This is a genomic window from Arthrobacter glycogeni, assembly GCF_054510815.1.
On the sequence record NZ_JBTNDV010000010.1, the window covers coordinates 57,672 to 114,722 of the forward strand.

Annotated in this window: 55 protein-coding genes (2 of these 55 running past the window's edge); 40 read left to right on the plus strand and 15 right to left on the minus strand. The window is 66.0% G+C overall.

Annotated features, from left to right (window positions below; all coding sequences use genetic code 11):
- From ACX80G_RS11730 to ACX80G_RS11740, 3 genes are all read left to right on the plus strand, one after another.
- Positions 1-580, plus strand: partial view of an MFS transporter gene (locus ACX80G_RS11730; RefSeq protein ID WP_459307821.1) — the final stretch only. The gene continues 833 nt to the left of window position 1, outside the view; 580 of the gene's 1,413 nt are visible here — the last part of the coding sequence; its start codon lies off the left edge, out of view; it ends in the stop codon at positions 578-580.
- 139 nt (positions 581-719) lie between these two features.
- Positions 720-2,036 carry a serine/threonine-protein kinase gene (locus tag ACX80G_RS11735; RefSeq protein WP_459307822.1) on the plus strand — a complete coding sequence of 439 codons (1,317 nt, stop codon included), beginning with the start codon at positions 720-722 and terminating at the stop codon, positions 2,034-2,036.
- Entirely contained in the window at positions 2,033-2,632 is a 600-nt protein-coding gene (locus ACX80G_RS11740; RefSeq protein WP_459307823.1) for a hypothetical protein, read from the plus strand. Before ACX80G_RS11735 ends, ACX80G_RS11740 begins: the two co-directional genes overlap by 4 nt.
- A gap of 92 nt (positions 2,633-2,724) precedes the next feature.
- On the opposite strand, the gene ACX80G_RS11745 is transcribed toward ACX80G_RS11740, so the two are convergent.
- From ACX80G_RS11745 to ACX80G_RS11760, 4 genes are all read right to left on the minus strand, one after another.
- Positions 2,725-4,521, minus strand: a complete 1,797-nt coding sequence (locus tag ACX80G_RS11745; RefSeq protein ID WP_459307824.1) for an acetyl/propionyl/methylcrotonyl-CoA carboxylase subunit alpha — start codon at positions 4,519-4,521, stop codon at positions 2,725-2,727.
- A gap of 136 nt (positions 4,522-4,657) precedes the next feature.
- Positions 4,658-5,284, minus strand: coding sequence for a Maf family protein (locus ACX80G_RS11750; protein ID WP_459307825.1), 627 nt, complete (start codon positions 5,282-5,284; stop codon positions 4,658-4,660).
- Between the two features lie 144 nt (positions 5,285-5,428).
- Positions 5,429-6,826 (minus strand): dicarboxylate/amino acid:cation symporter, encoded by a 1,398-nt coding sequence (locus ACX80G_RS11755; protein WP_459307826.1) that lies wholly within the window; start codon positions 6,824-6,826, stop codon positions 5,429-5,431.
- 172 nt (positions 6,827-6,998) lie between these two features.
- The gene (locus tag ACX80G_RS11760; RefSeq protein ID WP_459307827.1) at positions 6,999-8,717 is read right to left on the minus strand and encodes a DUF885 domain-containing protein; all 1,719 of its coding nucleotides are present in this window, start codon (positions 8,715-8,717) and stop codon (positions 6,999-7,001) included.
- 158 nt (positions 8,718-8,875) lie between these two features.
- On the opposite strand from ACX80G_RS11760, the gene ACX80G_RS11765 reads away from it, so the two are divergent.
- Positions 8,876-10,138 (plus strand): serpin family protein, encoded by a 1,263-nt coding sequence (locus ACX80G_RS11765; RefSeq protein WP_459307828.1) that lies wholly within the window; start codon positions 8,876-8,878, stop codon positions 10,136-10,138.
- Between the two features lie 4 nt (positions 10,139-10,142).
- Here ACX80G_RS11765 and ACX80G_RS11770 read toward each other — a convergent pair whose 3' ends face one another.
- Together ACX80G_RS11770 and ACX80G_RS11775 are read right to left on the minus strand one after the other, a co-directional pair.
- Positions 10,143-10,400 carry an acyl-CoA carboxylase subunit epsilon gene (locus ACX80G_RS11770; RefSeq protein ID WP_459307829.1) on the minus strand — a complete coding sequence of 86 codons (258 nt, stop codon included), beginning with the start codon at positions 10,398-10,400 and terminating at the stop codon, positions 10,143-10,145.
- Positions 10,397-12,016, minus strand: coding sequence for an acyl-CoA carboxylase subunit beta (locus ACX80G_RS11775; RefSeq protein ID WP_459307830.1), 1,620 nt, complete (start codon positions 12,014-12,016; stop codon positions 10,397-10,399). The genes ACX80G_RS11770 and ACX80G_RS11775 overlap by 4 nt, the downstream gene beginning before the upstream one ends.
- A gap of 211 nt (positions 12,017-12,227) precedes the next feature.
- On the opposite strand from ACX80G_RS11775, the gene ACX80G_RS11780 reads away from it, so the two are divergent.
- The gene (locus ACX80G_RS11780) at positions 12,228-13,088 is read left to right on the plus strand and encodes an SDR family oxidoreductase (protein ID WP_459307831.1); all 861 of its coding nucleotides are present in this window, start codon (positions 12,228-12,230) and stop codon (positions 13,086-13,088) included.
- 190 nt (positions 13,089-13,278) lie between these two features.
- The gene (locus ACX80G_RS11785) at positions 13,279-13,536 is read left to right on the plus strand and encodes a hypothetical protein (protein ID WP_459307832.1); all 258 of its coding nucleotides are present in this window, start codon (positions 13,279-13,281) and stop codon (positions 13,534-13,536) included.
- 101 nt (positions 13,537-13,637) lie between these two features.
- Here ACX80G_RS11785 and ACX80G_RS11790 read toward each other — a convergent pair whose 3' ends face one another.
- Positions 13,638-14,000 (minus strand): hypothetical protein, encoded by a 363-nt coding sequence (locus tag ACX80G_RS11790; protein ID WP_459307833.1) that lies wholly within the window; start codon positions 13,998-14,000, stop codon positions 13,638-13,640.
- 305 nt (positions 14,001-14,305) lie between these two features.
- On the opposite strand from ACX80G_RS11790, the gene ACX80G_RS11795 reads away from it, so the two are divergent.
- The 13 genes from ACX80G_RS11795 to ACX80G_RS11855 all read left to right on the plus strand — a co-directional run bounded on the left by ACX80G_RS11795 (position 14,306) and on the right by ACX80G_RS11855 (position 26,609).
- Positions 14,306-15,187 carry a biotin--[acetyl-CoA-carboxylase] ligase gene (locus ACX80G_RS11795; RefSeq protein ID WP_459307834.1) on the plus strand — a complete coding sequence of 294 codons (882 nt, stop codon included), beginning with the start codon at positions 14,306-14,308 and terminating at the stop codon, positions 15,185-15,187.
- A gap of 25 nt (positions 15,188-15,212) precedes the next feature.
- Positions 15,213-15,764 (plus strand): PH domain-containing protein, encoded by a 552-nt coding sequence (locus ACX80G_RS11800; protein WP_459307835.1) that lies wholly within the window; start codon positions 15,213-15,215, stop codon positions 15,762-15,764.
- Between the two features lie 62 nt (positions 15,765-15,826).
- Entirely contained in the window at positions 15,827-16,981 is a 1,155-nt protein-coding gene (locus tag ACX80G_RS11805) for an adenylate/guanylate cyclase domain-containing protein (protein ID WP_459307836.1), read from the plus strand.
- 108 nt (positions 16,982-17,089) lie between these two features.
- Positions 17,090-17,881, plus strand: coding sequence for a PP2C family protein-serine/threonine phosphatase (locus ACX80G_RS11810; protein ID WP_459307837.1), 792 nt, complete (start codon positions 17,090-17,092; stop codon positions 17,879-17,881).
- A 253-nt stretch (positions 17,882-18,134) separates the two neighbouring features.
- Positions 18,135-19,661, plus strand: coding sequence for an AAA family ATPase (locus ACX80G_RS11815; protein WP_459307838.1), 1,527 nt, complete (start codon positions 18,135-18,137; stop codon positions 19,659-19,661).
- Between the two features lie 113 nt (positions 19,662-19,774).
- On the plus strand, positions 19,775-20,911 hold the full coding sequence (locus tag ACX80G_RS11820; RefSeq protein ID WP_459307839.1) for a VOC family protein: 1,137 nt from the start codon (positions 19,775-19,777) through the stop codon (positions 20,909-20,911).
- Positions 20,794-21,051, plus strand: a complete 258-nt coding sequence (locus tag ACX80G_RS11825; RefSeq protein WP_459307919.1) for a hypothetical protein — start codon at positions 20,794-20,796, stop codon at positions 21,049-21,051. Before ACX80G_RS11820 ends, ACX80G_RS11825 begins: the two co-directional genes overlap by 118 nt.
- Positions 21,052-21,070: 19 nt before the next feature.
- Positions 21,071-21,589 (plus strand): hypothetical protein, encoded by a 519-nt coding sequence (locus ACX80G_RS11830; RefSeq protein ID WP_459307840.1) that lies wholly within the window; start codon positions 21,071-21,073, stop codon positions 21,587-21,589.
- 391 nt (positions 21,590-21,980) lie between these two features.
- Positions 21,981-22,478 (plus strand): UCP033725 family protein, encoded by a 498-nt coding sequence (locus tag ACX80G_RS11835; RefSeq protein ID WP_459307841.1) that lies wholly within the window; start codon positions 21,981-21,983, stop codon positions 22,476-22,478.
- 14 nt (positions 22,479-22,492) lie between these two features.
- On the plus strand, positions 22,493-24,673 hold the full coding sequence (gene ligA / locus ACX80G_RS11840) for an NAD-dependent DNA ligase LigA (protein WP_459307842.1): 2,181 nt from the start codon (positions 22,493-22,495) through the stop codon (positions 24,671-24,673).
- Entirely contained in the window at positions 24,670-25,521 is an 852-nt protein-coding gene (locus ACX80G_RS11845) for an inositol monophosphatase family protein (RefSeq protein WP_459307843.1), read from the plus strand. Before ligA ends, ACX80G_RS11845 begins: the two co-directional genes overlap by 4 nt.
- Positions 25,518-25,988: a DUF2087 domain-containing protein gene (locus ACX80G_RS11850; RefSeq protein ID WP_459307844.1), complete on the plus strand. Its 471-nt coding sequence runs from the start codon at positions 25,518-25,520 to the stop codon at positions 25,986-25,988. The genes ACX80G_RS11845 and ACX80G_RS11850 overlap by 4 nt, the downstream gene beginning before the upstream one ends.
- A gap of 105 nt (positions 25,989-26,093) precedes the next feature.
- Entirely contained in the window at positions 26,094-26,609 is a 516-nt protein-coding gene (locus ACX80G_RS11855) for a GNAT family N-acetyltransferase (RefSeq protein ID WP_459307845.1), read from the plus strand.
- A 26-nt stretch (positions 26,610-26,635) separates the two neighbouring features.
- Here ACX80G_RS11855 and ACX80G_RS11860 read toward each other — a convergent pair whose 3' ends face one another.
- Positions 26,636-27,613 carry a zinc-binding dehydrogenase gene (locus tag ACX80G_RS11860; RefSeq protein WP_459307846.1) on the minus strand — a complete coding sequence of 326 codons (978 nt, stop codon included), beginning with the start codon at positions 27,611-27,613 and terminating at the stop codon, positions 26,636-26,638.
- A 145-nt stretch (positions 27,614-27,758) separates the two neighbouring features.
- On the opposite strand from ACX80G_RS11860, the gene ACX80G_RS11865 reads away from it, so the two are divergent.
- The gene (locus ACX80G_RS11865; RefSeq protein ID WP_459307847.1) at positions 27,759-28,883 is read left to right on the plus strand and encodes an alanine racemase; all 1,125 of its coding nucleotides are present in this window, start codon (positions 27,759-27,761) and stop codon (positions 28,881-28,883) included.
- 55 nt (positions 28,884-28,938) lie between these two features.
- Positions 28,939-29,508: a hypothetical protein gene (locus ACX80G_RS11870; RefSeq protein ID WP_459307848.1), complete on the plus strand. Its 570-nt coding sequence runs from the start codon at positions 28,939-28,941 to the stop codon at positions 29,506-29,508.
- Between the two features lie 96 nt (positions 29,509-29,604).
- Here the strand turns inward: ACX80G_RS11870 and ACX80G_RS11875 are convergent, their stop codons facing one another.
- Positions 29,605-30,240, minus strand: coding sequence for a dihydrofolate reductase family protein (locus ACX80G_RS11875; RefSeq protein WP_459307849.1), 636 nt, complete (start codon positions 30,238-30,240; stop codon positions 29,605-29,607).
- Positions 30,241-30,573: 333 nt separating this feature from the next.
- On the opposite strand from ACX80G_RS11875, the gene ACX80G_RS11880 reads away from it, so the two are divergent.
- From ACX80G_RS11880 to ACX80G_RS11930, 11 genes are all read left to right on the plus strand, one after another.
- Positions 30,574-31,857: an HNH endonuclease gene (locus tag ACX80G_RS11880; protein WP_459307913.1), complete on the plus strand. Its 1,284-nt coding sequence runs from the start codon at positions 30,574-30,576 to the stop codon at positions 31,855-31,857.
- Positions 31,858-31,959: 102 nt separating this feature from the next.
- Positions 31,960-32,256, plus strand: a complete 297-nt coding sequence (gatC, locus tag ACX80G_RS11885) for an Asp-tRNA(Asn)/Glu-tRNA(Gln) amidotransferase subunit GatC (protein WP_459307850.1) — start codon at positions 31,960-31,962, stop codon at positions 32,254-32,256.
- A gap of 3 nt (positions 32,257-32,259) precedes the next feature.
- The gene (gene gatA, locus ACX80G_RS11890; RefSeq protein WP_459307851.1) at positions 32,260-33,789 is read left to right on the plus strand and encodes an Asp-tRNA(Asn)/Glu-tRNA(Gln) amidotransferase subunit GatA; all 1,530 of its coding nucleotides are present in this window, start codon (positions 32,260-32,262) and stop codon (positions 33,787-33,789) included.
- Positions 33,790-33,791: 2 nt separating this feature from the next.
- Entirely contained in the window at positions 33,792-35,300 is a 1,509-nt protein-coding gene (gene gatB, locus ACX80G_RS11895; RefSeq protein ID WP_459307914.1) for an Asp-tRNA(Asn)/Glu-tRNA(Gln) amidotransferase subunit GatB, read from the plus strand.
- A gap of 27 nt (positions 35,301-35,327) precedes the next feature.
- Positions 35,328-36,275: an aminoglycoside phosphotransferase family protein gene (locus ACX80G_RS11900; protein WP_459307852.1), complete on the plus strand. Its 948-nt coding sequence runs from the start codon at positions 35,328-35,330 to the stop codon at positions 36,273-36,275.
- A gap of 19 nt (positions 36,276-36,294) precedes the next feature.
- The gene (locus tag ACX80G_RS11905) at positions 36,295-37,026 is read left to right on the plus strand and encodes a hypothetical protein (protein WP_459307853.1); all 732 of its coding nucleotides are present in this window, start codon (positions 36,295-36,297) and stop codon (positions 37,024-37,026) included.
- 129 nt (positions 37,027-37,155) lie between these two features.
- Positions 37,156-38,199 carry an L-threonine 3-dehydrogenase, zinc-binding type gene (gene tdh, locus ACX80G_RS11910; RefSeq protein WP_459307854.1) on the plus strand — a complete coding sequence of 348 codons (1,044 nt, stop codon included), beginning with the start codon at positions 37,156-37,158 and terminating at the stop codon, positions 38,197-38,199.
- 11 nt (positions 38,200-38,210) lie between these two features.
- Entirely contained in the window at positions 38,211-39,413 is a 1,203-nt protein-coding gene (gene kbl, locus ACX80G_RS11915; RefSeq protein ID WP_459307855.1) for a glycine C-acetyltransferase, read from the plus strand.
- A 43-nt stretch (positions 39,414-39,456) separates the two neighbouring features.
- The gene (locus tag ACX80G_RS11920; protein ID WP_459307856.1) at positions 39,457-40,530 is read left to right on the plus strand and encodes an NAD(P)/FAD-dependent oxidoreductase; all 1,074 of its coding nucleotides are present in this window, start codon (positions 39,457-39,459) and stop codon (positions 40,528-40,530) included.
- A gap of 87 nt (positions 40,531-40,617) precedes the next feature.
- A complete protein-coding gene (locus ACX80G_RS11925; RefSeq protein WP_459307857.1) occupies positions 40,618-41,100 on the plus strand; it encodes a cation:proton antiporter regulatory subunit in 483 nt (160 codons plus the stop codon).
- An 8-nt stretch (positions 41,101-41,108) separates the two neighbouring features.
- Positions 41,109-42,299, plus strand: a complete 1,191-nt coding sequence (locus ACX80G_RS11930) for a cation:proton antiporter (RefSeq protein ID WP_459307858.1) — start codon at positions 41,109-41,111, stop codon at positions 42,297-42,299.
- A gap of 25 nt (positions 42,300-42,324) precedes the next feature.
- Here ACX80G_RS11930 and ACX80G_RS11935 read toward each other — a convergent pair whose 3' ends face one another.
- Positions 42,325-43,149 (minus strand): siderophore-interacting protein, encoded by an 825-nt coding sequence (locus tag ACX80G_RS11935; RefSeq protein ID WP_459307859.1) that lies wholly within the window; start codon positions 43,147-43,149, stop codon positions 42,325-42,327.
- 187 nt (positions 43,150-43,336) lie between these two features.
- On the opposite strand from ACX80G_RS11935, the gene ACX80G_RS11940 reads away from it, so the two are divergent.
- Positions 43,337-43,882: an AMIN-like domain-containing (lipo)protein gene (locus ACX80G_RS11940; protein WP_459307915.1), complete on the plus strand. Its 546-nt coding sequence runs from the start codon at positions 43,337-43,339 to the stop codon at positions 43,880-43,882.
- A 55-nt stretch (positions 43,883-43,937) separates the two neighbouring features.
- Positions 43,938-44,669 carry a DsbA family protein gene (locus ACX80G_RS11945; protein ID WP_459307860.1) on the plus strand — a complete coding sequence of 244 codons (732 nt, stop codon included), beginning with the start codon at positions 43,938-43,940 and terminating at the stop codon, positions 44,667-44,669.
- An 8-nt stretch (positions 44,670-44,677) separates the two neighbouring features.
- Here ACX80G_RS11945 and ACX80G_RS11950 read toward each other — a convergent pair whose 3' ends face one another.
- Entirely contained in the window at positions 44,678-45,991 is a 1,314-nt protein-coding gene (locus tag ACX80G_RS11950) for a DUF2252 domain-containing protein (RefSeq protein ID WP_459307861.1), read from the minus strand.
- A 58-nt stretch (positions 45,992-46,049) separates the two neighbouring features.
- Positions 46,050-47,627 carry a histidine ammonia-lyase gene (gene hutH / locus ACX80G_RS11955; RefSeq protein ID WP_459307862.1) on the minus strand — a complete coding sequence of 526 codons (1,578 nt, stop codon included), beginning with the start codon at positions 47,625-47,627 and terminating at the stop codon, positions 46,050-46,052.
- Between the two features lie 109 nt (positions 47,628-47,736).
- Here hutH and ACX80G_RS11960 point away from each other — a divergent pair, with 109 nt between their 5' ends.
- The 6 genes from ACX80G_RS11960 (at position 47,737) to ACX80G_RS11985 (ending at position 54,571) form a co-directional block, all read left to right on the plus strand.
- The gene (locus ACX80G_RS11960; RefSeq protein WP_459307863.1) at positions 47,737-48,447 is read left to right on the plus strand and encodes an IclR family transcriptional regulator; all 711 of its coding nucleotides are present in this window, start codon (positions 47,737-47,739) and stop codon (positions 48,445-48,447) included.
- A complete protein-coding gene (gene hutU / locus ACX80G_RS11965; RefSeq protein ID WP_459307864.1) occupies positions 48,444-50,138 on the plus strand; it encodes a urocanate hydratase in 1,695 nt (564 codons plus the stop codon). Before ACX80G_RS11960 ends, hutU begins: the two co-directional genes overlap by 4 nt.
- A gap of 166 nt (positions 50,139-50,304) precedes the next feature.
- Complete coding sequence (locus ACX80G_RS11970; RefSeq protein ID WP_459307865.1) at positions 50,305-51,531, plus strand: allantoate amidohydrolase; 1,227 nt, start codon at positions 50,305-50,307, stop codon at positions 51,529-51,531.
- On the plus strand, positions 51,528-52,907 hold the full coding sequence (locus ACX80G_RS11975) for a formimidoylglutamate deiminase (protein ID WP_459307866.1): 1,380 nt from the start codon (positions 51,528-51,530) through the stop codon (positions 52,905-52,907). Before ACX80G_RS11970 ends, ACX80G_RS11975 begins: the two co-directional genes overlap by 4 nt.
- Positions 52,904-54,127, plus strand: coding sequence for an imidazolonepropionase (gene hutI / locus ACX80G_RS11980; protein ID WP_459307867.1), 1,224 nt, complete (start codon positions 52,904-52,906; stop codon positions 54,125-54,127). The genes ACX80G_RS11975 and hutI overlap by 4 nt, the downstream gene beginning before the upstream one ends.
- A gap of 75 nt (positions 54,128-54,202) precedes the next feature.
- Positions 54,203-54,571, plus strand: coding sequence for a glyoxalase superfamily protein (locus ACX80G_RS11985; protein ID WP_459307868.1), 369 nt, complete (start codon positions 54,203-54,205; stop codon positions 54,569-54,571).
- Positions 54,572-54,593: 22 nt separating this feature from the next.
- Here ACX80G_RS11985 and ACX80G_RS11990 read toward each other — a convergent pair whose 3' ends face one another.
- The 3 genes from ACX80G_RS11990 to ACX80G_RS12000 all read right to left on the minus strand — a co-directional run.
- Positions 54,594-55,508, minus strand: a complete 915-nt coding sequence (locus ACX80G_RS11990; protein ID WP_459307869.1) for a carbohydrate ABC transporter permease — start codon at positions 55,506-55,508, stop codon at positions 54,594-54,596.
- Between the two features lie 2 nt (positions 55,509-55,510).
- Positions 55,511-56,452 carry a carbohydrate ABC transporter permease gene (locus tag ACX80G_RS11995; protein WP_459307870.1) on the minus strand — a complete coding sequence of 314 codons (942 nt, stop codon included), beginning with the start codon at positions 56,450-56,452 and terminating at the stop codon, positions 55,511-55,513.
- An 85-nt stretch (positions 56,453-56,537) separates the two neighbouring features.
- On the minus strand, positions 56,538-57,051 hold the end of the coding sequence (locus tag ACX80G_RS12000) for an extracellular solute-binding protein (RefSeq protein WP_459307871.1). It continues 734 nt past the right edge of the window; only the last 514 of its 1,248 coding nucleotides appear in the window; its start codon lies beyond the right edge, outside the window; its stop codon occupies positions 56,538-56,540.

Sequence of the window (57,051 nt, forward strand, 5' to 3'; positions counted from 1 at the left end):
CCCGGCCTCAGTCGAGGACGCCAGGGCTGCCGCCGAAGCGGCGGGCCGCGGCTTCGACGACGCCGCCGCCGAGGCCTTCGTTCCCGGGCTCGGGATTGCGCGCGGGGACTTCCTCGTCATGCTCATCGTCGGCGTGGTGTTCTTCGGCATCTTCACCCTGGTGTCGGGTCCGCTGGCCGAGAAGTTCGGCCGCCGGAAAATGCTGATGGCCACCACCATCGGCATCGCCCTGTTCGGGTTCACCTGGGTGCCACTCTTCGGGGCTGGGACCACTGGCGCCATGGCGCTGCTGATCATCGGGTTCATCCTGATGGGGCTGACCTTCGGACCGATGGCAGCCATCCTGCCCGAGCTGTTCCCGGCCAACGTCAGGTACACCGGCTCGGCTGTTGCCTACAACATGTCAAGCGTGATCGGCGCCGCACCGGCGTCGTTCGTCGCTATCGCACTATGGCAACTCGCTGATGGCAGCACGCTGTTGGTGGGCCTGTATCTGAGCGCGGCAGCCGTCGCTACGTTCGTTGCACTCTGGTTGAGCCGCGAAACCCGCGACCATGACTACGACAACAACGTCGCCTGACCCGGCTGACTGACCCGCTGACACACAACGACGGCGCGGCACCTCCGGGTCCCGCGTCGTCGTCGTCGACGGGCCCGGGGACGCTTCACACAAGACGCCCACGTAGAATCGATCAGGAAATCAACCCAGCGGAGGCGGCATGAGTACCCAATCACTGGCTGACGGGCGCTACCTCCTGGGTGGTGTGGTGGGCGTCGGCGGGATGGCCGAGGTCTACCGCGCCCAGGACACGCGGCTCGGCAGGGATGTGGCGGTGAAACTGTTCAGGCCGGGCGCCGCGGACGGCGTCTCCCGGGGATCCGACGAGGCACGGCTGCTGGCGGGGTTGCACCACCCCGGGCTGGTGCGGGTGCTGGACATGGATTCGTCCGAAACGTCGTCTGGATCCACCTACCTGGTGATGGAACTGATCGAGGGACCGGATCTCGGCGCGGTCCTGGCTGACGGGGCACTGGCTCCGGACTCCGTCCGGCTGGCCGGCTGGGATGTGGCGCGCACGCTCGCCTACATCCATCAGCGTGGCATCCTGCACCGGGACATCAAGCCATCGAACATTCTGACGCGCAGCACCGAACCGGAGAGCGGGGTCTTTGGCTACCTGTTGACCGACTTCGGGATCGCTCGTTTCTATGATGCAGCCCGGCAGACCGCCACCGGGCTGACCGTCGGGACGGCAGCCTATCTCAGCCCTGAACAGGCCCGTGGCGGCACGGTTGGCACGCCCACTGACATCTACTCATTGGGGCTGGTGTTGCTGGAGTCGCTGACCGGCGAGCGAGCCTATCCGGGCACGAGCCTTGAGGCGGCGGTCGCCAGGCTGCATCGCGCCCCGTCGATTCCGGCCGGGTTCGGGCCGGCCTGGCACTCGTTGCTGTCCCGGATGACAGCCGACAATCCCGACGACCGGCCCACCGCTGGTGCTGTCGCCGCCGAGTTCGCCCAGTGGACGTATGCCGAACCCCCCACCGAGGCGCTGGACCGTGACGCGCCAGCCGACAGGCGTTTCCAACTGTTCCTGCCCGGCGAACCGTCGCACCAGCCCGCGCGGACTGCTGTGACCCCGATACCGGACTCAGGGATGGCGACGGCTGTGATGGCGGCGCACCAACCGGCCACGGTCGTGCAGGGAACGGCAGTCCCGCAAGCCCTCGCTCAGCCGGCAACGGCGGTACAGCCGGCTGCGCCGCTCGAGCAGGTGCCGACCGCGTCGCGCGAGCCTGCGCCGACCGCGTCGCGGGTTCCCCCGGACCGCCGGATGCCGTCAGGCCACCACCAACCCGGACGACGCCGGACCAGGCTGGTCGGTGTGCTTGTCGCCGTCGCAGTGTTGATCCTCGGCCTGGCGGTGGTGGTTGCCCTCAACCTCGGGGGACCGGCGCCGGTCGAAGAGTTGCCGGCGGTACCGGGCACCACCGGCGAACTGCTCGAAAAACTCTATGAAGAGGTGCAACCGTGAGGCGTCGGGCACACTACTGGGCTGCTGCGTCGCTCGCTACAGCGCTCCTGCTGGCAGGGTGTGGCACCCCGGACCTCGAATCGGGCGTAGCGGCCGGGTTCCAGGCGTCGGTCCGCGACATTGCCACTGCCGCGGCTGCAGGCGACCAGGCAGGCGCCACCCTGCTGGCTACCGAACTCAGCCAGACGGTCACCGTGGCTCAGGGCCAGGGGACCGTCACGGCTGACCGCGCGGCACAGATCCAGTCGACCATCGATGAGCTGCTTCTCGCCCTTGCCGCCGAGCTGGGCCAGCCCGCCCCGGCTGCTCCCCAACCCGAGCCAACGCCCGAGTCAACGGTCGAGCCAACGCCCGAGCCAACTGTCGAGACACCGGTGGACTCCCCGACGCCCGAGCCCACCGAGGCTCCCAGTCCGGCCGCCACTCCCGACCCGGCGACCCCACGGAATGATTCCGGGGATGACGATGAAGCCGACGAGCAGACTGAAAAAGAGCAGCGCGACGCCGAGCGCGAGCAGGAAAAACAACAGCGGGAACAGGAAAAGCTCGAAAAAGAGGCCGAGCGCGAGCAGGACAAGCGCGACGACGGCGGGTAGCCTGCGCAAGTGCCCAGCCACCCGGGGATCCTGGCGGGCCTGGACGTCTCTGCCCACCGGGGCGTGAAGCCTGATGGGCAGGCGTGCTGCGGCTAGTCGGAAATGGCTGCGATCACGGCACCCGCGGCTACCGTGTCACCCGGCGCGGCGTTGAGTCCCGACAGGATCCCGGCCTTGTGGGCGGTGAGGGGCTGTTCCATCTTCATGGCCTCCAGGACGACGATCAGGTCTCCCTCGGCGACGAGGTCGCCGTCGGACACTGCCACCTTCACGATGGTGCCCTGCATGGGTGAAGTGAGGTCGTCGCCGTCGGCAGCCGCCGACGAGCCGCCGCGGGCACGCAGCGCCTTCTTCGGCTTCCCTGCTGACACCTGACGACCTGTGCCACCCAGCCCCGCGGGAAGCACCACCTCAAGCCGCTTGCCAGCTACCTCGACGGTGATGCGTTGGCGGCCGCCGTCGTCGTCGGGCGCGGAATCCTGCGCCTCCCCGGGGTTCCACGGCTCGATGGTATTGATGAACTCGGTCTCGATCCAGCGGGTGTGAACCGAGAAGGGACCGTCCACCGGGGCAAACGCGGGATCCGCGACGACGGCGGCGTGGAACGGCAGCACCGTCGGCATGCCGGTGACCTGCATTTCCGTCAGGGCGCGGCGTGCACGCTGCAGCGCCTGGGCGCGGGTAGCGCCGGTGACGATGAGCTTCGCGAGCATGGAATCAAAGTTTCCGCCGATGACCTCACCGGCTTCGACGCCTGAGTCGACCCGGATGCCGGGACCGGTGGGGAGGGTGAAGGTCTGGACGGTGCCGGGGGCGGGCATGAAGTTGCGGCCGGCGTCCTCACCGTTGATGCGGAACTCGAAGGAATGGCCGCGCACCTCCGGGTCGCTGTAGCCCAGGGCCTCGCCGCGGGCCAGGCGGAACTGTTCGCGAACCAGGTCGATGCCGGTCACCTCCTCCGAGACGGGGTGCTCCACCTGGAGGCGGGTGTTGACTTCGAGGAAGGAGATAGTGCCGTCCTGGCCAACGAGGAACTCACACGTGCCGGCGCCCCGGTAACCGGCCTCGCGCAGGATGGCCTTGGACGCCTCGTAGAGCTGGCGATTCTGGTCGTCGCTGAGGAACGGGGCCGGCGCTTCCTCAACCAGCTTCTGGTTGCGGCGCTGCAGGGAGCAATCGCGGGTGGAGACGACGACGACGTTCCCGTGGGCGTCGGCAAGGCATTGGGTTTCGACGTGGCGGGGCGCATCGAGGAACCGTTCCACGAAACACTCGCCCCGCCCGAACGCCGCCGTGGCCTCACGGACCGCCGATTCGTAGGCTTCGGGAATGTCGGCTGCGTCCCGGACCACTTTGATTCCCCGGCCGCCGCCGCCGAAGGCAGCCTTGATGGCGAGGGGTAGCCCGAACTCGTCCGCAAAATCCTGGACTTCGCGGACCGAGCCGACCGGATCTTTGGTGCCGGGCACTAAGGGAGCGCCCACCTTCTCTGCGATGTGGCGGGCTTTGACCTTGTCGCCCAGCTGGGAGATGGCGTCCGGCGAGGGGCCGATCCAGGTGATGCCAGCGTCGATCACCTTCTGGGCGAAGTCGGCGTTCTCGGACAGGAAACCGTAGCCGGGGTGGATGGCGTCGGCGCCGCTGCGTTGGGCCGCCTCAAGAATGCGGTCCATCATCAGGTAGGACTCCGCGGCTGTGCTGCCGCCCAGACCGTAGGCCTCATCGGCGAGCCGGACGTGCAAGGCATCCCGGTCAGGATCCGCGTAGACGGCGACCGACGTTAGCCCTTCGTCGCGGGCTGCACGGATGATGCGCACCGCAATTTCACCGCGGTTAGCGATCAGGACCTTTGAAACGGGGTGTACTGCAGCGGAAAAGGACTCGCTCATGGTGTGGTCTGGCTCCTTCGTATCTCTCCGGAGCCTAGCGCCATAGTGTCGTTTCTGCCCATAATCCATGCGGATAGCGCGTGTGGCGGGTGCTTTCTTTGTAGGGATGCTACAAAGGTTCCGGGGGCTTGCGCGGCTAGGCCCAGAAATCCATCACGGTCAGCCCTGCGGAGGCGAGCAGCCCCCGCAGCGTTGAGACACTCAGCCCGATGACGGCGTGCGGGTCGCCGTCGACCCGGGTGATGAACGCGCCGCCCAGACCGTCGATCGTGAACGACCCGGCCACCTGCAGGGGCTCGCCTGTGGCGACGTAGGCGTCAATCTCGTCGTCAGTCAGGCGGGCGAAGTGCACCGAGGCGGAGGCGACGGCGCCCACAGTGGCCCCCGATCCGCCGTCGGACGGGTCGCGCGTATCGACGAGCCAGTGACCGGTGTGCAGTACGCCGAAGGAGCCACTCATTCGGCGGATCCGGGCCCGCGCGATCCCGGGCTCCCACGGTTTGCCGTGCGCTTCGCCGTCGAACTCGAAGATCGAGTCGCAGCCGATCACCAGTGCGCCCCCCGACCCGCCTACCGAGGCAACCGCCTCTGCCTTGGCGCGGGCCAGCAGCAGAGAGGTATCACAAGCGTCGAGCGGGCCGTACTGGGCGGCGACGGCATCCTCGTCCACTTCCGAGACGAGCACCGAGTGGCGGATACCGGCGTCGGATAGGACCTTGGTGCGGGCCGGGGACGCGGAGGCGAGGATGAGGCGGGAAGTCATAGCCCAGCCTAAACACTTCTGCTCGACGCCCCCAACCCGCTCCGGTGGTCACCCTGGACTGTTCCGGGGGTCAAACTGGACGACCGGGGTCGAAATTTCCGACCGGAATGTCCAGGTTGCCCACCCTTCCGCCGTTCGGCCCGTCTAGCTGCGGGTGTTCGCCAGCTCCGGCGTGACCTCTGGCCTCTCCTCGGTGGGAAGGTTGTCATCGGCGAACGGGTCGCCGGTGCGTGCAGCGTTGTACAGATCGGTGTCCAGAATGCCTTCCCGCCTGGCCACGATGGTGGGGACCAGTGCCTGCCCGGCGACGTTCAGGGCGGTGCGCCCCATATCCAGGATGGGGTCGACGGCGAGCAGCAGGCCCACGCCCGCCAGGGGGAGCCCCAGCGTGGAGAGGGTCAGGGTCAGCATGACGACGGCGCCGGTGGTTCCCGCGGTCGCAGCGGACCCGAGCACCGAGACGAGCGCAATCAGGAGGTACTGGGTGAGGCTCAGCTCGATCCCGAAGAACTGCGCGACGAACAGGGCAGCGATCGCCGGGTAGATGGCAGCGCAGCCGTCCATCTTGGTGGTCGCACCGAGCGGGACCGCGAACGATGCGTAGGCGCGGGGCACGCCGAGGTTCCGTTCGGTGACCCGCTGCGTCAGGGGCAGGGTGCCGATGGAAGACCGCGAGACGAAGGCCAGTTGGATGGCAGGCCAGGCGCCGGAGAAGTACTGCCGCACCGACAAACCGTGGACCCGGATCAGGATCGGGTAGACCACGAAGAGAACCAGCGCGAGTCCCACATACACGGCCAGCGTGAACTTGCCCAGGGATCCGATGGTGTCCCAGCCGTAGACGGCGACGGCGTTGCCGATCAGGCCGACCGTACCGAGCGGAGCGATCCGGATGATCCACCAGAGGACCTTTTGGATCACTGCCAGCGCCGAGGCTGTGAAGTTCAGGAAGGGTTCGGCTGGCTTACCCACCTTCAGTGCTGCAATACCGACAGCGATCGCGACCACCAGCACCTGCAGCACGTTGAAGCTCAGGGCTGTGGTGAGGTCACCGGTTTCGCCGGCGGTGGTTGCAGCCCGCAAGCCGAGGAAGTTCGCCGGGATGAGACCGGTCAAAAACGCCCACCAGCTGCCGGTCCGCCCCGAATACTCGTCAGGGGGTGTCGCGCCGGTTCCTGCACCCGGCTGGAAGACCGTGCCCAGGCCGATGCCAATGACGACGGCGATCAGCGCCGTGATCCCGAACCACAGGAGGGTCTGGCCGGCGAGCCGGGCCGCGTTGTGGACGGCGCGGAGGTTGCTGATGGAGCTCACCACCGCGGTGAAGATCAGGGGGACGACGGCGGCCTGCAGCAACGAGATGTAACTGGTGCCGATCGTCCCGAGGGTCGCGCCCAGCGCGTTGGGGGTCTCCTCGGTGTGGCCGGCGTATTTGGCGAGCAGGCCCAGGCCCAGCCCGACCACCAGGGCGGCGAGGATCTGGGGGCCAAAGGAGGTAACCCACCTGGGTAGCCGGGTGCGGGATTTCGTTTCTGTAGTCACTCCAGAACCGTAGGGCCGCTCAGGTGAGCTGTTGTAGCGGGCATTGCGAAATGTTACCGGGCCGATCGCGGCAAACGGACCCGGCTGCACCCGGAATCCGCGTCGCCCCGGCGATGCGCAGGGTTATTCCCCGGACGGTGTGACAAACCTCCTGTGCCGGTCGGGTGAGGGTCTAACCCACCAGCGCGCGGCGCAACGTGTCCAGCCCGACCGAGCCAAGGTTCAGAGACCGGGTGTGGAAGCTGCGTAGGTTAAACGCTGTGCCTTCGCGTTCCTCGACCTCGTCGCGGATTTGTTCCCATAACCGCTGCCCGATCTTGTAGGACGGGGCCTGCCCTGGCCAGCCCAGGTACCGGTTGAACTCGAAGTCCAGTGAACCCTCAGTGATGGCGATGTTCCGCTTGAGGAATTCGTACCCTTTGTCGGGGGTCCAGGTGCCGGCGCCCCAGCGCTCGGGGACCTCAAGTTCCAGGTGGACCCCGATGTCGAAGACCACCCGCGCTGCACGCATCCGCTGCGCGTCGAGCATGCCCAGCCGTTCGCCGGGATGGCTGAGGTACCCCAGTTCCTGCATCAGCCGCTCGGCGTACAGGGCCCAGCCCTCACCGTGACCGGACACCCAGACGGCGTTGCGGCGCCAGTTATTGAGCAGTCCGCGCTGCATGGTCGCGGTGGCGATTTGCAGGTGATGGCCGGGAACGCCTTCATGGTAGACCGTCGTGGTTTCCTTCCACGTGGTGAAAGAGTCTTCACCCTCGGGGACCGACCACCACATGCGGCCCGGACGGGAAAAGTCGTCGCTGGGCCCCGTGTAATAAATGACGCCCTCATGGGTGGGGGCGATCCTGCACTCAAGGGTGCGCATGATGTCGGGGATATCGAAGTGGACCCCGGCCAGTTCGGCGACAGCCTTGTCCGAAAGCTGCTGCATCCAGGACTGTAACGCGTTCGCCCCCCGCAACTGCAGGTCGGGCGACTCATCGAGGATTCTCATCGCCTCTTCGATCGACGCGCCCGGCTTGATCTCGCCGGCTACCGCCTCCTGCTCGGCGATCACCCGGTCCAGTTCTTCGACCCCCCATTGGTAGGTTTCTTCGAGGTCGATGACGGCGCCCAGGAACCGGCGCGACATCAGGGCGTAGTGCTCACGGCCGACCGCATCCTTGGCCGGCGCCGCAGGCAGCAGGTCCTCCTGCAGGAAAGCGCCCAGCCGCAGGTAGGCGGCGCGGGCCGCAGCTGATCCCGCGACGAGGTCCCGACGCACCCGCTCCGGCAGGCTGCCCCCGTCAATGGATGCGGTCGAGACAAAATCGTCGAAGAAGCCGCCGTCGTCGGCGTACTTCGTAGTCTGGTCGATCACAATCCGGATCTGGCGTTCGGCGGCGACGAGGCCGCGATCCCTGCCGGACCGCAGGGAGACAATGTACCCGGCGAGGGCATCCGGGATGTTGTGGAGGCGACCGGCGATGTGGGCCCACTGGTCGGCGGTGTCGGTCGGCATCAGGTCGAAGATCATCCTGATTTCCTGGGCCGGCGAGGCGAGGTTGTTCAGGTCAGCGAGGTTCATTCCGGTGTCATGGATCTCGAGTTCCAGCCCGAGGCGCTCCTGCATGGCGTCCAGGGTGACCCGGTCGACGTCGTCGGCGGGTTCCAGATCGGCCAGCCGGCCGAGGGTTTCCCTGGTGGCCTCGGCCAAGGCGTTAAGGCCGGCAGGTGAATAATCGCGGTACTCGGTTTCGTGGCCCGGGAAGCCCAACTCGGTGGCGAAGCCCGGGTCGAGGCGTAACAGGGTCTCGGTGTAGGCATCGGCGACGGCGTCGATGGCTGTCTTCGCGCGGGTAGGGAGCTGCGACGACGGGTGACTGTCTGTGGCGGGAGTCTCAGTATTCACAGGACGAGCCTAACCGGTTTGCCGCCCTCGATGGTTGCTTTGAGCCACATTGGTCGACTGTAACCGGATTGTGCTCCGGGTGACCCTCCATAGGTCCGGCTGGGGAACTACGGTGGGAGGTGTGGCACCCGCGCACATCGTCGTGGAGGAGGAAGACCGTGGCGGAACCCCGCAGGATGGCCTTAACCGCGTGGATGGCTACCGCAGCCTTGACCCTGGGAGCCTGTGCGGCGGCGACCCCCGAGGTGCTGAGGGCGGAGAACGTCGAGCGGACCGTGGCGAAGGTGGACGACTATCCGGAGGCGGTGGCTAACCTGCTGGACTCGTCATTCCGCTTGGGCGCGGTCATGCTTGCGGGTGCCGAACCGAACGAAAACGCTGTCACGAGCCCGGTCAGTGCCCTCTACGCGCTCTCGATGCTGCGCACCGGCGCGGCGACGACGACGGCGGCCGAAATGGACGAAGTGCTCGGCCTTCCTCCCGAGAATCGCGACGAGGCAATGAACGCGTTACTCGCCGTGTGGCAGGAGCACGACGTCGACCCGGGTGCGGTCGACGAGGATGAGCCGCCCGAAGACCCCGTGCTGCACCTGGCGAACGGAATGTTTGTTGATCGGGGTCTTCCAGTGGGCGAGGGCTTTCTCGCCACGCTGGCGTCCCAGTACGGCTCGGGCGTGTATCCGGTGGACTACAGCGATAGGTCAACCGGGGAGGCCATCAATTCCTGGCTCGGCGAGCACACCGGTGGACGAATTACCAAGGGGCCGGTTGACTACGATCCGGACACCGTTCTGAGCCTGCTCAACACTGTGTACTTCGCCGCCGCGTGGGAAACGCCTTTTGATCCGCTCGACACCGCGCCGGGCGCGTTCAACCTCGCCGACGGTGGGACCATCACCACCGACCTGATGCGTCAGACGTCGCCAGCTAACTATGCCTCGGGCGACGGCTGGTCCGCCGTGGATCTGCCCTATAACGAGGGGTTCCACCTGCGCCTGATTCTCCCGGACGAGGGGGAGTCGCCGGTCATGAACGCCGACCAGCTGGCTGACGTCCGGGTGGGAATGGAGAGCGGAACATCGGTCAGCGTCGGACTGGTGCTGCCTAAATGGGACCACCAGTACTTCCAGGATCTGCTCCCTCTCCTGACCAACATGGGCCTGACCGAGACGATGGGCCCGGCACCGGATTTCAGCCCCATCAGCGCCGGTCTCTTTGTCTCCGGAGCGGCTCAGGACGCCAACATTACTGTGGCCGAGAAGGGCACCGTCGCCGCCGTGGCCACGCAGATCACGATGAGCGAATCGGGGCCCCCGATGCCCGACGTCGAACTCGTCTTTGACCGGCCGTTCCAGTACCAGATCCTCCACGAGGAGACCGGCATGCCCCTGTTCATGGGGACGGTCATGGATCCCCGCTAACCTGCTAGCGGACGCTGCGCCGCCACGACCCCGGACCGGGCCTCGGCGCGAGGCGCAATTGCTTCCGACGTGCCCAGGTGCGCTGCGTCGTCGTCGTCAGATCGGGCTCCGTTGAACCTTCCGAGAGGGCGACGACGACGGCGGTCAGCGCGGCCAGTTCCTCGGGCGTCGGGGTGCCGCGAACCACTGTCAACGAGGGCTGGCGGGGAGCCGAGGAGTCGTCGTCGGCGGCGTCCTCAGCCTGGGTCGGGGCGATGGTCACAGTGGGATGTTCCCGTGCTTTTTGGCAGGATTGGAGGCTCGTTTATCGCGCAGGGCCCGCAGCCCCCGGACAATCTGCCGCCGGGTGTCCGACGGCGCTATCACCGCATCGATGTAGCCGAGCTGAGCGGCCTGGTACGGGTTGAGGAGCTCCTCTTCATACTGGGTGATCACTTCGGCGCGGGCCGCATCGACGTCGCCGCCGGCGTCGGCCACTGCTTTGAGGTGCCCGCGGTACAGGATGTTCACCGCACCCTGTGCGCCCATGACGCCGATTTGCGCCGTGGGCCAGGCCAGGTTCAGGTCAGCGCCGAGCTTTTTGGAACCCATCACAATATAGGCGCCGCCGTAAGCCTTGCGGGTGATGACGGTGAGTTTGGGGACCGTCGCCTCGGCGTACGCGTACAGGAGTTTGGCGCCCCGGCGGATGATGCCGTTGAACTCCTGGTCCTTGCCCGGGAGGAAGCCGGGGACGTCCACGAGGGTCAGGATGGGGATGTTGAACGCATCGCAGTTGCGCACAAAACGGGCGGCCTTCTCGGAGGCAGCGATATCGAGGGTGCCAGCGAATTGCAGCGGCTGGTTGGCGACGATGCCGACCGTGTGGCCCTCCACCCGGGCGTAGCCGATCATCACGTTGGGTGCGTAGAGGGATTGCATCTCGAGGAAGTGGCCGTCGTCGACGACTGCCGAGATCACTGTGCGCATGTCGTACGGCTGGTTCGCCGAGTCGGGGATCAGGGCGTCGAGTTCTCCATCCTCGACGGTGAGGTCCAACTGCTCGACGAAGTCGGTGAGCGGCGCCTCGGCCAGGTTATTGGAGGGAAGGAAATCGAGCAGTTCGCGGACGAACCCGATGGCGTCGCGTTCATCCGAGGCGAGGTAGGCGGAGGTGCCGGTGGTGGAGTTGTGTTGCCGGGCACCGCCAAGCGTCTCCATGTCGACGTCCTCGCCGGTGACGGTCTTGATCACGTCGGGACCGGTGATGAACATGTGCGAGGTCTTGTCCACCATCACCACGTAGTCGGTCAGGGCGGGGGAGTACGCAGCACCGCCAGCGCAGGGGCCCATAATCAGGGAGATCTGCGGGATGACTCCCGAGGCGTGCACGTTGTTCCTGAAGATGTCGGCGAACATCGCCAGCGACGAGACACCCTCCTGGATCCGCGCCCCACCACCATCATTAATGCCAACCATCGGGCAGCCATTGCGGAGCGCGAATTCCTGCACCTTGACGATCTTCTCGCCGTTCACCTGGCTCAGCGACCCGCCATACACGGAGAAGTCCTGGCTATAGACGGCGATCTGGCGGCCCTCGACCGTTGCATAGCCCGAGACGACGCCGTCGCCCAGAGGTTTTTTCGCCTCCATTCCGAAGGCCGTGGAGCGGTGGACGGCCAGTGCATCAAACTCGACGAACGACCCGGGATCAACCAGCAGATCGATGCGCTCACGAGCCGTGTTCTTCCCACGCGCATGCTGCCTCGCCACGGATTCAGGCCCGGACGGCTGCTGAGCCAATCCCTCCCGGCGGCGAAAATCAGCGAGCTTCCCCGCGGTCGTGGTGAGGTCGATCGTTTGGTCCTGCTCGACCAAAGGTACTGAGCCAGTCTGCATTGAGTCTCCGGGTTGGCGGTGAACGGGCCATTGTCGGGGTTAAGTAGGTTACCCACAAAGCGCCCGGCGTTTCTCCCAGTCTAGTGAGGGTTAAGGCCCTCACCACTGTAGGACACCTACAATTTCCCGCCCGCCGGGTTAGCCCTCCACCGCATGTTACCGGCGGGTAACAATTAGGGTCCGGGGGCATCCGTCCCACTATTCTTACTTCATGACAGCCAGCAATGACGCCCTACGTCAGTCCAGTCCGGCTACCCTCGCGGGTCGCACCATCCTGATGTCCGGCGGCAGCCGTGGGATCGGCCTTGCAATCGCAATGCGCGCCGCGCGCGACGGCGCCAACATCGCCCTGATGGCCAAAACGGGCGAGCCACACCCCAAACTCGACGGCACAGTCTTCACCGCCGCCGGGCAGATCCGCGACGCGGGAGGCAACGCCCTCCCGATCGTCGGCGATGTGAGGAACGACGACGACGTCGCCGCCGTGGTCGCCGCGGCCACGGCCGAGTTCGGTGGGATCGACGTCGTCGTCAATAACGCTTCGGCAATCGATCTCTCACCCACCCGCGACGTCAGCATGAAGCGCTACGACCTGATGGCCGATATCAACGTCCGGGGCACGTTCCTTCTCAGCAAACTCTCGCTGGAGGCTCTGCTGGCCTCAAACAACCCGCATATTCTGACCCTGTCGCCGCCGCTCAACCTGGAGCCGCGCTGGGCGGGCACCCATCTGGCCTACACCATGGCAAAGTACGGCATGAGCCTGACGACGCTTGGGCTGGCTGAGGAGTTCCGGGCAGCAGGAATCGCAGTCAACTCACTCTGGCCGCAGACCCTGATCGACACTGCAGCGATCAGGAACCTGCCTGGTGGGGAGCAGATCGTACACGGCGCGAGAAGTGCCGAGATCGTGGCCGATGCCGCCCACGCCATCCTGGTCCGCCCGTCCCGCTCCTGCACGGGCAATTTCTTCACCGATGAAGGGGTGCTGCGCGAGGAAGGCGTCACCGACTTCACCGGCTATAGTCTCGGTGCTGCCGAGGATCAGTTGGTCCCCGACATTTTCCTCTAGCCGGACCGCCCCTGACGGCGGAGGGCGGCAGCGACCTTTGCCACAATCCAGCCGCTGCCTTGGCGCAGATCGAGTTTGTTCAGCTTGACCTGCGCCCAGCCGAGCTCGGCGGCCCAGGCATCCCGACGCGCGTCGGCTGACTGTTGTCCGGGCGTCAGGTGGTGGGGCGCCGTCGTACTCTATGCAGGTCTTGTACTTCTCACACGCGAGATCGGACCAGAAGGCAACACCGCCCGTCGAGTCCTGCACTGGCCAATCGACGTTGAAGTCGGGAAGTCCGGCATCCTCGGCCATCAACCTCACCAGGGTCTCCGGCGGCGAATCGACGCCGACCCGCAGCCTGGCGAATGCCGCCCGCGGACCGTATTCCGCGCGTGCTGCGGTGGTGCTCGAGGTACGGCTCCAGGTCTGCGAGCAGGACGATGGCGCGCTTTGTCTCACCGAATGACCGCTGGTGGGAGCACACCAGGAAATCCCCGGCACAGACAAGGTGCTCGTGGCTGAGGAGGCCCGCAAGATCGAGCCAGGTCCGCACCGGTGAGGTCAGTGCTACGCCATGGAGTTCGACGACATCTCAGGGCTGAACCGCAAGCCGGTGCCCGGCCACACCGCGCCGGCGCGGCCCGGAGCCACCCATCGTGCGAGACAGGTGGACGGTTCGGTAGCGCACCATCGAGGGAGGGGGATTCCATGAATCGCAGCGGCGGTCGTATGACTGATGAAGGAGCCGGTACTCAGCTCGGTATAGGGACGGCACCGGTCCAGCATGCTTTGGCTGGATTGGCGGGGCACCCGGATGCCCCGGCTGGGAAGGCTCAGGTCGCTGGCCCGGGTGCGGCTCCGCGGAACCCCGATGGCCGTAGCCGCGTTCGTGGTGAAGGACCGCCCTTCGAGGGGGTCTGGAAGCTTCATCCGCCGTGTCATTGCTCCATTGGACAGCAATGTGGCCGACCGTGTGCGGGTTATCCACAGGCAGGGAACAATTGTGCAGCTGTGGTCGGTGGCTCGGTCAGACGTCGTCCCTGCCCGCCACCATTTGCGCAGCTGTGGCGGGTTCAGAGTCCGTCGAAAGGGGCGCCAGGAAACTTCTGCGCACGTGTGGCGGGTCGGAGCGCCTCGCACCCGCCAATGCTGCACAAATGTTTTGGGAGACCCGCCACAGCTGCGCACAACACGGCCGCATGCCAGGCCAAAGCCACGCTGGGTAAGATCAATCCATGACTTCCCGCTATTCCAGCCTCGAACGCCCCGGATTGGATGAAGCGGCGCTCCGGGACGCCCTCTGCGCGCCCAAGGGACTTTACGGGCGTCTTGATGTAGTCGCCGAGACCGGATCCACCAACACTGACCTCGCGACCCACGCAGCGACCCACCCCGGAGACTGGCCGGACCTCAGTGTCCTCACAGCCGAGCAGCAGAGCGCCGGACGCGGCCGGCTGGGCCGCACCTGGATTGCACCCGAACGCTCGTCGCTGATCCTCAGCATCCTGCTCCGGCCCCACAACCCGCAGGGCCGCCCGCTGCCGACGCACAGCTACTCCTGGCTTTCCTTGCTCGCCGCGCTCGCCCTCGCAGAGAGCATCGAGGAGCGCACCGAGATCAGCCCCCAACTCAAGTGGCCCAACGACGTCCTCGTCGACGGGCGCAAGCTGGCCGGGGTGCTGGCGCAGCTGGTCGCCGGCACCAACGAGGGGCCCGCTGCCGTCGTCGTCGGGGTAGGTGCCAATGTGTCTCTCACCGATCAGGAGCTGCCGGTGCCCACCGCCACCAGTCTGTTGCTCGAATACGCCACCACCACCGACCGCAATGTGCTGCTGCGTGCGTTCCTACGCCGGTTTGCGGACCACTATGCCGCCTTCCGGGCTGTCGACGGCGACGCCCGTTGCGACTGGGCTGACGGCACCACTCTCGCGCAGCGGGTCGGTAACCGGATGGTCACGCTCGGCCAGGATGTCCGGGTGGAGCTACCAGGTGGCGTTGAACTGCTCGGGCGGGCACTTGGCCTCGACGAGCATGGCGCACTTCTGGTCCGCGACTATGACGACGAACGGCACACGGTCACGGCTGGCGACGTCGTGCACTTGCGACCGGTTCCCTGACATGGGCGGCTGAGCAGCTGTGCGTATGAAGCTAGCGCCGGGAGAGCACGTCATTGTGCGGACCCGAGCCCATCCACGGTCGCTCCTGTTGCCCTTCGTCGGAGCGTTGGTGGTGCTTGCGGCGTCGGGCTTTGGGCTCGGCCTGCTGAGCCGGGATGGCCTCCCGACGGCCATCGTCGACTGGATGCCGCTGCTGGTGGTCTTACTCCTGGCGGTGGCGGCACTGATCCTGCTGCGGATCTTTGTGCGGCCGATGGTGAAGTGGTGGGGCATGCGCTATATCTTGACCAGTCGGCGGTTTATCAAACGGCACGGCATCGCCACCCGGCGGGAGCACGAGCTAGTGCTTGCCAGCATCTACCAACTGGACACCGGCCAGACGCTACTGCAGCGGTCAACCGGCAGCGGAACTCTGACCGTGGACCTGGGTCGCGACCGCACGGTGGTCTACCCGGATGTGCCGCGGGTGCACACCTTCAAGGAGTTTATGCTCGAGGCGATCGGGGACCTCCCCCTGACCGTCATGTTTGATGGTGTAGACATGGAAGCTGACCCGGTGCACGACCTTGAGGGGTAGTGATCACCGGCGAGACCACGGACGAGACCACGGACGAGACCACGGACGGGAGAGGAGCGATAATGACTGCCGACGACCAGTCCGACACCGGCCAGGACGCGCTGACGCCTGCCCCTGCCCTGCAGCCGCAGCAGGTGGAAACTTCGACCTCGGACGATGAGCTCGTCGCGCACCCCGAGCTCACCCGCGAAGCAATCCGGGATTTGGAGATCGAGTTGCTGGGCGCTGAGCGTACGCTGCGACGCCGGGATGTCGCCGCCCGCGCGGGCGTCTCATTGCTTTCCGCCCGGAAGCTGTGGCGGGCCATGGGGTTCCCCAACATTTCCGATGAGGACGTTGCCTTCACTGAGAAGGACAAGGACGCACTGATCACCATCATCGAGCTGGTCCGGAGCGAGAAGGTCTCCGAGAACGCTGCCATTTCCATCACCCGCGCCATCGGCCAGATGACCGACCGGATGGTGGTCTGGCAGATCGAAGCTCTGGTCGAAGAGATGGTCGCCCAACGGGAAATTCCTGACGCAGCCGCCCGGAAGGCATTGGTCGCTGAACTCCCTGACTTGATCGAGCCCCTCGAGAAAACCCTCGTCTACGCCTGGCGCCGACAACTCAACGCCGCCGTGCAGCGGCTCGCGTTGCGTGCTGAATCGGGACTGCAGGCCAGCGCCGAGGGCAGGGTGGGCGATGAGGACGACGCCCCGTTACCCTTGGCCCGCGCCGTCGGTTTCGCCGATCTGGTGTCCTATACGAGCCTGTCCCGGCAGATGAACGAGCGCACCCTCGCGCACTTGGTGCAGCGCTTTGAGAATGTATGCGCCGAGATCATCTCGGTGGGCGGCGGCCGGCTGGTCAAGACCATCGGTGATGAAGTGCTGTATATCGCCGAGTCTCCGGAGGCGGGTGCCGAGATTTCGCTGGCTCTGGCGAAGGCGTTCACCGAGGATGACCTGCTGCCGTCGGCACGGGTCTCGTTGGTGTGGGGGAGGATACTGTCCCGGCTGGGTGACATCTACGGGCCGACAGTGAATCTTGCCTCCCGCCTGACCTCCCTGGCCGAACCCGGGACCGTGCTGATCGACGCGTCAACGGCGGCCACTCTGCGAGACAACGACCGTTTCGTCCTGATCCCGCACAGCGCACGCACTATCAGGGGCTTTGGCGAGGTGCACCCGGTCACGCTGGCCCGCGGCACCGGTACCGGCCTGATCCTCGACTAGCTCCGCAGCGCACCGGAGGATGGGCAAGGGCAGCGAGTGAGGGTCGGCTAGGGTAGCCAAGTAACCATGTGACACATCGCATTCACGGCAGCTAGGTGGCAGGCGCAGATGACAACCGACAAGACACCGGCTCCCGGACTCGACCTCACGGTGAGCTGCGGGTACGCATCGGACTTGGGGTTGCGCCGCGAACACAACGAGGATTCGCTGGTCGCTGCCGACCCCCTCTTCGCTGTCGCCGATGGCATGGGTGGTCATGAGGCAGGGGAGGTGGCCAGCAGCATCTGCATTCGCACACTGATGCAGAGCCGGGTCGCAGGGCGGCCCCTGCCCGAACTTGATCCCGAGGAACTGCAGGAGCTCCTCGTCACCGCAGACGAGCGGATCCGCGCCGAAACCGGCGGGCGTGCGGGCACCACCCTCAGCGGAACCGTCCTGGTGCAGGACGGCGGTGTCCCTTACTGGCTTGTCTTCAATGTGGGAGATTCCCGCACCTACCGTCTCAGTGAGGGCGGGCTGGAACAAATCACCATCGACCATTCCGAGGTTCAGGAGCTCGTGGACTTCGGCCGCATCACCCCCGAAGAAGCATTGACGCATCCGCGCCGTCATGTGGTGACCCGCGCTCTGGGGACGGGGACCGACATCGACGCCGATTTCTGGCTGCTTTCCGCCGCCGTCGGCGACCGGATCCTGGTCTGCTCCGACGGCCTGATTAACGAGGTGGGCGACGAACAGATCTTCGATCTACTCACCACCCTCGCTCACCCCCAGGATGCTACCGACGCCCTGGTGCAGGCAGCGCTTCGCGCGGGCGGCAGAGACAACATTTCGGTGATCGTGGTGGACATCAGCGGAGGCAAACCCGGTCTTTTGACGACGGAGACACAAGGCCGCTAACGCCGTCGCCCGGGAAGCGTCGCCCGGGAAGCGTTGCCCGGGAAGCGGAGGACGCCGGGGTGGGTTTTCGGCGGCGGGCTGACGGGCTTTGAGGAGTGAGCGTGGTCGTACCGACGTCTCAGTGAGCAAACCAGACCCATGGGGTCAACCCAGGCATCGCGGCGGGAAATATCCAACCCCGATGCCCAGGTTGCTCACCGGGCCAGCGACGTAGAGCCGGTTGGCCTCTTGACGCACCTGCTAGCCTCCAATCATGGGGGACGATGCAGCACAATTCATGCGGGACTTCGGCGCGATGGTCCAGTTGGTGCAGGAGGCACAACCGGTTTCGCCGCGCGGACGGGAGCTCCTCGACACGTTGACCGCGCATCTCGGCGTCGAGCCGTCGACACTTCCCGTCGTCGTCGAGGAGGTGTCGCCTCACCGCTTCGTGGATGCGGACATCGTCCTCGCCTCCCTCACGGGCGCCGAGGGACGGCTCGTGGGTATTGGCGGCGGCGATCAGCGGCACCACATGACGTTGAGCGACATGCTCCAGCACTCCGAGCTGTATCTGAGCTTTCCGCTGTCGCAGCCCGACTACACGAATCTCCCGGTCGGCCCGGATGTCCAGCGGCAGACGGTTGCGCTCGGCTTACACCTCTTCGAATACCAAGGTGCAGCGATGGCCATCCTGCAGCGCAAGGCCGAGCCGCAGTATGGCCGCTCAAGCGCCTCGCTGGAGGTCATCTGCGCGGATCCCGCCGCTACCAGGGACTTTCTCGCCGAATTCCGGCGTCGTGTCCCGAAGGAGAGTGTGCTGCAAGGCCAGATCCTGTCCTTCACCATCGAAGAGTTCGGGCCAAGTGCAGCCGGCGTGACCTTCCTCCGGCGGCCGCACCTGACCGAGGACGACATCATCCTGCCCGAGGGCCTGCTGGACAGAGTGAGCGAGCATGCCCTCGGCATCGCCGCGCACCGGGACGCGCTGGTCGCTGCGGGCCAGCACCTCAAACGCGGCATCCTTCTCTACGGCCCGCCCGGCACCGGAAAAACCCACACAGTCCGCTATCTGCTCAGCGCCAGCGAGGGGACAACAGCGATCCTCCTGTCCGGTGGCACGCTCGCCCACGTCAGTGAGGCGGCCCGAATGGCGCGGGCATTGCAACCCTCCATCGTCGTCCTCGAGGACTGTGATCTGATCGCCGAGGACCGGAGCTTTGGGCACGGCCCGCAGCCGCTGCTCTTCGAAGTGCTCGACGCGATGGACGGACTCGACGACGACGCCGACGTCACCTTCGTCCTCACCACCAACCGGGTGGACATGTTCGAGCGGGCGCTCGCTCAGCGCCCCGGCCGCGTTGACCTCGCCATCGAAATACCCCTTCCCAGCGGACGCGAGCGAGCAGCGCTGCTCAGGCTGTATGCGCCTGAGGGGACGTTCAGCCCCGACGCTATCGTGTCGGCCGCTGAGGAGACTGAAGGATCAACGGCATCCTTCACCAAAGAACTGGTCCGGCGAGCGGTCCTGACGGCAGCGTCAGCGGGTGTACCGGTCGGTGATAGCCACCTGCAGCGCGCGGTGACTGAGCTGATGTCGGACGGCGCCACCCTGACGAGAAGCCTGCTCGGTAGCAACGGGCCGTCGGTTGGCGCAGACCCCGAATCCGGTCACGGATCCTTCGGGTACTTTCCCGAGGTCGACCACTCTTCCGGGGGCTATGTTTCGCCTTACCGGTCCACGACGTCGGTGTCCTTCGACAGTCCACCGCCCGACCCAGCCGACGAGGACCGCACCTAGTGCCCAGACCCATCCGGATCGAGTCAACAGATATGACCGATCTCGGGCGAGTATTCGGCTATTGGTGCTGACTCGATCTGTTGTGGAAGGGGGCGGACGATAGGGTGTGGGACATGTATCTGGAGAACATCGTGATTGACGCGGCCGAGCCGCAGCGGCTGGGCAGGTTCTGGGAGGCAGCGCTCGACGGCGACCGCCTTACCGATGAGGCCGGGATCTTCGAGACCCGGCTCTCCCTTGACGGCGGACCCGCGCTCAACCTGTGCTTCCAGCGAGCGACCGAGCTGCCAGCGGCGGAGCCCCGGATTCACTTTGATCTACTGGGCGCGGAGCGCCAGATAGACGTCGTCGAGCGGCTGCTAGGACTCGGCGCCCGACATCTCGATATCGGTCAGATCGGCGTTCCATGGACGGTGCTCGCCGATCCGGAAGGTAACGCGTTCTGCGTGGTGAACGATCGGGCAGCGTATCTCGGTACTGGACCGATCGCTGCACTCCTCATCGATTCCGCTGACCCGGACCGGGACGCGCAGTTCTGGTCGTGGCTTACGGAATGGCCGCAACAGGCTCGAGCGCCAGGGATTTTGCGCCACCCCTCGCGGCGGGGTCCCCTGCTGGAGTTTTGCCCCGAGCCGGCACCCAAGGGCGCCACGAAGAACCAACTCCATCTCGATATCCGGCTTGAGGCTGGAGATGATCCCGACGACGTCGCCGCGGCTATCACCGAGCGCGGTGGTCACGAGCTCCACCCGGCCTGGGGGGATTTGCCGTGGCGGATTTACGCGGATCCTTCGGGTAACGAGTTCTGCGTGCTACCCATCCGACCGGGAGACACCGAGAACCCAGCGATGAATGAGATGGGGATTGATGTGCGGCTGGTGCCTCCGCTCGACCCCGCAACCACTCGACCGGATCCGCGGGTGCGTGAACGGCCTGCCCGGACGGGACCCTCGTCTCGGGTCACTACATCCAATGGAACGGGCACTTCTACGAGGGTTACTCGATCGGAACCGATCTGTGGATTCGTCACCGCGTCAAGGGTGCTTTGTCAGCAGAGTGAATCGCGATTCCAGGCTCCTACAACGAAACATCCGGGAGAAGGACCTTTCGGCGAAAGGTCCCGAGAAGCGAAGTGGAGCGGTACGTCCGGATCCACGCCTCAGGGACCTGGCGAGGACAGCAGATCGGCATCGAACAGTACATCGACAATGGGACGGTGGCCGTCAGGGGCGGGTACTCCCCGGAGATGATCCAGTTAATCGAGACCGGGGCCGCTCCCCAGCTTAAAGTATCTGAAGCGGGTCGTGCCGGCGTTACCGGGTTTCTGCCCTGGTCCGAGATATCCAACCTCGGCACCGAGATGGTCGACCTGCCCCTGCCTGAGGCTTGAAGTGACGAGATTGCGGTTGGTGCCCCCTTTGGACCCCGAAAACATCCCCCCGGACCTTCCTGGGCTCGAGTGGTACATAGCCTGCCCTGATGGCACCCTCATTTCGGGTGTCTACATCAAATGGCAGGGCAGTTATTACAGCGGCTACTCAATCGGTACCGACATGTGGATCGAGGACCGGGTCAAGGGTGACTTGCCTTGGGAATGGATACCGATTCCCGGCACTTTCCATGAAGGGTCGGAGCGGTCGAGTTTTCGCCGATATATTCCGATGGACGAGGTGGAGCGGTTCGTGAGCCTCCGCTCCACCGGGATCTGGAAGGGACTCGAGTTCGAGGTTATTGCATATTCTGAAGACGGCATTGTCGCCGTCCACGGGGGATATTCTCCAGCCATGATTGAACTGCTGAAGTCCGGGTGCGCTCCTCAGCTGGAAGTGCTTGAGTCGGGGCGCGCGGGCGTTATTGGCGACCTTCCGTGGGCGGAGATGTCCAACTTCCGCACCGAAATGACTGACGTGCCGCTGCCCAAGGCCTAGGGTCTTGGCAACAGCTGGTCCCGAGTTAGATCTGGGTCCTAAACCCGGACACCCCACAACCAAAAGATTTACGGTGATCTTTCAGAAGGCCCTCAGCCTGGCGCACGGGGTGGCTTCCCCGGATCACCCTGGGATTCCAACGCCACCCATTTCGATGTCCTCCGCTTCGCCGAGCCGCCAGCTGTGTACGTACATACCCCGATGGCGCCCGACGTTGTCGACCGTCCTCCGGTTACGGGTAACGGCTCCGCGCTGTATGACGGCGGGGTGGTGCCTCAGTACTTCCTCGACGAGGTGAGGATTCCTCCCGCCGCCGAGCTCTGGCGGGCGGGCCGCGAGGGGACGGGAGCAACTGATCACTGTGTACCGGGATGTGGCCAAAGGGTGGGCTGTGGTCGAGGGATCCGGGCTAGCCAGCCCCGCCCCCACCGTGCCGGACGTTATCATCGGCTGGGTGGCGGTCTGGGACGGGTTCCGGTTCAGCGCCGATCTGGTCAAGGACAACACCGCCGTGATCCTCGCGGCAACCAGCCAGCCACCCGCGGAGATGGAAGGATTCACCCAGACTGACCGCGGCTGCTGGGCGAAGGAAGTTCCGGTCGCGGAACTCGACAAGCTATTCGAACTGAACTCGACCTGCCGCTGGAACGGCCATCCGTTCAGGATTACTGCTGTGGCCTACGACGGCGACGCCCGCCTGTTCCGTCTCTTCTACGCCGGCCACAACGCCGACACCGCCGAATCATTGCGCCTCAACAAGGCCGACGCCGGCGTGTACTGGACGGTGGTCCCCGAATCCGAGGTCACCGACGTCGAGCTGATTCAGAACACGCTGAAGGACCTTCGGGTCGGCTCCTGGCCGCCTAGCGCGCATCGGGTCGGGGACTGAGGCAAGATAGGACTGTGGCCAGAACAACTGACAAATCGGGTATCGAACTCACTCCGGACCAGACGCCGGTCGATTCCCTGCGGGAGGAATACGATTCCCTGGCGGAGGAGGTGCGCCGGCATCGGTTTGCCTACTACAACGAGAACGCGCCAACGATCTCCGACGCGCAGTTTGATGAGCTGTTCCGGCGGTTGGAGAAGATCGAGGCACTGCACCCGGAGCTGATCGCCAACGATTCACCCACCCAGGAGGTTGGCGGCGACGCCTCCTCGGCGTTCGCCGCCGTCGACCACCTACAGCGCATGTACAGCCTGGAGGACGTCTTCTCCCTGGACGAGTTGGACGTCTGGGTGAGCCGGGCCGCCGCGAGCGTCGAGTCCGTCAGCCCGGGCAGCACCATCAAGTGGTTGACCGAGCTGAAGATCGACGGGCTGGCCGTCAACCTGCTGTACCGGAACGGTGAACTGGTGCGGGCGGCGACCCGCGGCGACGGCGCCACCGGTGAGGACATCACCCACAACGTCCTCACCATCAAGTCGATCCCCAGGACCCTCGCCGGGACGGGCCATCCCGCCGAAATGGAGGTGCGCGGCGAAGTGTTCTTCCCGTCTGCTGCCTTTGCCCAGCTCAACGAACGGATGGTCGCCGCCGGGAAGGCGCCGTTCGCCAACCCCCGCAACGGGGCAGCTGGATCCCTGCGCCAGAAGGACCCTGCGCTCACGGCCGAGCGGCCGCTGGACATGTACGTGCACGGGATCGGCGTCCGCGAGGGCCTCACAGCCCAGTCCCAATCGGAAACCTACGGTCTCCTCAAGGAATGGGGCCTTCCTACCTCCCCGTACTATAAGGTGCTCGACGACGCCGCGGCGGTGGTGGACTTCATCGAGCACTACGGCAAACACCGGCATGACCTGTTCCACGAGATCGACGGCATAGTCGTGAAAGTGGACGACTTCGGCCTGCAGCGGGCACTGGGCCACACTTCCCGGGTGCCCCGCTGGTCGGTGGCCTTCAAATATCCGCCGGAAGAGGTCAACACCCGGCTGCTGGATATCCGCGTGAACGTGGGCCGCACCGGCCGGGTCACACCGTTTGGGCTCATGGAGCCGGTCAAGGTGGCCGGGTCCACCGTCGAGATGGCCACCCTACACAACCAGGATGTGGTGAAGGCCAAGGGTGTCCTGATCGGCGACATGGTGGTGCTCCGCAAGGCCGGTGACGTGATCCCGGAAATTGTGGGCCCCGTCGTCGCACTGCGTGACGGCACCGAACGCGAATTCGTTATGCCCACCGAATGCCCCTCCTGCGGCACGCCCCTCGCGCCGGCGAAGGATGGCGACGTCGACATTCGCTGCCCCAATGCCCGGTCCTGCCCCTCGCAGCTGCGGGAACGGGTCTTCCACCTGGCCGGCCGAGGCGGGTTCGACATCGAGGCCCTGGGCTGGGAGGCGGCAATTGCCCTGACCCAGCCCGCCGAACCAGTCGACCCGCCGCTGACGTCCGAAGCACAGCTGTTTGACCTTACCCCCGAGGCGCTCGCCGACGTGCGGATCCTCCGCGACAAGCGGGTCAAGGGTGAGGTGATGGGCAAGGAACTGGTGCCCTACTTCTACACCAAGGGCACCGCCAAGAAGCCGTCCGAGCCCAGCGCCAACACCCGCCGGCTGTTCACCGAACTGGAGAAGGCGAAGCTGCAGCCGCTCTGGCGGGTGCTGGTCGCCCTCTCGGTCAGGCATGTCGGACCCACCGCCTCGCGAGCCTTGGCCACCGCGTTCGGGTCAATGGAACGGATCCGCGCAGCGTCCGAGGATGAGCTCGCTCACGTCGACGGCGTCGGCCCCACCATCGCCGCCGCACTCACCGAATGGTTCGCCGAGGACTGGCACCGGGAGATCGTCGACGCCTGGGCGGCGGCCGGCGTCAGGATGGAGGACGACGTCGACACCTCCATGCCGCGCACGCTGGAGGGGGTGACCGTCGTCGTCACCGGCTCGCTGGAACACTACAGCCGGGATGAGGCGAAGGAGGCGATCATCCGACGGGGCGGTAAAGCATCGGGGTCGGTGTCGAAGAACACCCACTTTGTGGTGGCCGGGGAGAACGCCGGCACCAAACTGGACAAGGCTGAGGCTCTGGGGTTGACGGTGTTGGACGAGGACGGGTTCACCCGGCTACTCGAAGAGGGCCCGGAGTGAACGGGTCCGCGCTGGAACTGCTGCACCTGGCGAAGCAGGCGGCCTCCGCGGGAGCGGATGTGTTGGCGCGGCGCAGCGTCGAATCCCTCGAGGCGCAGAACAAGAGTTCGGACAGCGACTGGGTGACGGCGTTCGACCTGGCCGCCGAACGGGCGGTACGGAATGTGATTTCCCGCTCCCGGCCCCACGATGTGATCACCGGCGAGGAGCTGGGCACCACTGTGCCTGACCGAGCCTCGGGCGCCGGGCGGGTGCGCTGGTCGATCGACCCGCTGGACGGCACCACCAACTTCATCCGCAACATTGTCTACTACTGCACCTCGGTGGCGGCGATGGACGCCGGCGGCCAGTGGCTTGCCGGGGTGGTGCACGCGCCCGCGCTGGACCGGGTGTACTGGGCGGCCAAGGGGCAGGGCGCCTGGCTGCGGGACCACGGCCGGGTAACCCGCCTCGACGGCCCCGACGTCGGGCGGAAGGGTGCGTTGCTGGGTACCGGTTTCAGTTACGACGCCGTTGTCCGGACCCAGCAGCTAGGGGAGTTGGGTGGGCTGCTGGACGGCTTCGGTGACGTCCGGCGGCTCGGCTCGGCGGCGCTTGACCTGTGTATGGTCGCCGACGGCACCCTCGACGGGTACGCCGAACGTGGCCTCAACGAACACGACTGGGCCGCCGGTGCGCTGATCGCGGAGGAGGCGGGCGCCACCGTGCTCCGCCCTCACCTCACCTCGGCGCTCGCCGGGGGACCGGACGAGGCCGAGCGGCTTGCCGCCGTGACCCTTGCAGGGGCACCCAGCTTTGTGCAGCGGGCGGCAGGGTTGCCCACTGGGATCATGGGGGCCGCTGAATGACAGCGAGCTGGCAGAAGGTCTTTTCAACCCTGTCCGCACCCCGGTTGCGCGAACTCTATGCCGCAGCGGTGCTGGGAGTCGAGACCGTCGCAACCGCCAGGGAACTCGACAAACTGGCGGACGCCGGGCTGCTCGGCGCCGATGGCACAGTCAACGCGGACCTGTTCCGGGAGGTCCTCGGCGCTGCATCGCGGGATAGGCCCCAGGGAGTGGACCGCTTCTTTGCCGACGGGCACCTCGACGGGCTGCCCCGCAATCCTGCCGAAAGGCGGGCGGTTCTCGAGCACCTGACTGAGCGGTTGATCCCGGCCGACCGGGAGCTGACGGAACGCGAGGTGAACCTGGTGCTATCGACGGTGACCCGGGACGTCCTTACCCTGCGTCGCGCACTGGTCGACTACGGCCACTTGGCCCGTCGCCCGGACGGCACCGGGTATCGTCGTGCAGGCGCGTCGGTGCTTGAGTAGTGCACGACGGTGTGCAGGACAGTGTGACGACGAGCTAGGGCGTGAAGCAAAATTGGAAGACAACGTTCCGACGTCGTACCCGCACGATTTCCCGATGAGGACTTGATGACCCCCCACGCTCCAGCCGACCTGACGATCCGCCCCGTGACGGAAGCGGACTACGACGACGTCCGCCGTATCACCTGCTCCGCCTACCTGGAGGCGGGATACTTCGAGGCCTCCGACCACCCCTACATGCGGGTGCTGGCCGACGTCGAACACCGTGCCGAGCACGCCGAGATCTGGGTGGCGGAACGCGATGGGGTGGTGGTTGCCTCGGTGGCCATCACGTTCGAGGGGCAGCGGTACACCGACATCGCCGTCACCGGTGAGCTGGAGTTCAGGATGCTCGCCGTCGATCCATTGCTGCAGCGCGGCGGGGTGGGCCGGATCATGGTGGAGGCCATCATCGAGCATGCCAGGTCCCTGGACGGCATCTCGGCCGTCAGCCTGACCAGCGGCTCTGACATGACCCGCGCCCACGCCCTCTACCGTTCGCTGGGTTTTGTGCGGCAGCCCGAGCGGGACTGGTGGGTGCCCAATGAGGAGATTCTGCTCTGGGTGTTCCGGTTGGCCCTCTAAGCCCACCACCGCACAGGCGGTCGCGCTTACGGGCGCAGCATGACCTTACCTTTGCGACCTGCGACAAAGTTGGCTTTCGACGCCTCGTGCACCTGCTCGAGTGAATAGCGCTCCTCGATCGGGAAGGACAGGGTTCCGTCCTGCACCCTCATCAGAAGTTCACTGAACAGCTCACCGCGACGCTGCGATGGCAGTTCGCGCATCACTGTGCTGCCCCAGAAGCCCTTGACCGTCAAGTTCTTGAAGATGATAGCCCCGGAGTCGAGCGCCACGGTGCTTCCGCCCATTGCCCCGAACACCACGAGGGTGGCGTTTTCGCCAAGCTGGGAGAGAACAGCCTTGCTGGCTTCGCCGCCCACCGAATCCACGCCGGCGACGATCGTAGCGCCGCCGGTGAGCTCGACCACCCGCTCCTGCCAGCCCTCGTTTTCGGTCGAAACAATCCGCTCGATACCCTGCGCGGCAAGCTCATCGACTCCCGCATCACGACGTACCAGGCCGACGACGTTGATGCCACGGGTTGGAGCGAGTTGAGCCAGCAACCGGCCAACCGCGCCGTTCGCGGCATTCTGGATGATCCAGTCGCCCTCGGTGAGGTCGAGCCAGTCGAGGAGCGCGAGGGCTGAGAACGGCATGGCGACGAGCTGTGAGGCGACGTCGTCGGTAGCTTCATCGTCAACGGGAATCAGCCCCTGGGCCTGGGCGATAAAGTACTCAGCCCACACTCCGAAGGTGCCCCCGGTGGCGACCCGCTGGCCGACGGTGAGGTTTCCGACGTCGTCCCCCAGTGCGTCGATGACCCCTACTGCCTCGCTACCCGCCTGGGCGGGAAGCTCGGGCTTGAAGCCGTACGTTCCTCGAACCGTCCAGAGGTCGTGGTTATGGATGGGCGATAGCAGGGTGCGGACACGAACCTGGCCGGGGCCGGGCTCGGGAGTTGCAATGTCATCCACCTGCAGGACATCCCAGGGTTCCCCAAAGGTGTGCTGACGAATAGCGCGCATCGTTGCCTTCTTCCTTCTCCGTGTGGTTACCGGGACGATAACCACAGGGCAGGATGCGGTATTCCTGGTTCGCGGTTATGAGAAGGTCGACGGGGCTGTCAAAGTCGTCGGCACCAGCGATGTGGGGTTGGGAAGGAGAAAAACAATGAGCGTTGTGCCGGAGGGTGTTGAGACGCCGGAGGTAATGATCGACCGGGAGGTCCTGGTGCGCAATATCGACCGGATGGCCGCAACGGTGCGGGAGAAGGGATTAGACCTGCGCCCCCATGTGAAGACCCATAAGCTCCCGCAGATTGCCGCCCTCCAGATCGCTGCGGGTGCGGTGGGGCTGACGGTGGCGACCATCGGGGAGGCCGAAGTCTTCGTGGAGCATGGTGCGACAGATCTTTTCATCGCCTACCCGTTGTGGGTTACTTCTCACCACGCCAGCCGTCTGGTTCACCTCAGCACCGCGGCCCGCGTTTCGGTCGGTGCGGATTCGGTTGAGGCCGCGAGGGTGATGGGCACCACGTTGGCGGATGCCGCCAACCGGATCGAAATCCTGGTGGAGATTGACAGCGGTCATCACCGCAGCGGCGTCAGCCCAGCCGGTGCCGTGGAGATCGCCCGTGCTGCGGCTGGTGCTGGGCTGCGGGTGACGGGGGTCTTCACCTTCCCGGGGCACAGCTATGCGCCAGGGATGCCTGCTCGGGCAGCTGAACAGGAACAGCAGGCCCTTAGCGAAGCAACGGACCTGCTGAGGACTGCGGGTTTCGAGATCACCCGGATCAGTGGCGGATCCACCCCGACGGCGGTGCTCACCGGACCGGTGGCGGCAACATCATCGGCAACGTCGGCGGCAACAGAGGTCCGTCCCGGGGTGTACGTCTTCGGCGACGCTCAACAGTTGGAACTCGAACGGTGCACTCTCACCGATATTGCCTTGACCATCGCGGCAACCGTTGTCAGTCGCCACGAGGGCGGCGCCGACGCGCCACGTCGACTGGTCCTCGACGCCGGCAGCAAGGTGATCGGCAGCGACCGCCCGGCCTGGACCACGGGGTTTGGGCGTCTCATGGATCATCCCGAGGCTCGTATCACAGCCCTTTCCGAGCACCACGCCACCGTCGTCTGGCCCGATGACAGCCCATTGCCAGCCCTGGGGGAGCGCCTGCGGGTGATTCCCAACCATGTGTGCCTGACCATGAACCTTGTGGATGAGGTCACGGTGCTGAGCCGCGGCGTCGTCGTCGACCATTGGAGTGTTGCAGCGCGCGGCAGGAACAAGTAGCCGGGGTGCCAGACCCAGCCATGTACAGCGTGGACTCCTGGGCGTACGGACATCGTTGGGTGCGCCGGTCGACGTCGTCACTGATGCCTTGAAGGTTGGTGCTCGCGAATATGCCGAAGATTACGCGCTGCCAATCGACGAGGCGGTGGACCGCTTGAGCCACCAGGAGGACCTGTCGGCGCTGCTGGGACGGATCAGTATGGTTGCCGGACCTCGGTTAGCGGGAGCATTCCTGCGGCATGAGCCCGCGTTTGGTGGTGTTGTGAGGCTGACGGGGGAGGGGCCCTTGTCCGGGCTGGATGCCATCCTCAGTGATCCGCTTCGGCCCTTAGTGACGATCAGGTACGGAGCTGAATACTCGGAGCGGGCCCTAGTGAAGGCGATTGAGGACACCTCCTGGGCGAAGATGTCACCGACCATTCAGGGTGTTTACTTCGATGCGGTGTCCGGTGAGATCGTCGTGGATGTCGTGGATGTCGTGGATGTCGTGGATGTCGTGGATGATGGGGTCGCTCTGGCGGATGCGCTTGCAAGCCAACCCCAACTCCGGGACTTGCCGGTGCGGATTAACGTCGTCGGAGCCCCGCTGTCGGATTCGTTAGGAATGGCCGGGGATTCTCCTTGAGGATGAGTCATGAACCGTCCCGCTGGCAGGCGCCGTCGGGCTAATGCTGGCTGCTGTTGCCATACTCCAGGCACAGGTGCGACCCATCGTGGCGCTTTAGCGGACGACGTCGTACACGGCCTTGACTACTCCGTTGGAGTAGGCGGCGGATTCCCTGAGGCTGAGTTTCTGTGAATCCCGGTTGGTGAGATTGAAGAGCCTCTTGCCGGAACCAAGAATCACCGGATACACAAGGAGGTTGTACCGGTCAATGAGTCCCGCGTCGTCGAGGCTTCGGGCCAGCCCCGAACTGCCGTGGATGAAGATGGCGCCCCCGTTGCATTGTTTGAGCGCTGCAACATCATCGATCGATCGGAGGACCTCAATCGGCCCCCAGCCATCAATGAGGGCGTCGGCCCCGAGCGTCGTTGACACCACAAACTTCGGCAGGTCCTGATAGCTCGCGTGATCTTCAGATTGAGACCAGATCGGAGAAAAATCCTCGTAACTCTGGCGGCCGAACATCAACGCTGACGTCTCAGCCAACTCCTCGCTTTTGAGGGAGAACGATTCGGGAACGAACTCGGCATTCAACACCCACCCACCGCTGGGGTGGCCCTCAATTGTTCCACCCGGTGAATCCACCACGCCGTCGAGCGTCATGAAACCGGTCCACACTAGTTCCCGGGCCACCGCAACCTCCTTCTTCTTAGGGCCGTCCAGCCCCATGTCATGCTCCATCTTCAGCCCCATGCGGATTTGCTGCAAGGCTTGCTTGGGGCGGATCCTCGTTGTTGGGTTGTGTTCAGACCCCTTTATAGTCGAAGGTTTGTTCGAGAGATTTATCCACATAGGGCGGTCAGTCCTCGAAATGTCGGGGCGGTTTGGGACAATTGAGGTATGGACGGAAGCGCAGCTCCAGCATTGATCCGGAAGGGATTTCCCCTCCCGGGGACGGCTCAGCGTGGAGCATTTAGTGCCGGGTCCGGCACTGTTCCGGGGTCCTACCGTGTTCCGGGGGTTGGTTCTGTGGCTGATGGTGGGATCCGGGTGGTGCTCGACGCTTTGAAGGCACTGAGGCCGGCCATGAGCTCCGCGGGGTTGATTGATCAGCTCCGTGGCTTGGAGGATCTCAAATCCGCTATTGCGGGGGTGCAGGCCCGGATCGCTGTCGCCTTCGACGTTTCCGAACGTCAAATCCAGGCCGACGCCGGGGTACCCGCGACGGAGCAAGGTAACAGTGTTGGCGCGCTGGTCGCGTTGGCGCGGCGGGAGTCCCCGTCCCGCGGCAGCCGGCTGCTCGGGTTGGCCCGGGCACTGGTGACGGAGATGCCGCATACGTTGGCGGCCCTGGAGACCGGCCAGCTCAATGAGTGGCGGGCGACCCTGTTGGTGAAGGAAACCGCGTGCCTTACCAGTGCCGACCGGTCCGCGGTCGATGAGGAACTCCACCCCGATGCGGGGACGTTCACCGGGTGCGGAGACAAGACGATCATCGCGGCGGCTCGGGCTGCCGCGTACCGGCGGGATCCACACTCGGTGGTGAACCGGGCCGCCCACGCCACCAGCGAACGATTCGTCAGTATCCGGCCGGCACCGGACACCATGGCGTACCTGACCGCGTTGTTGCCGGTGAAGAACGCCGTCGCGGCCTACGCGGCGTTGACCCGGCACGCCGATACCGCCCGGGCGGGCGGGGACACCCGGTCCCGGGGGCAGTTGATGGCCGACACCCTGGTCGAACGGATCACCGGGACCCCCGGTGGTGTGTCCCGGGTCGAACTGCAGGTCATCATCACCGACCGGACCCTGCTCCAAGGCGACAGCGAACCCGCCAGGATCCCCGGTTACGGCATCGTCCCCTCCTCCTGGGCACGGGACCTCCTGAACCCCGAACCCACCCAGCCCGCTGAACCTGCTGAAGCCTTTGAGACGGGGCGTCCCGCCTTCGACGTGTGGGTGCGCCGCCTCTACACCGCACCGGGTACCGGGGAGCTGGTCGGCATGGATTCGAAAGCCCGGCTTTTCACCCGGGCGCAACGCCGGTTCATTAGCGCCCGGGACGATACCTGTCGCACCCCGTATTGTGACGCGCCGATCCGCCACTACGACCACATCATCCCCTGGCACCGCGGCGGACCCACCTCCATTCCGAATTCGGCGGGGCTCTGCGAGGCATGCAACCACACCAAAGAAACCCCCGGCTGGACAGCACAACCACGCCTCGAACCCGACTCAGGCACAGGCACAGGTTCTCGGCACACCTTCCGCATCACCACCCCCACCGGCCACACCTACAACTCAACCGCACCACCCCTACCCGGAACAGAGCACAGGGCCCCGGACCACACCGTCACAGCCGTCACCTGAGGTCTTGGACAGGCCTGTCCTCCACGTCATGGCCGAATCGGTCGGGGCGTGCACCGCACGTAGACTGGAACCAAACACCACTTCATTGACCATGGGAGATTTATGGCTGAGATCAACCGTGAGGACGTTGCGCATCTGGCGCGGCTGGCCCACATCGATATGAGCGCCGACGAGCTGGACCGGATGGCTGGCGAGCTGGCCGTCATCGTCGACTCCATCAAGCGGGTCAGTGAGGTGGCAGGCGAGGATATCCCGGCCACCAGCCACCCTATCCCGCTGAGCAATGTGTACCGCGAGGACGTGATCGGGGAGACCCTCACCAATGAGGAAGCCCTTTCCGGCGCACCCGATAACGCCGACGGACGCTTCAAGGTCCCTGCAATCCTGGACGGGGAATAACCCATGACTGAACTCATTCGGCTCAGCGCGGCAGCACTCGCGCAGAAACTCGCCGCCAGGGAAATCTCGGCGGTCGAAGCGACCCAGGCCCACCTCGACCGCATCGCTCTGGTTGATGGTGGCGACGACGGCGTTCACGCTTTCCTGCACGTCAACACCGACGAGGCTCTCGCTGTCGCCGCCGGCGTTGACAAGGCCCGCGCCAACTCGGAGGACCTCCACCCGCTAGCTGGTGTCCCGATTGCCGTCAAGGACCTCATCGTCACCAAGGGCCAGCCCACCACTGCCGGTTCAAAGATTCTTGAGGGCTGGCACAGCCCCTACGACGCCACCGTGATCCGCAAGCTCCGCGCCGCGGGGATGCCCATCCTCGGCAAGACCAACCTGGACGAGTTCGCCATGGGCTCCTCCACCGAGCACTCCGCGTACGGACCCACCCGTAACCCCTGGGATCTGGACCGCATCCCGGGCGGATCGGGCGGTGGCTCTGCTGCCGCCGTCGCCGCCTTCGAAGCGCCCCTCGCTCTGGGCACCGACACCGGCGGTTCCATCCGCCAGCCCGGTGCTGTGACCGGAACCGTGGGTGTGAAGCCCACCTACGGTGGAGTCTCCCGGTACGGCGCGATCGCGATGGCGTCCTCGCTGGACCAGATTGGCCCCGTGTCGCGGACCGTCCTGGACTCGGCGTTGCTGCACGAGGTCATCGGCGGCCACGATCCCAACGATTCCACCTCCCTGACCGACCCGCTCGGCGCACTCGTCGAGGCCGCCCGACTGGGCAACGTCGAGGGCATGCGGATTGGCGTCATCAAGGAACTGCAAGGCGAGGGCTACCAGACCGGTGTCCTGACCCGCTTCCAGGAGTCGCTGGACCTGCTTCGCGGTGCGGGCGCCGAAATCGTTGAGGTCTCCTGCCCCAATTTCGACTACGCGTTGGGCGCCTACTACCTGATCATGCCTTCTGAGGCGTCGTCGAACCTCGCCAAGTACGACGGCGTCCGGTTTGGCCTGCGGGTAGTGCCCGACGGCGCACCCACCATCGAACGCGTCATGGGCGCCACCCGCGCCGCAGGGTTCGGTGACGAGGTCAAACGCCGGATCATCCTCGGCACCTACGCGTTGAGCGCTGGCTACTACGACGCCTACTACGGGTCGGCACAGAAGGTCCGCACCCTGATCCAGCGCGACTTCGAGGCTGCGTTCACGCAGGCCGACGTCCTGATCTCCCCGACGGCGCCGACGACGGCGTTCAAGCTGGGGGAGAAGCTCGACGACCCGCTGGCCATGTACCTGAACGACGTCGCCACCATCCCCGCCAACATGGCGGGCGTACCGGGGCTGTCCCTGCCCGGCGGCCTCGCCGACGAGGACGGGCTGCCAGTCGGCATCCAACTGCTGGCTCCGGCCCGCGAGGATGCCCGGCTGTACCGGGTGGGGGCGGTGCTCGAATCGCTGCTCGAAGCCAGCTGGGGCGGTCCGCTGCTGGACCGGGCGCCCGACCTGACCCGTACTGCAGGAGGAACTGACTCATGAGCATGGCAACCGAAGACATCCTGACCTTCGAGGAAGCCCTCGACAAGTACGATCCGGTGCTGGGCTTCGAGGTCCACGTGGAGCTGAACACGAAGACCAAAATGTTCTCTTCGGCGCCCAACGCCTTCGGCGACACCCCCAACACCAATGTGACCCCTGTGGATCTGGGCCTGCCCGGCGTGCTCCCGGTGGTGAACCGGGTGGCCGTCGAATCCTCCATCAAGATCGGGTTGGCACTGGGCTGCAAGATCGCCGAGAAGTGCTACTTCGCCCGAAAGAACTACTTCTACCCGGACACCCCCAAGAACTTCCAGACCTCCCAGTTCGAGGACCCGATCGCCTACGACGGGTCGATCGACATTGAGTTGGCCGACGGCACCGTGTTCACCATCGAGATTGAACGCGCCCACATGGAAGAAGACGCCGGCAAGTTGACCCACATGGGTGGCTCCACCGGCCGGATCCAGGGCGCCGAATTCTCCCTGGTGGACTACAACCGGTCCGGTGTTCCGCTGGTGGAAATCGTCACCAAGCCGATCGTCGGGGCTGGCGCCCGGGCACCCGAACTGGCCAAGGCCTACGTGGCGGCGATCCGGGAGATCGTGAAGAACCTGGGCGTGTCCGACGCCAAAATGGAGCGCGGAAACGTCCGCTGCGACGCCAACGTCTCCCTGAAGCCCAAGGGGCAGGAGAGGTTCGGCACCCGTACCGAGACCAAGAACGTGAACTCGTTGCGCGCCGTGGAGCACGCGGTCCGGTACGAGATTCAACGCCACGCAGCGGTGCTCGATTCCGGGACGGCCATCGTCCAGGAAACCCGGCACTGGCATGAGGACACCCGCTCGACGACGTCGGGCCGCCCCAAGTCCGACGCCGACGACTACCGCTACTTCCCGGAACCCGATCTGGTGCCCATCGTCACCACCGAAGAATGGATCGAGCGGCTCCGCGCGGAACTTCCCGAGCCACCGGCCGAACGCCGTAAGCGGCTGCAGCAGGACTGGGGTTATTCCGACGCCGAGTTCCGCGACGTCGTCAACGCCGGCGTGATGTCCTCCATCGAGGACACCATCGCCGCCGGAGTGAAGCCCGCCGTCGCCCGGAAATGGTGGATGGGCGAGATTTCCCGCCGCGCGAAGGTGGCCGACGTCGAGCCGTCCGAGCTGGGTGTTACCCCCGAACTGATCGTCGAGCTGAACTCGCTGATCGAGTCCGGCAAGATCAACGACAAGCTCTCGCGGGAGGTGCTCGACGGCGTCCTCGCCGGGGAAGGCACCGCCACCGAGGTGGTTGAGGCCCGTGGGCTGGAGGTCGTGTCCGACGACGGCCCGCTGCTTGAGGCGATCGACGCGGCACTGGCGGCCCAGCCCGACGTCGCGGACAAGATACGTGGCGGCAAGGTGCAGGCGGTCGGAGCGATCGTGGGCGGCGTCATGAAGGCGACCCGAGGCCAGGCCGATGCTGGCCGGGTGCGGGAACTGATCCTGCAGCGCCTCGGCGTCGAAGGCTAGCACCCAGGTCACTGGAAAGGACAGCTCGTGGCGAACAGGCCGGCCGCCGAGGTGCGCATCACCGCGGACCTGGTCCGCAGTCTGCTGCGTGCGCAGCACCCGGACCTCGCCGACCTGCCGCTCGAGCCCGTCGCCGAGGGATGGGACAACGTGATCTTCCGTGTCGGCAGCCACCTCGCAGTGAGGTTGCCCCGCCGCGAGAGCGCTGCCGACCTGGCCCTCAATGAGCAACGATGGCTTCCGCAACTGCTGGCCGCCGCCGGCCCGGGGATTTTATCGCCCGGGCCGGCCCTCCGCGTCGCCTCGGTACCGGTGCGGATCGGGGCGTCGTCGTCGTCCTACCCCTGGCCCTGGAGTATCAACGCCTGGGCGGACGGCACCGCCGCCACCCACATCCCCGTCGCGGACCGGGCTCCCGCGGCCGGGGACCTCGCCGACTTCGTGCTGGCCTTCCAGCAGCCGGCACCAGCAGACGCTCCCCGAAACCCGGTACGCGGCGGAGCGCTCAGCGGCCGCGACCGGGCCGTCCAACAGCGGCTCGACGCCCTTCCGCCGCCCACCGCCGAATCCCTGCGGACCCTGTGGCAGGAACTCCGGGACCAGTCAGGGTGGGACGGGCCGCCCCTGTGGCTGCACGGGGACCTCCACGCGGCAAACCTGGTGCTCGGTTCCGGACGGAAGCTCAGCGCGGTCCTCGACTTCGGCGACCTCACTGGCGGCGACCCCGCCACCGACCTTGCCGCGGCCTGGCTGGTGTTCGACCGGCACGGTCGCCGGGTCTTCCAGAACCGCATCAATACTGCGCGTACCACCGCCGACGCCACCTGGCAGCGCGCCCGCGGCTGGGCACTATGCATCGGGGCAGCGCTGGCCGTGAACTCCGATGATGACCCGGTGTTCAGGACAATGGGCCAGCAGGTGCTGCGCTCGGTCCTGGCGGATCACGGGACCCGGCTCACGGGTGGTGTCCGCTGACATGGGGCAATGGACTCATTTGACCCGCGTCCAGACCGAGGGCGACAACCACATCATGGAGGACGCCTGCGGGTATCGGGGCAACGCCGCCTGGATGATCGACGGCGCCACCTCACTCCTTGAGGAGATCGACCTGCCGGGCGCCTCCAACCCGTCGTGGTATGCGCAGGTCCTCAACCTGGCGCTGGCGGAGAGCGTTGGCCCTGCCGATCCCCGCGCTGTGCTGGCCGCCGCCCTGACCCGTGTTGATGCCCTGGGGCAGCGGCTGGTAGGAGATCGATCAGATCGGTTCCCCAGCGCCGCGGTTTCGGTGGTGACAGCCGACGACGACGGCGTACGGGTGCTCAGCCTCGCCGACTGTCATGTCGTGGCACGCCGCCACGACGGGAGCTGGGTACATGTGGGGACCCCCATCAGCGAGCCCACCGCGACGATTGCCGACCACCAGCAGGCACGACGGGACCGCAACACCGAGCACGGCGTGTGGGTAGCACGGCGGGAACCCGAGGCGGCGCAGCGCGCGCACCTGGTCAACGTAGGGCTGGCGCACACCGTGGTGCTGGCATCTGATGGCGCGTGGCGGGCCGTCGATCTGGGTCTGGTTTCGGGGGCCGAGGCATTTCTTGAAGCGGTCAGCACGCCCGAAGGAGCACAGGAGCTCATGCTGACGCTGCGTATCGCCCAGCAGGAGATCGGCGAGGCGGCGGACGACGCGTCGGTGATGTGTCTCGCCCTGCAGAACGCAGAATGAGCCCCGGCCGACCCGGCCTTGCCCGGCTGCTACGCTGGCGAAGGTGTCACAGCACCATGATGACTGAACTGCACGCGCCGGGGCGTACCACGCCGATCCGCCGCGTGCGGGTGGAAGGAACCCCCAGCAGTGAAGGCGCTCTACAAGTCCGGGCCGCACCCCGGTTTCGAATTGGTTGACCGGCCCGAACCCACGCCTGGGCTCGGTGAGGTCAAGATCCGCGTGATGACCACCGGGATTTGCGGCACCGATCTTCATATCGAATCCTGGGATCAGTGGGCCGCAGGGATTATCAACGCCCCGCTCATTCCCGGCCATGAGTTCTACGGCGAAGTCGTTGACCTTGGGTCGGGCGTGCAAGACGTCAAAGTGGGGGACAGGGTCTCCGGCGAGGGCCACATCGTCTGCGGCACCTGCCGGAATTGCCGTGCGGGCCGCCGTCAGATGTGCATCAGGACCGTGAGTGTCGGAGTGCAGCGAGACGGAGCGTTCGCCGAGTTCGTGGTGATCCCTGAACCCAACGTCTGGGTCCACCCCGCCGGCATCAGCCCCGAATTGGGCGCTGTTTTCGACCCTTTCGGCAACGCAGTCCACACCGCCCTGAGCTTCCCCCTCGTCGGCGAGGACGTGCTGATTACCGGCGCCGGCCCGATCGGACTGATGGCAGCCGCCGTCGCCCGCCATGCCGGAGCCCGCTATATTGCGGTCACTGACGTCTTCCAGCCACGGCTGGATCTGGCCCTGACCGTCGGCGCCGACCTGGCAGTGAACGTGGGCTCCACCCGGATCGCTGATGCCCAGCGGCAGCTCGGCATGCGGGAAGGGTTCGACGTCGGGATGGAGATGTCCGGCCACCCCACCGCCCTGCCCGAAATGATTGACAACATGAACCACGGCGGTAGGATCGCGATGCTCGGGCTGCCTTCGGCCGACATCACCATCGACTGGGCCAAGGTGGTCACCCATATGCTCACCCTCAAGGGCATCTACGGGCGCGAGATGTTCGAAACCTGGTACGCCATGAGCGCGATGCTGCAGTCCAACCCCGTCCTGCAGCAGGCGATCTCCAGTGTTGTTACGGATACGCTGCCCGCGTCGCAGTGGCAGCAGGGGTTCACCACAGCACGTCACGGGGCCAGCGGCAAAGTAGTCCTCGACTGGACCGGATTCTAAGGAGCAACGCTATGTATACGAGTATTCAGGATCAGCTCACCCAGGAGCTGGACGGCATCCGCAGCGCCGGCCTGTTCAAGAACGAGCGGCGGATCTCCTCACCGCAGTCCAACCTCATCCAGGCGGCGACGCTCGACGGCGAACCCCGGCGGGTGCTGAACTTCTGCGCCAACAACTACCTGGGGCTGGCCGATCATCCGGACATCATCTCCGCCGCCAAGCGGGCGCTCGATGAGCGCGGATTTGGCATGGCGTCGGTCCGGTTTATCTGCGGCACCCAGGACCTTCATCTGGAACTCGAAGCCAGGGTGTCGAAGTTCCTCGGTACCGATGACACCATCCTGTTCTCCTCCTGCTTCGACGCGAACGGCGGGGTATTCGAATCCCTGCTGACCGCGGACGACGCGGTGATTTCCGATGCGCTGAACCACGCCTCGATCATCGACGGTATTCGCTTGTCCAAGGCCCAGCGCTACCGGTACGCCAACCGCGACATGACCGATCTGGAGGTGAAGCTCAAGGAGGCCGCGGGAGCGCGCCGCACCCTGATCGTCACCGACGGGGTGTTCTCGATGGACGGGTACCTCGCCCCGCTGGAAGCCATTTGTGACCTCGCCGACCAGTACGGCGCGATGGTCATGGTGGATGACTCGCATGCGGTCGGATTCATGGGGGAGACCGGCGCCGGAACGCCCGAGCACGCCGGGGTGTCAGGCCGGGTCGACATCTACACAGGTACCTTCGGGAAGGCACTGGGCGGGGCCTCCGGCGGCTACGTCGCAGCGCACGCCGAGATCGTTGCCCTGTTGCGCCAGCGCGCCCGGCCGTACCTGTTCTCGAACTCCCTGGCGCCGTCGATCGTCGCGGCCACCCTCACGGCCTTGGACCTGGTCCAGAACAGCGCCGATCTGAGGGCGAAGCTCGGGGGCAACTCGGCATTCTTCCGTCGCCGCATGACCGAGGAAGGCTTCGACCTGCTCGACGGCGAGCACGCCATCATTCCCGTGATGTTCGGCGACGCGGCGCAGGCAGCCAAAACCGCCGACGCCATGTTGGAACGCGGCGTGTTTGTGACGGCCTTCAGCTTCCCGGTGGTGCCCCGCGGTGCCGCCCGGATCCGGGTGCAGCTGTCCGCCGCGCACAGTGCCGACGACGTCGAAGCGTGTGTCCAAGCCTTCATCGGTGCCCGCCAGGACGTCGCCGCCGCCGGCTGACCTTCCCGCCCCGCCTACCACTTCTGGCGGGTAGGCTGCTGGCATGGCACTCAACGCTGACGTTCTTATCGTGGGTGGCGGTATTGCCGGGCTGTCCCTCGCGTCGCGGCTCGCCGGATCCTGCACAGTGGTCCTGGTCGAAGCCGAACAGGACCTCGCCTATCACGCCTCAGCCCGGTCGGCCCGGCAACTTATTCCCAGCTACGGGCCACCCGCGGTGCAGCAGCTCACCACCCTCACCCTCGACCTGCTCCATGCCACCGAGGAGGAACACGGCCTTCAGCTCCTCACACCCCGCAGTTTCATGTTGGTCGGGACCCAGCAGGATGTCACTGACCGCTCCAGCGGCGCGATGACCGCCATCGGTGCCGAGGATGCCCTGGCATTGTGTCCCCAGCTCCGCCCCGAAACCTTCACCGCGGCGGGGATTGACAGCACCTCGGTGGGGCTGGACTCCGACGCCCTGATCGCCCACCATCGACGGCGGGCGCTCGACGACGGCGCCACCATTCTCACGGCCGCCCGGGTCCACTCGGCCCAACGGTTGCGGACCGGGTGGAGCGTCGGTGCCGGCGCGCACGCCATCCACGCAGCCGTTGTCGTCAATGCCGCCGGCGCGTGGGCCGACGAGCTCGCAGTGATCTCGGGCGTGGAGATCCAGGGGCTACGACCCTACCGCCGGACTGCCGCCGTCGTACACCTGACCGACGAACTGGCGCCGGGGACACCGATGGTCGCCGCCGCCGACGACAGTTTCTACTTCCGGCGTGAGGGGGCGGGGGCACTGGTCTCGCCGTGCGAGTCCGTGCCGAGCATACCCGAGGATGCCCAGCCTCACCCGGCCGATCTGGCGGCACTGCTGCGCCGACTGAACGACGCCACCACGCTGGGGATCACGTCAATCGATCGCGCCTGGACCGGGCTGCGCACCTCGACGAAGGTGGGCCTACCGGTGATCGGATTTGACCCGGAGGCTGAAGGCTTTTTCTGGTTGGCGGGCCAGGGCGGCTACGGCTTCCAGACGTCGTCGGGGATTGCCGAGCTGGCGGCGACCCTGATCCTTGAGGAAGAGACCAGCGACCCGGACCTCTGCAGTTCCCTGCAACCGTGGCACTAGCACCCTCCCGATCCGGCGGCACCAAACCCGGGCGGCGCCGCCGACACCCGGAGCACCTCCGCCCAGGACAGGTCTAGAGTTAACGCTATGAAGGTCGATAAGACGCCGCTGCCAGGCATCGGCATGCGCAAAGATATTGTCACGTCCTCGGGGAGGCGCATTGGCACCATCACGCAGCGTGATGGTGAGACGGCGCTGATTATTTCACGCCAGGACGACCCCGACGCCTGCCTGGTGTCGATTCCGCTGACCGCCGACGAGGCAGCGACGCTCGGCAACCTGCTCGGCGCCCACCAGCTGGTGGCACAGCTGACCGAAGAACACCGTGACCTTCCCGGGGTGAACACCCGCCAGTTCCTGATTACCGGCGGCTCGCCCTTCGACGGCTACCGGCTTGGTGATACCAGGATGCGGACCCGCACCGGCGCGTCGGTGGTGGCTGCCCTGCGAGAAGGCAAGGTGGAGCCGTCACCCGCGCCGGATTTCACCCTGCTGGCCGGTGACCTTCTGGTCGCCGTCGGAACAGCCGATGGGCTGGACGCAGCCGCAGAAATCCTCAGCGGCGGCTGAGGGTCGGTTTGGAGTCCGGCAGCGCGCTGACACTGATCGAACTGGGGGCCGTGTTCTTTTGTCTCGGCATCCTCGGGCGCCTCGCCGGACGGGTCGGGCTTTCCCCGATTCCCCTCTACCTTCTGGGCGGTCTCTTTTTCGGGAACGGCGGTCTGATCGAGCTGGATGGGCTGGACGAATTCAGCGAGATCGCCAGCGAGATCGGTGTGATCCTGCTGCTGCTCATGCTGGGCCTAGAATACACGGCCAAGGAGCTGGTGACCGGTCTCCGACAGTCCTGGCTTGCTGGCGTCCTGGACATTGTTCTGAACTTCACGCCCGGTGCCGTTGTCGCCCTCCTTTTGGGGTGGGGGCCGGTCGGGGCCATGGTGATGGGCGGCGTGACGTACATTTCGTCGTCGGGAATTGTGGCCAAGGTCCTGACCGATCTCGGGCGGTTGGGTAACCGGGAAACCCCTGTCGTCCTGTCGCTGCTGGTGTTCGAAGACCTGGCGATGGCCGTCTATCTGCCCATCCTGACCACGGTCCTCGCGGGGGCCAGTTTTATCGGGGGAATGCAGGCGGTCGGCATCTCGCTCGTCGTCGTCACCGTGGTGCTGGTCATCGCCCTGCGGTTCGGCAACGTGGTCTCGGCGGTGGTGGACAGCAAGGACCGGGAGGTTTTCCTTCTCACCGTGCTCGGCGCGGCGCTGCTGGTGGCGGGCGTCGCCGCAGCGATGCAGGTGTCGGCGGCGGTCGGCGCGTTCCTGCTCGGAATTGCGATCTCGGGAGCCACCGCCACTACCGCCACCCGGATCCTCGAACCGCTGCGGGACCTCTTCGCCGCAATTTTCTTCGTGGTGTTCGGCCTGAACACCGACCCGGCGACCATTCCCCCGGTGCTCGGTATCGCTCTGTTCCTCGCCCTCATCACGTCGGCCACCAAGATCGGTACGGGCTGGTGGGCGGCACGGCGTCACGGGGTGGGCCGGTTGGGTCGGGCACGGGCAGGCGTCGCCCTGATCGCCCGCGGCGAATTTTCGATAGTGATTGCCGGGCTGGCGGTGGCATCCGGGGCCGTGACCGGCGAGCTGGCGGCGCTCGCCACCGCCTATGTGCTGCTCACGGCGGTGCTCGGTCCGGTCGCCGCGCGGCTGGTCGAGCCCGCGATGGGTTTGCTGCGGCGCAAACCCCGCCCCGAGCCGCTTCCCGCCACCTGACCAAGCCGTTCACCGTGCGGACCGTTCAGTCAAGGATTCTGCCGACGGGCTCCTTCTTTTCGGCCTGAAACCGGTCCTCGGTGCGTCCGTGGGCCCAATAGCCAGAGAGTGACACCTGACCGCGGTCCAGGCCGCGCTCAGTGAAGAAGACGTCCCGGAGCCGCTTCATGGCCTCCCGCTCGCCGTGGGCGAAAACCTGGACCCGCCCGCTGCGCCACTGTCCCTGCCGGACCGCGGCGCCGAGCAGGGTCCCCGCGACGGCCCCCCGGCGGTACAGCCAGACGAGGTCAACCCCCGGCGGGGCGACCAGGTCGTGACGATCCGACTCGGTTTCCACCTCAAGGAAAGCCAGCCCGACGGCGTCGCTGCTGAGCGACTCAAGGGCCGAGGCCACGGCTGGCAACGCGGACTCATCGGCCGCGAACAGGTGCCAGTCGGCGCTTCCGTCGGGGGAGTACCCGCCGCCGGGGCCCGTCACCACCAGGGCGTCGCCCGGCCTTGCGGAGGCCGCCCACGGTCCGGCGAGCCCGTCGTCGCCATGCACCACGAAGTCGATGGCCAACCGCTGCGCGGCGTAGTCCACCCAGCGGAGCGTATACGTCCGGGTGACGGGCAGGTCGGCGGGGTCAAGCGTCTCGCTCAGGGCCAGATGATCGTACGGCGGGATGAGTCCCAGCCCGGGTTTGGCGAAGTGGAGCTTCACATACCGGTCGGTGAAATCGTTGCGTCCGAACGTGGCGAACCCGGTGCCGCCCGCCACTACCCGCACCATGGCAGGGGTGAGCCACTCGGTGCTCTGAACGGTCAGAATGGTTTGCGGTTTGGGCTTCCGGACGGGGGCAACACTCACGGATTGATCTCCTTTGGCTGGAATATCCAAGGTTAGCAACGGGGCAGCGGATCGGCGTTCCCTTCACCGGGCGCCGCTGGCTGAGCCTCCGTAACGGTTCGGCTCCAGAGTTGCTTTGACCGGATCCTTGACCCCCAGATCGCCTTATCATTTATCTATCCAATCCACAACCCTTGAGAGGTGCATGATGAAAAAGATAGGGGCGCTGCTGGCAGCATTCCTGCTGGTGTTGGGCCTGGGACTGGTCGTCCCGAGCTCCGCCGCAGCGGCGCCGTATTGCGGGATCACCTGGGGATCCCAGGTTAAGGTCAGCTCGTCGACGACGAGCGCTCCGGTGACCAACGTGCGGGCAGGACAACATCCTTGCTTCGACCGGATGGTCGTCGACATTCGCGGCAAGGGGGCCGGGTACCGGGTGGAGTACGTCAGCGTGGTCAGGGCCGACGGGTCAGGGCAGGTGATTCCGCTCCGCGGAGGCGCCTTCCTCCGGGTGATCGTGAAGGCACCGAGCTACGACAGGTTCGGCAATGCCACCTACCGGCCAGCCAACCCCAAAGAGCTGGTCAATCTCGCCGGGTACACCACCTTCCGTCAACTGGCTTCTGCCGGCAGCTTTGAGGGCCAGTCGACCTTCGGGCTTGGCGTCCGGGCCCGTCTGCCTTTCAGGACATTCACCCTTGATGGTCCGGGCACTGCCTCCAGGCTGGTGATAGATGTAGCCCACCGCTGGTAAGTGCAGGGCGTAGCTCTTGGTTGACCCGCGCGCAGAGACACTTTAGCGTTGGGGCGTGAGCGACGCCGACATCAACTTCTATTTCGACCCCGTCTGCCCTTTCGCCTGGATGACCAGTAAATGGGTCCGCCAGGTGATGGGCCAGAAGGACTATGCCGTTGAGTGGAAATTCATCTCACTCCGGCTGATCAACTCTCACATCGACTATGCCTCCCACTTCCCGCCGGAGTACGAGGCCGGGCACACCGCGGGGCTCCGGCTGCTCAGGATTGCTGCCCATGCCCGCGCCGAGCACGGGCCGGAGGCGGTGGGAGCGTTCTATGCGGCGTGCGGCAAGCACATCTTCGAATCGGATCCGGTTCCCGACGACGACGATCCCGTGCTCGACCGCCGTGGCACCCGCGCGTTCGCTGAACAGATCCTGGCCAGCGCTGGCCTGCCTGCCGGACTCGCTGCCGCGCTCGACGATGCAGGGTTCGACGAGACGATCCAGTCTGAAAGTGATGAAGCCCTGGCCCTCACTGGCAAGGATGTTGGCACCCCGATCATCCACTTCAAGCCGCCGACTGGGGTGGCGTTTTTCGGCCCGGTCATCAGCCGGCTCCCCAGCGATGATGAGGCAGTGCCGCTGTGGGATCACGTCGTAGGGCTGGCTGGCTTCGCTGGGTTCGCCGAACTGAAGCGCAGCCTCAGGGAGCGTCCGCAACTCCCGGCCCTGGGTGTCCCTGCCGGTGATGCTGGCGTTCAGGAAGACTGGCACGGCGGCAGTCGCCGGACCAAGAGGTAGCCAGCGGCTTAGGTCGAGGCGACTCCGGCGATCCGGTTCTCGCGGAACGCTTCGATGAACAGGGCGTGGTCAGCCCTGACCCGGGCGGCGTAGTCCACCGAGAAATCAATGATGTCGGCGATGAACTCATCCCGTCTACCCGAGACCACCCTGATGATTGCCTCTTCCGTCTGGAACGGGACCAGGTCCTGGTCGCTGTCCTGGTCTGAGGCGCAATGGATCTTGGCCGTTGCCCGCCCCAGATCTTTGAGGACCGGCTCAATTTCCGAGGGTTCGGTCAGTTCTCCCCAGCGGAGGTCCAGTTTGTAAGGGGAGAGCTCATCCACCACAAATCCCACCCCGTCGATGGTGGTGTAGCCGAGGAACGTGTCAGTGTGGACCTGCAATGACCGTTGGCTGATGACCGTACGGTGTCCGTCGTGCTTGAAATACTGCCGGACCCGTTCATCGGTGACCACCCTGCTGGGCGCCGCGATGTTGCCCTGCTTGATGGAGAGCACAATGTCGTTTTCCTGCGCCTCGTTGTAACCCTCAATCAGCACGTTGTAGGCGGGCAGCCCCGCACTGCCAATTCCGAACCCCGTGCTGCCCACGATGTCCTTGACGGCATAGAAGACCTCTCGGGATGACTTTACCGTCTCCGGAATGGTGGTCAGATATAGCTCAAAGGCCTCAAGGACTGCGGCATGCTCAGTGTTGTCCAATCGCCGGGTCAGCGGCCCGTCGCGGAAATGACGCCTATGCTCCTCAGTGGTGGTCATCGCATCAAGGAGATTGGTGCGTCGGGCCGATCGCGCGGCCTGGAGCATTCCATGGATGGTTCCCGTGGTGTTGTCGAGCCGCAACGCGAAGTCACTTCCACCGTCGCTCGCGTAGGAGTCCACCTGGTCCAGATAGGACGTGAGATAGGTGCGGGCCAGGCTGCGCACCGCTTCTTCGGGTAGCGCTTTCTGCCAGCACATGAGGGCCAACGAGGTGACGAAACGGCGCAGATCCCAGGAAAAATGGCCAAGATAGGCTTCATCGAAATCGTTGATGTCGAACGCCAGGGAACCGGTGCTGCTCATATAGGTTCCGAAGTTTTCAGCGTGCAGATCCCCATGAATCCATACCCGCGCCGTCGACTCGTCCGCCCAGGCATCCGTCAGGGCCTCCATATCGGCGTAGAAAATGCACGCACTGCCCCGATAGAAAGCAAACGGGTCGGCCGCCATCTTGCGGAATTTGGTCCTGAATCCGTGCGGGTCCGCTGTCATCAGCGGCTTGAACGCCGTGACCAGTGATTCGGTGATCAGGGTTTCACGGTCGGTCGTGTCTGACATGTCGCAAGTCTAGTCCGATCTGCTCGACGGCGATCCCCAAACGATCCCGCGGCGATTCCTAGGCGAGCGCGTCGCCCAACGCACCCTGCACGACAGTGAGAAGTGACCCGTTGTCCACGAGGACACGGACCGCCTCAATCTCGGGTGCCAGATACCGGTCGGCGCCGGGGCCCTTGACCACCTCGCGGACCGCCGCCCGTGCCGCGTGCAGTCCGACAGCGCTGCGGGAGGTGGCCAGACCGCCGTCGCGCATGTCCAGTGCCCGCGCCGCGGTAAGGATCTCGATGGCCAGCACCCGGGTCAGCCCGTCCAGTGCGCGGCGGAGTTTGAGTCCAGCCGACCAGCCCATCGAGACGTGATCCTCCTGCATGGCCGAGGATGGGATGGAATCGACAGACGCCGGATTGGCCAGCCGTTTGAGCTCCGACACGATCGCCGCCTGCGTGTACTGGGCGATCATGTGACCCGAATCGACACCCGGATCGTGCGCCAGGAACGGGTTCAGCCCGTGGCTGCGCGCCTTATCCAGGAAACGATCCGTCCGGCGCTCACTCATGGAAGCGACGTCGGCGACGGCGATCGCCAGAAAGTCCAGTGCGTACCCCACCGGGGCCCCGTGGAAATTGCCGTTGGACTCCACCCTGCCGTCGATGGTGACCACCGGGTTGTCGATTGCCGATCCGAGCTCGATCGCCGCAACGGATTCTACGTAGGCAAGCGTGGACCGCGCCGCGCCGTGCACCTGCGGGGCGCAGCGCAGAGAATAGGCGTCCTGCACCCGGGTGCTCCGGTGCGCACTGAGCTCACTCGCCGAATGCTCCTGGATCAGCGGCGACCCGTCGAGGAGGCGGCGGATGTTCGCAGCGGAGGAGAGTTGGCCTGGATGCGGGCGGAGGGCGTGGATATCTTCGGCAAACACGCCGTCAGTTCCCAGCAGCCCCTCAACGCTCATCGCGGCGGCAAGGTCGGCGGTCCGAAGCAGACGGCCGAGATCGGCGGAAGCCATGATCAACATGCCCAGCATGCCGTCGGTGCCGTTGATCAGCGCCAGGCCTTCCTTTTCGCGGAGCTCCACCGCAGTGATCCCGGCCGCTGCGAGCGCCTCGCCTGCGGGCATCAGGACGCCGTCGACGTCGCGCACCTCACCTTCACCCATCAGCGCCAGCGCCACGTGGGACAGCGGGGCCAGATCGCCCGAGCAGCCCAGCGAACCGTACTCTCCGATCATGGGGGTGATGCCGGCATTGAGGAGGGCCGCGTAGGTCTGGGCCACGAGCGGGCGGACGCCGGTGCGGCCGGTCGCCATCGTCGACAGCCGGCCGAGCATCAAGCCGCGCACCACCTCCCGGTCCACCTCGGCGCCGGAAGACGCGGCGTGGCTGCGGATCAGGCTGCGCTGCAGCTGGGTGCGCTGCTCGATGGGGATGTGGGTGGTGGCCAGGGCGCCAAAACCGGTGGAGACGCCGTAGTGCGGGGTCGAATCGTTCACCAGATCCTCGATCACCCGCCGGGACGCTTCCATCGCGACGATGGACTCCCCGAGGATTTCCACCCGTACGCCATGCCGTGCCACTGCGACGACGTCGTCGGGCCGGAGGGCGCCGACGCCCACATCAACGGTCGGAGTGCTGCCCACTTGGGACCCGCTTTCACAAGAAGTCTTGCCAATGAATGAAAAGAGCGTTTCAATAAGTGAAATGCATGACGTCCCGCAATGCAAGACCTCCATGAGAAGGAGCCGCCAGATGGCCGACGCATCGACCCGCACCGTTGAACGCGCGCTGCTCCTGCTGGGCGCCGTCTGCGACCGGGGCGCGGTGACCCTCGCCGACGCCGCCCGCGATGCGTCGCTCTCGGCGTCGACGGCACTGCGGCTACTGCGCACCCTCGAGTCCACCGGTTTCGTCAGGAAGGACGACGACGGCTACCGTCCCGGAATGCGCATCGTCCAGCTCGGGGCCCAGGCGCTCAGCCACGAGTCGCTGGTCTCCCTGGCGGGTGCCGCACTGGACCGGCTGGTCGATGAGACGGGGGAGTCCGCCTACCTCAACGTCCCCGCCGACGACGGCCACGGCATCTACATCGCCGTGCGCGAGGGCACCCACTCCGTCAGACACACCAGCTGGGTGGGACGCCGTATCCCCCTGACCGGCACCGCCGCAGGCAACGTCCTAGCCGGTGAGGCGCCCGCCTGCGGGTATGTGGTGGTCCGCAACGGCATCGAACCGGACGTCACCGCCGTCGCCGCGCCGGTGATGATCGGCGACCGGATTGCCGCCTCGCTCAGCGTGGTGGTCCCCAGCTATCGGATCAGCGAACCGCAGGCCGAAACCCTTGGCCGACTCGTCGCCGCCGAAGCTCTCAGCATCCTGAATTCAACGACCAGCAACATCCCCGCCACCGGACCCGGCGACACCAGCCCGGGCCACGCCGACACCCTGGGAGCATCCGCATGAGCAAGCCGTTTACCCAACACGATCCGACCCGTTCCATCCGGGCGGCCCGCGGCACCACCCTCACCGCCAAGAGCTGGCAGACCGAAGCGCCGCTGCGCATGCTCATGAACAACCTCGACCCTGAGGTGGCCGAACGCCCCGAGGACCTCGTGGTGTACGGGGGCACCGGCCGGGCGGCCCGCAGCTGGGAAGCCTACGACGCGATTGTCCGTTCCCTGGAGGACCTTGAGGACGACGAGACGCTGCTCGTGCAGTCCGGGAAGCCGGTGGGTATCTTCCGCACCCACACGTGGGCGCCGCGGGTGCTCCTCGCCAACTCCAACCTGGTGGGGGACTGGGCCACCTGGCCCGAATTCCGCAAGCTCGAGGCCGAAGGCCTGATGATGTACGGGCAGATGACCGCCGGCTCGTGGATCTACATCGGCACCCAGGGCATCCTGCAGGGCACCTACGAAACGTTCGCCGCGATCGCCCGCAAACTTGGCAAGTCACCGACCGCCACCCTCGCCGGCACCCTGACCCTGACCGCCGGGTGTGGAGGCATGGGTGGCGCCCAGCCGCTCGCCGTCACACTGAATGGGGGTGCGGTGCTGATTGTCGACGTCGACCGGACCCGCCTCGAACGCCGCGCAGCCAAACGCTACCTCGACGTCGTCGCCACCGATCTTGAGGACGGCCTCCGCCAGGTGCTGGCCGCCAAGGAGGAGCAGCGCGCACTGTCGGTCGGTGTCGTCGGGAACGCCGCGGAGATCTTCCCCGAATTGCTGCGCCGCCATCTGGCCGGGCAGCTCACCATCGACATCGTCACCGACCAGACCTCGGCCCACGACCCGCTGAGCTACCTGCCCGAGGGCGTCGCGCTGGACGAATGGGACCGGGAGGCCAAGGGCGATCCCGACGGGTTCACCAAGAAGGCGCAGACCTCAATGGCCCACCACGTGGAAGCGATGGTTGGCTTCCAGGACGCCGGCGCTGAGGTCTTCGACTACGGCAATTCGATCCGGGACGAGGCCCGCCAGGGCGGGTACGCGCGGGCCTTCGAGTTCCCCGGTTTCGTTCCGGCCTACATCCGGCCGCTGTTCTGCGAGGGGATGGGCCCGTTCCGGTGGGTGGCGCTCTCCGGCGACCCCGCCGACATCGCCGTCACCGACGCGGCGCTGAAGGAACTGTTCCCCGAGAACGAGCACCTGCACCGGTGGCTTGACGCGGCCGGTGACCTGGTCGAGTTTGAGGGCCTTCCGGCGCGGATCTGCTGGCTCGGGTACGGCGACCGGGCCAAAGCCGGGCTGATGTTCAACAAGCTGGTGGCCGACGGCAAAGTGTCGGCGCCGATCGTGATCGGACGCGACCATCTCGATTCCGGGTCGGTGGCGTCGCCCTACCGGGAGACCGAGGCGATGGCCGACGGGTCCGACGCCGTCGCCGACTGGCCACTGCTCAACGCTCTGCTGAATACCTCGTCAGGCGCCACCTGGGTGTCCATCCACCACGGGGGTGGGGTGGGCATCGGCCGGTCCATCCACGCCGGACAGGTGTCGGTGGCCGATGGCACCGACCTCGCCGCCGAGAAGCTGGAACGGCTGCTCACCAACGACCCCGGCATGGGCGTCATCCGCCACGTTGACGCCGGCTACGACAGGGCGTCCGAGGTTGCCGCGGAGCGCGGGGTCCGGATCCCCATGACAGACTGACTCATCTGGGGTGGCCGCTTCCGCGGCCACGTGCCGGCTCGACAAAGATTTCCCCTGGCTCGTTCCTCGCTAGTGGAAATCCAACTCGCCTACACACGTGGCCGCTGCAGCGGCCAGTTCGCCCCAGTTTCGGTGGCTGCTCAGGGTTATTGGAAAGGCATTTTTGATGAATACCGTAAGCGACATGCTCGAGTCGATTTCCGACGTCGGCCAGGACTCTGTTCGGGGTGGGTATTCCCGGCCGGTGTTCTCCGGGGCCGAGCTGGAGCTGCGCGAATGGTTCACGGCGGAGGCCACGAAGCGCGGTCTTGAGGTCAGCACCGACCGGAATGGGATCATGTGGGGCTGGTGGGATGCCGGGGGAGGGGACCGGACCGGTTCCCTCGTCACCGGCAGCCACCTCGACTCGGTGCCCGGGGGTGGTGCGTTCGACGGCCCGCTCGGCGTCGCCGCCGCGCTTGCCGCCGTCGACGTCCTCAAAGAGCGCGGGGTAGAACCTCGGCGCGGGCTCGCCGTCACCGTGTTCCCCGAGGAGGAGGGTTCACGGTTTGGGGTGGCCTGCCTCGGCTCGCGGCTCCTCACCGGGGCAATTGACGCCAACCGGGTGCGGAATCTCAAGGATCTCGACGGCAATACCTTCGCCGACGTCAGCCGGGCCAATGGGCTGGACCCGGAACGTCTCGGCCGGGATGAGGACACGCTGCGGACCATCGGAGATTTCGTCGAACTGCACGTGGAACAGGGCAGGGCACTGGTCGACCTTGACACGCCCATCGGCGTCGGCTCCTCCATCCTCGGCCACGGACGGTGGCGGCTCAGCGTGCAGGGCCAAGCCAACCACGCGGGCACCACTTTGATGGCAGACCGCGCCGACCCGATGGTCGTCGCCGCGCAGATCATCCTGGCCATCCGCCGCACTGCCGCCGGCCAGGACGACGCCCGGGCCACCGTGGGCCGGTTGCAGCCGGTCCCGGGCGGCACCAACGTGATCGCCTCCCGCGTTGACCTGTGGCTCGATGTCCGTCACCCCGACGACGCCGTCACCGCGGCCCTCGTCGAGTCCATTCATGGCCAGGCGCAGAAAGCGGCAGCCTTTGAGGGCTGCTCCGTCGCCCTGACCGAGGAATCGTTCAGCACTACAGTCCACTTCGACGCGGCCCTGCAACGCCAACTCCAGAACTCCCTCAACCGATCCACGGGCGGCGCCCCGGCGCCCGCCCTGCCCACCGGCGCCGGTCACGACGCCGGAATCCTGGCCGCCTACGTACCCTCGGGCATGGTCTACATCCGCAACCCGACGGGCATCAGCCACTCACCCGAGGAATTCGTGGAACGCCCCGACGCCGACCTCGCCGCCACAGCGCTCGCCGACGTCCTCGAAGACCTGCTGTGATCTCCTTCTGGTGCGAGCAAGCCTGGGTTGGTGGTCACGGAATCCAGCACCGCGTGCGGATCGACGCCGACGACGACGGCACCATCACCGGTGTGACCACCGGGAGCGATGCTGGGCCGGACGATTCCCTTGAACTCAGCGGCGTCGTCTTCCCTGCCGCCGCAAATGCCCACTCGCATGCCTTCCATCGGGTGCTCAGGGGGCGCACCCACGACGACGGCGGTGACTTCTGGGTCTGGCGCGAGAAAATGTACAAAGCGGCGGGAGCGCTGACGCCGACTGGGTACGAGCACCTCGCCACGGCAGTGTTCGCGGAAATGGTCGTCACCGGCTGGAGTAGTGTCGCCGAGTTCCACTACGTCCACCACCAGCCGGGCGGTGCACCCTACGGGCCCGGAAGCGGTGGCAATAGCAGCGGTGGCACTAACGGCGGTGGCCCGCACGCCATGGAGCTCGCTCTGTGCCGCGCGGCGGTCGCCGCGGGGATCCGCCTGACCCTGCTCGACACGTGTTACCTTGCCGGCGGCATTGACGCGCCGCTCAACCCCGACCAGGAACGGTTCGGCGACGCCGACGCCGGTGCCTGGCTGGAACGGTTCGCCGACCTGCGGCGGGTCGTCGCCGAACAGTTCGACCCGGCGTTTATCACCGTCGGCGCCGCCCTGCACTCCGTGCGTGCGGTCCCGGAAGACGCCCTCCGCACCCTCGCGGCCGGCCTCCCCACCGACGTCCCGTTGCACATCCACCTCTCGGAGCAGCCCACCGAAAACGCCGACTGTCTGTCGCAGTACGGCACCACCCCCACTGGCCTGTTACACCGGCGCGGGTTGCTCTCCGACCGGCTGAGCGTGGTCCACGCCACCCACCTCACCCCCGACGATATTGCCCGGTTGGGTGAGGCCGGAACCACTGCCGTGTTCTGCCCGACCACCGAGGCGGACCTTGCCGACGGCATCGGACCCGCCCGCGCCCTCCGGGACGCTGGCGCCCGGATCGCGCTCGGTACCGACCAGCACGCGGTGATCGACCCGTGGCTGGAAATGCGGTCCCTCGAACACGGGGAACGGCTGGCCTCCGGGCAGCGCGGCCGATTCACCCCCGCCGACCTGCTCGACGCCGCGACCAGCGGCGCCGCCCGCTCCATGGCCACCCCGGTGGCCGCCATCACTGTGGGAAGCCCCTGCGATCTGGTCAGCCTGAACCAGCGATCGCTGCGGACCGCGGGATCCGCCCCCGGCCAGCTCCCCCTCACCGCCACCGCCGCTGACGTCACCGCCGTCGTCATCGCCGGGCGCCTGATCGCGCGCAACGGACACCATCTCACCCTCGGCGACCCGGCCGTCCTGCTGACCGCCGCGCTGGAGGGACAGTCATGAGCACCGTGATCACCAATATCGGGGAACTGATGACCCAGGACCGGGACCACACCGTGCTGAGGAACGCGGCGGTGGTTTTCGAGGGGGAGCGGATCGCCTGGATCGGCGCCGCCCCGGAGGCACCCGCCGCCGACACCCTGGTCGACGCCGAGGGTCGGGCGGGACTCCCCGGCTGGGTCGACAGCCACACCCACCTGGTCTTCGCCGGGGACCGCACCGCCGAATTCGAGGCGCGCATGGCGGGCCAGGATTACGCCGCCGGCGGGATCGCCGTCACCACCGATGCCACCCGCGCCGCCTCGGATGAAGACCTCACCCGGCTGCTCCTGGGCCGCGTCGCCGAAGCAAACGCCGGCGGCACCACCTATCTGGAGACCAAAACCGGGTACGGGCTCGACGTCGAACACGAGGGGCGCAGCGCCCGCATCGCCGCGTGCGCCGTCGACGAGGTGACGTATCTCGGCGCGCACCTCATCCCGGCCGGCATCGCCCCCGATGACTACGTACGCCTGGTCTGCGGCCCCATGCTCGACGCCGTCCGACCCTCCGTGAGCTGGGCCGACGTGTTCTGCGAACGCGGTGCTTTCACCCCCGAGCAGTCACGGCAGATCCTTCGCGCCTGCCAGGCCGCCGGGCTCGGGCTTCGCGTCCATGGCAACCAACTGGGCCCCGGTCAGGGGGTGCAGCTCGCCGTCGAGTTCGGCGCGGCCAGCGTTGACCACGTGAACTACCTGGAGGCGTCGGACATTGACGCCCTCGCCGGCACCTGGTCCGGGTGGGACGGCGGCGCTGGCCGCCGCGGGACGGTGGCGACCTGCCTGCCAGCCTGCGACCTGTCCACCCGCCAGCCGCTGGCCCCCGGCCGGGCACTGCTCGACGCCGGCGTCGAAATCGCGTTGGCGTCCAACTGCAACCCCGGCACCTCCTACACCACGTCGATGGCCTACTGCGTGACCACCGCCGTGCTGCAGATGCGCCTCAGCGTCCATGAAGCGATCCGCGCGGCAACCTTCGGCGGCGCTCTGGCACTGCATCGTGAGACGGGGGCCGACGACGACGGCGCCCGCGCGGTCGGGTCCCTCGCCGTCGGGCATCGGGCCGATCTGCAGCTGCTGAACGCGCCGTCCGCCACCCACCTGGCCTACCGGCCAGGGGTGCCACTGACCCACGCCGTCTGGAAGCAGGGCGTCCGCATCCCGAAGAACCCGGACAGAAGCTGACCTCATTGGGTTCTAGGCTGTGATCAGAATCCGCCGCCGGGCGGGTCGCCAGATCAAGCGAGAGGACCGGAAACGATGGACTGGAAAATTGAGGTTGTTCCCATCCCCGTCACGGATGTGGACCGGGCCAAGGCGTTCTATGTGGACCAGATCGGCTTCACCGCCGATCACGACATCCAGGCGGATGAAAAGGTCCGCTTCGTTCAGCTCACCCCGCCGGGTTCGGCCTGCTCGATCGTGCTGGGAACGGGCCTGACCGAGATGACACCCGGTTCGCAGAAGGGGGTGATGATCGTGGTCCCCAATGCGGATGAGGCGCTCAAACATTTGCTGGACCGTGGCGTGGAGGCGACGGGCGTCGACGAAATGGAATGGGGCCGGTTCGTGTACTTTGCCGACCCCGACGGCAACGAATGGTCGCTGCAGGAACTATCGACGACCTAGGCCTGGGCTCACTCGGGAGACGCTACTTCACGGCTCCCGCGGTGAGGCCACCGATCAGGCGCTTCTCGATCAGGGCGAACAGGATGATCACCGGGATGATCGCGACAATCGAGACTCCGAACACGTACTGCCACGAGGTTGCGTACTGACCGATGAACTTGGTCAGCGCCACCGATAGCGGCTGGTTCTCCGCCGTCGACATGATCACCAGGGAAGCCGCGAACTCGTTCCACGACGACACGAACGTGAAGATGACGGCCGTGACAATACCGGGCCACACCAGCGGCAGGTTCACCCGGAACATCACCGTGAGCTTGCCGGCGCCGTCGAGCTGGGCGGCTTCGTCAATCTCCTTCGGGATCGCGGCGAAGAAGCTGTGCATGATCCAGAGGGCGAAGGACAGGTTGAAGGCGGCGTTGATCAGGATCATGGCCAGCCAGGTGTCGTTGATGCCCAGCAGCAGCATCTCCCTGAACAGGCCGGCGGTCAGGACGGCGGGTTGCAGCATCTGCGTGACGATGACCAGGAACAGGAACACAGTCTTTCCGGGGAACCGGAACCGGGCGGTGTAGTACGCGGCCGGCGTCGCCACGAGGAGCACCAGGAGGGTAGCGAACACCGCGATGATGATCGTCGAAATCAGGTTGTAGGGCAGCGGCGTCTCGGGGGTGGCCCACATGGTCGCATAGTTGCTCCACTGAAGGCCCTCGGTGGGGAAGTACGCTGGCGGCACGGAGAGAATTTCGGACCGGGTCTTGAGCGACCCCACGAGCATGATCAAATACGGGAGCAGAAATACCAGGGCGACGACGGCGCCAATAGCCATCCGCAGACCCATCCGGCGGCCTGACACCTGATCCGCACCGTAGCGTTTTTGGCGGGCTGCCACCGGGGGAAGCGGCGACCGGGCCGATTCGTTGAGGGTGCTCGCGGACATGCCTAGATCTCCTTCATCGGTTTGACGATTTTCACGTACGCCGCGACGATCACAATGACGATGGCGAAGTTGACCACGCTGAGGGCACTGGCAAGGTCCACCCGCCGGTCAAACTGCAGCACCTTGAAGATGTAGGTCATGAGGGTATCGGCTTGGTAGCCGGGGATCGATCCGGTGATGATCCGCAGGATGGGGAGGTTGTTGAACACGTTGATGATATTGATCAGCACCGCGACGGCAAGGGCACCCCGAAGCTGGGGGAGCACAATGCTGAAATACGTGCGAAAGGGTCCAGCGCCGTCCATTTTGGCGGCTTCGAGCGCATCCTCGGGGACCGACTGCAACCCGGCCAGCAGGGTGTAGGCGGTGAACGGGATGGACACGAAGACCGCGACGATGATGGCCACCCCGAGGGCCGGAAGCACGTTCTTGGTGAAGCCGTACGGTGAGTCGAGTATGCCGAGATCAACGAGGAACGTGTTCATGATCCCGTAGTTGCTGTCGAGACCGTAGTAGAACACCGTGGTGGTCATGACCACGCTCGCAGCCCAGGGGACCACCACTGCCATCCTGACCAGGGTGCGGCCGGGAAATGGTTTGTTGAGGAACTGGGCCAACGCGAGCGAAATGAGCACCGTCAACGACACGACGACAACCACCCACACCACCGTGTTCAGGAGCACCCGCGGGAGGTTCGGGTCGGAAAATATCTCCGCGAAGTTCACGAACCCGGCGGAGCCCTGGTCGATCCCGCTCTGGCTGATGTCACGGGTGGAGTTGAAGATCATGAATCCGGCGGGGAAGATCACGATCGCAAAGATCAGGAGGAGGACCGGACCAATCCAGGGGAGGGCGGCGGGAAAACCGTCTGAGTTTTGCCTGCGGCGCTTTCGTCCGTTGGACGTGGACGTGGGCGGGCCGGCCAGCACGGGCTGTGCGCTCATCGTAAATAGCTCATTCTCTACCGCCATTGGTTAGGGGCCGGTACCGGCGTGGACCATGACGGACCGCGCCGGTACCGGCTGTAGGCTATTCGGCTGCTGCGTCAGCTTCAGCCTGGATCTGGTCGAGCACCTCTGCTGGTTCCATTCCCTGCCCAAGCTGGCCAAACAGGCTCTTGAACGCACCATCGGTGGCGTTCCAGGCCGGGTTGGAGGTGGGGTAGAACTGTGCACTTGGCAGCATCTCCAGGAATGGCGCCAGGGTCTCGTCGCCTGACATTTCCTCTGCACCGCTGATCGTGGTGGGCAGGAAGCCCTCGGTGCTGACCCATTCGACGTAGTTCTCCGGCGCGAAGAAGTGGTCCATGAAGGCGGTGACAGCCTCGGCTTTGTCGCCGTCGTTCTTGAACGACATCAGACGGTCGGCGACACCCAGGGTGGCGGGCTCGCCCGACGCCGTTGGGATGTTCGCCAGGCCGTAGTTCAGGTCAGGGTTTTCGGTTTCGATCTGCCCGACGGTCTGCGGCAGCCCGTACACCATGCCGATCTGGCCCTGGATGAAGACGTTAATCATGGGGGTGCGTTGGGTGGCGCCGGGGTCG

What these genes read in the sequence shown, in the direction of transcription:
- kbl (WP_459307855.1), top strand. Translation starts at nt 38,211, where the DNA reads ATGTATACGAGTATTCAGGATCAGCTCACCCAGGAGCTGGACGGCATC.
- ACX80G_RS11875 (WP_459307849.1), bottom strand. Translation starts at nt 30,240, where the DNA reads ATGGGGCTGAAGATGGAGCATGACATGGGGCTGGACGGCCCTAAGAAG.
- ACX80G_RS11780 (WP_459307831.1), top strand. Translation starts at nt 12,228, where the DNA reads ATGACAGCCAGCAATGACGCCCTACGTCAGTCCAGTCCGGCTACCCTC.
- ACX80G_RS11960 (WP_459307863.1), top strand. Translation starts at nt 47,737, where the DNA reads ATGGCCGACGCATCGACCCGCACCGTTGAACGCGCGCTGCTCCTGCTG.
- ACX80G_RS11995 (WP_459307870.1), bottom strand. Translation starts at nt 56,452, where the DNA reads ATGAGCGCACAGCCCGTGCTGGCCGGCCCGCCCACGTCCACGTCCAAC.
- ACX80G_RS11865 (WP_459307847.1), top strand. Translation starts at nt 27,759, where the DNA reads ATGAGCGTTGTGCCGGAGGGTGTTGAGACGCCGGAGGTAATGATCGAC.
- hutU (WP_459307864.1), top strand. Translation starts at nt 48,444, where the DNA reads ATGAGCAAGCCGTTTACCCAACACGATCCGACCCGTTCCATCCGGGCG.
- ACX80G_RS11810 (WP_459307837.1), top strand. Translation starts at nt 17,090, where the DNA reads ATGACAACCGACAAGACACCGGCTCCCGGACTCGACCTCACGGTGAGC.
- ACX80G_RS11750 (WP_459307825.1), bottom strand. Translation starts at nt 5,284, where the DNA reads ATGACTTCCCGCCTCATCCTCGCCTCCGCGTCCCCGGCCCGCACCAAG.
- ACX80G_RS11800 (WP_459307835.1), top strand. Translation starts at nt 15,213, where the DNA reads ATGAAGCTAGCGCCGGGAGAGCACGTCATTGTGCGGACCCGAGCCCAT.
- ACX80G_RS11985 (WP_459307868.1), top strand. Translation starts at nt 54,203, where the DNA reads ATGGACTGGAAAATTGAGGTTGTTCCCATCCCCGTCACGGATGTGGAC.
- gatA (WP_459307851.1), top strand. Translation starts at nt 32,260, where the DNA reads ATGACTGAACTCATTCGGCTCAGCGCGGCAGCACTCGCGCAGAAACTC.
- ACX80G_RS11745 (WP_459307824.1), bottom strand. Translation starts at nt 4,521, where the DNA reads ATGAGCGAGTCCTTTTCCGCTGCAGTACACCCCGTTTCAAAGGTCCTG.
- ACX80G_RS11805 (WP_459307836.1), top strand. Translation starts at nt 15,827, where the DNA reads ATGACTGCCGACGACCAGTCCGACACCGGCCAGGACGCGCTGACGCCT.
- ACX80G_RS11815 (WP_459307838.1), top strand. Translation starts at nt 18,135, where the DNA reads ATGGGGGACGATGCAGCACAATTCATGCGGGACTTCGGCGCGATGGTC.
- ACX80G_RS11775 (WP_459307830.1), bottom strand. Translation starts at nt 12,016, where the DNA reads ATGCAGACTGGCTCAGTACCTTTGGTCGAGCAGGACCAAACGATCGAC.
- ACX80G_RS11990 (WP_459307869.1), bottom strand. Translation starts at nt 55,508, where the DNA reads ATGTCCGCGAGCACCCTCAACGAATCGGCCCGGTCGCCGCTTCCCCCG.
- ACX80G_RS11880 (WP_459307913.1), top strand. Translation starts at nt 30,574, where the DNA reads ATGAGCTCCGCGGGGTTGATTGATCAGCTCCGTGGCTTGGAGGATCTC.
- hutI (WP_459307867.1), top strand. Translation starts at nt 52,904, where the DNA reads ATGAGCACCGTGATCACCAATATCGGGGAACTGATGACCCAGGACCGG.
- ACX80G_RS11940 (WP_459307915.1), top strand. Translation starts at nt 43,337, where the DNA reads ATGAAAAAGATAGGGGCGCTGCTGGCAGCATTCCTGCTGGTGTTGGGC.
- ACX80G_RS11790 (WP_459307833.1), bottom strand. Translation starts at nt 14,000, where the DNA reads ATGAAGCTTCCAGACCCCCTCGAAGGGCGGTCCTTCACCACGAACGCG.
- ACX80G_RS11735 (WP_459307822.1), top strand. Translation starts at nt 720, where the DNA reads ATGAGTACCCAATCACTGGCTGACGGGCGCTACCTCCTGGGTGGTGTG.
- ACX80G_RS11970 (WP_459307865.1), top strand. Translation starts at nt 50,305, where the DNA reads ATGAATACCGTAAGCGACATGCTCGAGTCGATTTCCGACGTCGGCCAG.
- ACX80G_RS11920 (WP_459307856.1), top strand. Translation starts at nt 39,457, where the DNA reads ATGGCACTCAACGCTGACGTTCTTATCGTGGGTGGCGGTATTGCCGGG.
- ACX80G_RS11855 (WP_459307845.1), top strand. Translation starts at nt 26,094, where the DNA reads ATGACCCCCCACGCTCCAGCCGACCTGACGATCCGCCCCGTGACGGAA.
- ACX80G_RS11850 (WP_459307844.1), top strand. Translation starts at nt 25,518, where the DNA reads ATGACAGCGAGCTGGCAGAAGGTCTTTTCAACCCTGTCCGCACCCCGG.
- ACX80G_RS11795 (WP_459307834.1), top strand. Translation starts at nt 14,306, where the DNA reads ATGACTTCCCGCTATTCCAGCCTCGAACGCCCCGGATTGGATGAAGCG.
- ACX80G_RS11950 (WP_459307861.1), bottom strand. Translation starts at nt 45,991, where the DNA reads ATGTCAGACACGACCGACCGTGAAACCCTGATCACCGAATCACTGGTC.
- gatB (WP_459307914.1), top strand. Translation starts at nt 33,792, where the DNA reads ATGGCAACCGAAGACATCCTGACCTTCGAGGAAGCCCTCGACAAGTAC.
- ACX80G_RS11925 (WP_459307857.1), top strand. Translation starts at nt 40,618, where the DNA reads ATGAAGGTCGATAAGACGCCGCTGCCAGGCATCGGCATGCGCAAAGAT.
- ACX80G_RS11860 (WP_459307846.1), bottom strand. Translation starts at nt 27,613, where the DNA reads ATGCGCGCTATTCGTCAGCACACCTTTGGGGAACCCTGGGATGTCCTG.
- ACX80G_RS11820 (WP_459307839.1), top strand. Translation starts at nt 19,775, where the DNA reads ATGTATCTGGAGAACATCGTGATTGACGCGGCCGAGCCGCAGCGGCTG.
- gatC (WP_459307850.1), top strand. Translation starts at nt 31,960, where the DNA reads ATGGCTGAGATCAACCGTGAGGACGTTGCGCATCTGGCGCGGCTGGCC.